The organism is Phenylobacterium sp., assembly GCF_035475775.1.
Classification (GTDB): Bacteria; Pseudomonadota; Alphaproteobacteria; order Caulobacterales; family Caulobacteraceae; genus Phenylobacterium.
The window spans coordinates 1-55,414 of the sequence record NZ_DATIMC010000008.1; the positions used below are offsets into that span (position 1 = coordinate 1).

Annotated in this window: 51 protein-coding genes, 1 tRNA gene and 1 pseudogene (1 of these 53 cut by a window edge); 28 read left to right on the plus strand and 25 right to left on the minus strand. The window is 70.8% G+C overall.

All coding sequences use genetic code 11. The features are described 5' to 3' along the window. From VLI41_RS01060 to VLI41_RS01075, 4 genes and pseudogenes are all read right to left on the minus strand, one after another. Positions 1–216 (minus strand): annotated as a pseudogene (locus VLI41_RS01060) (acetylornithine deacetylase); the annotation flags it as partial. Between the two features lie 43 nt (positions 217–259). Continuing rightward, positions 260–781, minus strand: a complete 522-nt coding sequence (locus VLI41_RS01065; RefSeq protein WP_325266200.1) for an FKBP-type peptidyl-prolyl cis-trans isomerase — start codon at positions 779–781, stop codon at positions 260–262. Further along, a complete protein-coding gene (locus VLI41_RS01070; RefSeq protein ID WP_325266201.1) occupies positions 781–1,989 on the minus strand; it encodes a threonine ammonia-lyase in 1,209 nt (402 codons plus the stop codon). The genes VLI41_RS01065 and VLI41_RS01070 overlap by 1 nt, the downstream gene beginning before the upstream one ends. A gap of 102 nt (positions 1,990–2,091) precedes the next feature. Continuing rightward, positions 2,092–3,900, minus strand: a complete 1,809-nt coding sequence (locus VLI41_RS01075; protein ID WP_325266202.1) for a dipeptide ABC transporter ATP-binding protein — start codon at positions 3,898–3,900, stop codon at positions 2,092–2,094. Between the two features lie 74 nt (positions 3,901–3,974). On the opposite strand from VLI41_RS01075, the gene VLI41_RS01080 reads away from it, so the two are divergent. Beyond that, the gene (locus VLI41_RS01080; RefSeq protein WP_325266203.1) at positions 3,975–4,511 is read left to right on the plus strand and encodes an HAD family hydrolase; all 537 of its coding nucleotides are present in this window, start codon (positions 3,975–3,977) and stop codon (positions 4,509–4,511) included. Between the two features lie 32 nt (positions 4,512–4,543). Here the strand turns inward: VLI41_RS01080 and VLI41_RS01085 are convergent, their stop codons facing one another. Both VLI41_RS01085 and VLI41_RS01090 read right to left on the minus strand, forming a co-directional pair. After that, the gene (locus VLI41_RS01085; RefSeq protein WP_325266264.1) at positions 4,544–6,184 is read right to left on the minus strand and encodes a cisplatin damage response ATP-dependent DNA ligase; all 1,641 of its coding nucleotides are present in this window, start codon (positions 6,182–6,184) and stop codon (positions 4,544–4,546) included. A gap of 101 nt (positions 6,185–6,285) precedes the next feature. Beyond that, positions 6,286–7,296 (minus strand): ligase-associated DNA damage response exonuclease, encoded by a 1,011-nt coding sequence (locus VLI41_RS01090; RefSeq protein WP_325266204.1) that lies wholly within the window; start codon positions 7,294–7,296, stop codon positions 6,286–6,288. A gap of 77 nt (positions 7,297–7,373) precedes the next feature. Here VLI41_RS01090 and VLI41_RS01095 point away from each other — a divergent pair, with 77 nt between their 5' ends. After that, positions 7,374–7,829 (plus strand): PaaI family thioesterase, encoded by a 456-nt coding sequence (locus tag VLI41_RS01095; RefSeq protein ID WP_325266205.1) that lies wholly within the window; start codon positions 7,374–7,376, stop codon positions 7,827–7,829. Further along, complete coding sequence (locus VLI41_RS01100) at positions 7,826–8,242, plus strand: PaaI family thioesterase (RefSeq protein ID WP_325266206.1); 417 nt, start codon at positions 7,826–7,828, stop codon at positions 8,240–8,242. Before VLI41_RS01095 ends, VLI41_RS01100 begins: the two co-directional genes overlap by 4 nt. 19 nt (positions 8,243–8,261) lie before the next feature. Here VLI41_RS01100 and phnD read toward each other — a convergent pair whose 3' ends face one another. Then, the gene (gene phnD, locus VLI41_RS01105) at positions 8,262–9,260 is read right to left on the minus strand and encodes a phosphate/phosphite/phosphonate ABC transporter substrate-binding protein (protein ID WP_325266207.1); all 999 of its coding nucleotides are present in this window, start codon (positions 9,258–9,260) and stop codon (positions 8,262–8,264) included. Between the two features lie 95 nt (positions 9,261–9,355). Between phnD and VLI41_RS01110 the strand changes: the two genes are divergently transcribed. The 10 genes from VLI41_RS01110 (at position 9,356) to VLI41_RS01155 (ending at position 20,719) form a co-directional block, all read left to right on the plus strand. Further along, positions 9,356–11,038, plus strand: coding sequence for a lysine--tRNA ligase (locus VLI41_RS01110; protein ID WP_325266208.1), 1,683 nt, complete (start codon positions 9,356–9,358; stop codon positions 11,036–11,038). A 108-nt stretch (positions 11,039–11,146) separates the two neighbouring features. Continuing rightward, positions 11,147–11,509 carry a hypothetical protein gene (locus VLI41_RS01115; RefSeq protein ID WP_325266209.1) on the plus strand — a complete coding sequence of 121 codons (363 nt, stop codon included), beginning with the start codon at positions 11,147–11,149 and terminating at the stop codon, positions 11,507–11,509. After that, a complete protein-coding gene (locus tag VLI41_RS01120) occupies positions 11,506–13,425 on the plus strand; it encodes a pyrroloquinoline quinone-dependent dehydrogenase (RefSeq protein ID WP_325266210.1) in 1,920 nt (639 codons plus the stop codon). Before VLI41_RS01115 ends, VLI41_RS01120 begins: the two co-directional genes overlap by 4 nt. A gap of 42 nt (positions 13,426–13,467) precedes the next feature. Further along, complete coding sequence (locus VLI41_RS01125; protein ID WP_325266211.1) at positions 13,468–13,941, plus strand: carbon monoxide dehydrogenase subunit G; 474 nt, start codon at positions 13,468–13,470, stop codon at positions 13,939–13,941. A 32-nt stretch (positions 13,942–13,973) separates the two neighbouring features. Further along, positions 13,974–14,435 (plus strand): (2Fe-2S)-binding protein, encoded by a 462-nt coding sequence (locus VLI41_RS01130; protein ID WP_325266212.1) that lies wholly within the window; start codon positions 13,974–13,976, stop codon positions 14,433–14,435. Between the two features lie 10 nt (positions 14,436–14,445). Next, positions 14,446–16,788, plus strand: a complete 2,343-nt coding sequence (locus tag VLI41_RS01135) for a xanthine dehydrogenase family protein molybdopterin-binding subunit (protein WP_325266213.1) — start codon at positions 14,446–14,448, stop codon at positions 16,786–16,788. Positions 16,789–16,801: 13 nt separating this feature from the next. Beyond that, a complete protein-coding gene (locus VLI41_RS01140; RefSeq protein WP_325266214.1) occupies positions 16,802–17,599 on the plus strand; it encodes a xanthine dehydrogenase family protein subunit M in 798 nt (265 codons plus the stop codon). 241 nt (positions 17,600–17,840) lie between these two features. Further along, the gene (locus tag VLI41_RS01145) at positions 17,841–18,308 is read left to right on the plus strand and encodes a MerR family DNA-binding transcriptional regulator (protein ID WP_325266215.1); all 468 of its coding nucleotides are present in this window, start codon (positions 17,841–17,843) and stop codon (positions 18,306–18,308) included. A gap of 159 nt (positions 18,309–18,467) precedes the next feature. After that, positions 18,468–20,252, plus strand: a complete 1,785-nt coding sequence (locus tag VLI41_RS01150; protein WP_325266216.1) for an acyl-CoA dehydrogenase C-terminal domain-containing protein — start codon at positions 18,468–18,470, stop codon at positions 20,250–20,252. Next, positions 20,252–20,719, plus strand: a complete 468-nt coding sequence (locus tag VLI41_RS01155) for an OsmC family protein (protein ID WP_325266217.1) — start codon at positions 20,252–20,254, stop codon at positions 20,717–20,719. Before VLI41_RS01150 ends, VLI41_RS01155 begins: the two co-directional genes overlap by 1 nt. Before the next feature lie 116 nt (positions 20,720–20,835). Here VLI41_RS01155 and VLI41_RS01160 read toward each other — a convergent pair whose 3' ends face one another. The 4 genes from VLI41_RS01160 to VLI41_RS01175 all read right to left on the minus strand — a co-directional run bounded on the left by VLI41_RS01160 (position 20,836) and on the right by VLI41_RS01175 (position 23,629). Continuing rightward, positions 20,836–21,270 (minus strand): DNA mismatch endonuclease Vsr, encoded by a 435-nt coding sequence (locus tag VLI41_RS01160; protein ID WP_325266218.1) that lies wholly within the window; start codon positions 21,268–21,270, stop codon positions 20,836–20,838. After that, a complete protein-coding gene (cysK, locus tag VLI41_RS01165; RefSeq protein WP_325266219.1) occupies positions 21,267–22,256 on the minus strand; it encodes a cysteine synthase A in 990 nt (329 codons plus the stop codon). The genes VLI41_RS01160 and cysK overlap by 4 nt, the downstream gene beginning before the upstream one ends. A 75-nt stretch (positions 22,257–22,331) precedes the next feature. Continuing rightward, on the minus strand, positions 22,332–23,468 hold the full coding sequence (locus VLI41_RS01170) for a DNA cytosine methyltransferase (RefSeq protein ID WP_325266220.1): 1,137 nt from the start codon (positions 23,466–23,468) through the stop codon (positions 22,332–22,334). Between the two features lie 29 nt (positions 23,469–23,497). Beyond that, entirely contained in the window at positions 23,498–23,629 is a 132-nt protein-coding gene (locus VLI41_RS01175; RefSeq protein WP_325266221.1) for a hypothetical protein, read from the minus strand. A gap of 189 nt (positions 23,630–23,818) precedes the next feature. Between VLI41_RS01175 and VLI41_RS01180 the strand changes: the two genes are divergently transcribed. The 3 genes from VLI41_RS01180 (at position 23,819) to recQ (ending at position 28,699) form a co-directional block, all read left to right on the plus strand. Beyond that, positions 23,819–25,558 carry an N-acyl-D-amino-acid deacylase family protein gene (locus VLI41_RS01180; protein ID WP_325266222.1) on the plus strand — a complete coding sequence of 580 codons (1,740 nt, stop codon included), beginning with the start codon at positions 23,819–23,821 and terminating at the stop codon, positions 25,556–25,558. Positions 25,559–25,562: 4 nt separating this feature from the next. Then, a complete protein-coding gene (locus VLI41_RS01185; RefSeq protein WP_325266223.1) occupies positions 25,563–26,606 on the plus strand; it encodes a TauD/TfdA family dioxygenase in 1,044 nt (347 codons plus the stop codon). A gap of 254 nt (positions 26,607–26,860) precedes the next feature. Next, positions 26,861–28,699 (plus strand): DNA helicase RecQ, encoded by a 1,839-nt coding sequence (gene recQ, locus VLI41_RS01190; RefSeq protein ID WP_325266224.1) that lies wholly within the window; start codon positions 26,861–26,863, stop codon positions 28,697–28,699. A gap of 120 nt (positions 28,700–28,819) precedes the next feature. On the opposite strand, the gene gyrB is transcribed toward recQ, so the two are convergent. Together gyrB and recF are read right to left on the minus strand one after the other, a co-directional pair. Then, positions 28,820–31,261, minus strand: coding sequence for a DNA topoisomerase (ATP-hydrolyzing) subunit B (gene gyrB / locus VLI41_RS01195; protein ID WP_325266225.1), 2,442 nt, complete (start codon positions 31,259–31,261; stop codon positions 28,820–28,822). A gap of 115 nt (positions 31,262–31,376) precedes the next feature. Then, complete coding sequence (gene recF, locus VLI41_RS01200) at positions 31,377–32,516, minus strand: DNA replication/repair protein RecF (protein ID WP_325266226.1); 1,140 nt, start codon at positions 32,514–32,516, stop codon at positions 31,377–31,379. Between the two features lie 259 nt (positions 32,517–32,775). Between recF and VLI41_RS01205 the strand changes: the two genes are divergently transcribed. Then, on the plus strand, positions 32,776–33,591 hold the full coding sequence (locus VLI41_RS01205) for an isocitrate lyase/phosphoenolpyruvate mutase family protein (protein ID WP_325266227.1): 816 nt from the start codon (positions 32,776–32,778) through the stop codon (positions 33,589–33,591). Here the strand turns inward: VLI41_RS01205 and VLI41_RS01210 are convergent. After that, entirely contained in the window at positions 33,584–34,135 is a 552-nt protein-coding gene (locus VLI41_RS01210) for a metallophosphoesterase family protein (protein ID WP_325266228.1), read from the minus strand. The genes VLI41_RS01205 and VLI41_RS01210 overlap by 8 nt on opposite strands. A gap of 10 nt (positions 34,136–34,145) precedes the next feature. Next, entirely contained in the window at positions 34,146–34,721 is a 576-nt protein-coding gene (locus tag VLI41_RS01215) for a TMEM175 family protein (RefSeq protein WP_325266229.1), read from the minus strand. 107 nt (positions 34,722–34,828) lie between these two features. Here VLI41_RS01215 and polA point away from each other — a divergent pair, with 107 nt between their 5' ends. Beyond that, entirely contained in the window at positions 34,829–37,708 is a 2,880-nt protein-coding gene (polA, locus tag VLI41_RS01220) for a DNA polymerase I (RefSeq protein ID WP_325266230.1), read from the plus strand. 147 nt (positions 37,709–37,855) lie between these two features. Here polA and VLI41_RS01225 read toward each other — a convergent pair whose 3' ends face one another. From VLI41_RS01225 to VLI41_RS01235, 3 genes are all read right to left on the minus strand, one after another. Next, positions 37,856–38,587 carry a hemerythrin domain-containing protein gene (locus VLI41_RS01225; protein WP_325266231.1) on the minus strand — a complete coding sequence of 244 codons (732 nt, stop codon included), beginning with the start codon at positions 38,585–38,587 and terminating at the stop codon, positions 37,856–37,858. 123 nt (positions 38,588–38,710) lie between these two features. Then, complete coding sequence (gene mscL, locus VLI41_RS01230) at positions 38,711–39,121, minus strand: large-conductance mechanosensitive channel protein MscL (RefSeq protein ID WP_325266232.1); 411 nt, start codon at positions 39,119–39,121, stop codon at positions 38,711–38,713. Between the two features lie 144 nt (positions 39,122–39,265). Further along, positions 39,266–39,341, minus strand: a tRNA-Ala gene (locus tag VLI41_RS01235). Positions 39,342–39,467: 126 nt separating this feature from the next. Between VLI41_RS01235 and VLI41_RS01240 the strand changes: the two genes are divergently transcribed. Beyond that, positions 39,468–39,773 (plus strand): YggT family protein, encoded by a 306-nt coding sequence (locus VLI41_RS01240; protein WP_325266233.1) that lies wholly within the window; start codon positions 39,468–39,470, stop codon positions 39,771–39,773. 9 nt (positions 39,774–39,782) lie between these two features. Here the strand turns inward: VLI41_RS01240 and VLI41_RS01245 are convergent, their stop codons facing one another. Then, the gene (locus tag VLI41_RS01245; protein WP_325266234.1) at positions 39,783–41,000 is read right to left on the minus strand and encodes an ammonium transporter; all 1,218 of its coding nucleotides are present in this window, start codon (positions 40,998–41,000) and stop codon (positions 39,783–39,785) included. A 370-nt stretch (positions 41,001–41,370) separates the two neighbouring features. Between VLI41_RS01245 and VLI41_RS01250 the strand changes: the two genes are divergently transcribed. After that, positions 41,371–41,952: a BON domain-containing protein gene (locus VLI41_RS01250; RefSeq protein ID WP_325266235.1), complete on the plus strand. Its 582-nt coding sequence runs from the start codon at positions 41,371–41,373 to the stop codon at positions 41,950–41,952. Between the two features lie 190 nt (positions 41,953–42,142). Continuing rightward, the gene (locus VLI41_RS01255) at positions 42,143–42,886 is read left to right on the plus strand and encodes a Sir2 family NAD-dependent protein deacetylase (RefSeq protein ID WP_325266236.1); all 744 of its coding nucleotides are present in this window, start codon (positions 42,143–42,145) and stop codon (positions 42,884–42,886) included. Here VLI41_RS01255 and VLI41_RS01260 read toward each other — a convergent pair whose 3' ends face one another. Together VLI41_RS01260 and VLI41_RS01265 are read right to left on the minus strand one after the other, a co-directional pair. Then, a complete protein-coding gene (locus VLI41_RS01260) occupies positions 42,887–43,399 on the minus strand; it encodes a hypothetical protein (RefSeq protein ID WP_325266237.1) in 513 nt (170 codons plus the stop codon). A gap of 95 nt (positions 43,400–43,494) precedes the next feature. Then, positions 43,495–43,809, minus strand: a complete 315-nt coding sequence (locus tag VLI41_RS01265; protein ID WP_325266238.1) for a hypothetical protein — start codon at positions 43,807–43,809, stop codon at positions 43,495–43,497. 156 nt (positions 43,810–43,965) lie between these two features. Here VLI41_RS01265 and VLI41_RS01270 point away from each other — a divergent pair, with 156 nt between their 5' ends. Beyond that, positions 43,966–44,439: an OmpA family protein gene (locus VLI41_RS01270; protein ID WP_325266239.1), complete on the plus strand. Its 474-nt coding sequence runs from the start codon at positions 43,966–43,968 to the stop codon at positions 44,437–44,439. Positions 44,440–44,474: 35 nt separating this feature from the next. On the opposite strand, the gene VLI41_RS01275 is transcribed toward VLI41_RS01270, so the two are convergent. Then, positions 44,475–45,929, minus strand: coding sequence for an NAD-dependent succinate-semialdehyde dehydrogenase (locus VLI41_RS01275; RefSeq protein WP_325266240.1), 1,455 nt, complete (start codon positions 45,927–45,929; stop codon positions 44,475–44,477). A gap of 136 nt (positions 45,930–46,065) precedes the next feature. On the opposite strand from VLI41_RS01275, the gene VLI41_RS01280 reads away from it, so the two are divergent. The 6 genes from VLI41_RS01280 (at position 46,066) to VLI41_RS01305 (ending at position 52,105) form a co-directional block, all read left to right on the plus strand. Next, a complete protein-coding gene (locus tag VLI41_RS01280; RefSeq protein WP_325266241.1) occupies positions 46,066–46,749 on the plus strand; it encodes a tyrosine-protein phosphatase in 684 nt (227 codons plus the stop codon). Positions 46,750–46,816: 67 nt separating this feature from the next. After that, positions 46,817–47,548 carry a response regulator gene (locus tag VLI41_RS01285; protein ID WP_414692514.1) on the plus strand — a complete coding sequence of 244 codons (732 nt, stop codon included), beginning with the start codon at positions 46,817–46,819 and terminating at the stop codon, positions 47,546–47,548. Continuing rightward, positions 47,545–48,993: a sensor histidine kinase gene (locus tag VLI41_RS01290; protein WP_325266243.1), complete on the plus strand. Its 1,449-nt coding sequence runs from the start codon at positions 47,545–47,547 to the stop codon at positions 48,991–48,993. The genes VLI41_RS01285 and VLI41_RS01290 overlap by 4 nt, the downstream gene beginning before the upstream one ends. A 53-nt stretch (positions 48,994–49,046) precedes the next feature. Further along, a complete protein-coding gene (locus VLI41_RS01295; RefSeq protein ID WP_325266244.1) occupies positions 49,047–49,796 on the plus strand; it encodes an ABC transporter ATP-binding protein in 750 nt (249 codons plus the stop codon). Continuing rightward, a complete protein-coding gene (locus tag VLI41_RS01300) occupies positions 49,793–51,304 on the plus strand; it encodes a hypothetical protein (RefSeq protein ID WP_325266245.1) in 1,512 nt (503 codons plus the stop codon). Before VLI41_RS01295 ends, VLI41_RS01300 begins: the two co-directional genes overlap by 4 nt. 120 nt (positions 51,305–51,424) lie before the next feature. Beyond that, positions 51,425–52,105, plus strand: a complete 681-nt coding sequence (locus VLI41_RS01305) for a DUF433 domain-containing protein (RefSeq protein ID WP_325266246.1) — start codon at positions 51,425–51,427, stop codon at positions 52,103–52,105. A gap of 166 nt (positions 52,106–52,271) precedes the next feature. Here the strand turns inward: VLI41_RS01305 and VLI41_RS01310 are convergent, their stop codons facing one another. From VLI41_RS01310 to VLI41_RS01320, 3 genes are all read right to left on the minus strand, one after another. Next, positions 52,272–53,144, minus strand: a complete 873-nt coding sequence (locus VLI41_RS01310; RefSeq protein WP_325266247.1) for a site-specific DNA-methyltransferase — start codon at positions 53,142–53,144, stop codon at positions 52,272–52,274. Continuing rightward, positions 53,141–55,063, minus strand: coding sequence for an N-6 DNA methylase (locus tag VLI41_RS01315; protein WP_325266248.1), 1,923 nt, complete (start codon positions 55,061–55,063; stop codon positions 53,141–53,143). Before VLI41_RS01315 ends, VLI41_RS01310 begins: the two co-directional genes overlap by 4 nt. 92 nt (positions 55,064–55,155) lie before the next feature. Then, positions 55,156–55,414, minus strand: partial view of a hypothetical protein gene (locus tag VLI41_RS01320; RefSeq protein ID WP_325266249.1) — the 3' portion only. It continues 86 nt past the right edge of the window; only the last 259 of its 345 coding nucleotides appear in the window; the start codon falls outside the window, past its right edge; its stop codon occupies positions 55,156–55,158.

Consider the following 55,414-nt stretch of genomic DNA (forward strand, 5'->3'; position numbering starts at 1 on the left):
GCCGGAGAGCACCACGCCCCCAGCCTCCATCGGCCCGAGCGTCGCGACCAGGTTGGACTTGGTCCCCTCCGCGTTGGGCACGCGCCGGTGCGGGACGGAGAGGCCGTCGAGATGGGCCTCCACCCATTCGACCAGCGCCAGATTCGAGCCCCGCGAGGTGGTGTCGAATCCGACCAGGGTCTTCAGGATCTCGGCGGCGGAGGCGAACTCGGGCATGGCGCAGGGATAGACCTGCCGGCCTTGCGCGACAAACGCCCAGCTAGCCCTGCTGCACGCGCCCAGGCGCCGGCAGCACGTCGATCAACTCGATGCGGAAGATCAGCGCCGCGCCCGGCGGGATGACGCCGCCGGCCCCTTGGTCGCCGTAGCCCAGCTTCGGCGGGACATAGAGCACCCACTCGTCGCCCGGGCGCATCATCGGCAGCGCCTCCATCCAGGCGGGCACCAGATGGGCCAGCGGCATGGCCGCCGGCGCGCCGCGCTCGTAGGTGGAATCGAACACCTGGCCGTTCACCAGCTTGCCTTCGTAGTTGACCTTCACCTCGTCGCCCGGCTGCGGCTTGATGCCGGTCGCGGGTCCCGAGCGGACCACCTTGTACATCAGCCCCGAAGGCAGGGTGCGCACGCCCGGCTCCCTGGCCGCCTTGTCGAGGAAGGCCTGGGACTCCGGCGTGGGCTTGCCCGCCGCCGCCGGTCCCGGGCCGGCGCCCGTCGCCTTGGCGGGCGGATGACAGGCGGCCAGAGCCAGCGCGCCGGCGAGCGCGACGAGTGCGCGACGCATCAGACCGCCCTCGGCGGGTAGCCGCGCTCGCGCAGGGCGTCCATCACCTCCTGGGCGTGCTGGGCGTCGCGGGTCTCGATCATGATGTCGAACTCGGCGCCCTTGGCCGGCACGTCCAGCGCCAGGCGATTGTGCGCCACCTCGATGATGTTGGCCCCGAGGCTGCCGATCACCGCCGACACCGTGGCCAGCAGCCCCGGCCGGTCGTCGCCGACGATTCGCAGCGAGACCAGACGCTGGTCGCGCACCAGCTCGCGGGTCAGCACCGAGGCCAGCAGGCGCGTGTCGATGTTGCCGCCGGTGATGATCAGGCCGCACTTTCGCCCACGGAACTTGCGCGGATGCGCCAGCAGGGCCGCGAGCGAGGCCGCCCCGGCCCCTTCCGCCACGGTCTTCTCGACGTTGCAGTAGAGCGCGACGGCGCGCTCGAAGAACGGCTCCTCGATCAGCATGACCTCGTCGATCAGCGGCCGGGCGATGGCGTAGGTCTCGTCGCCCACCTCCTTGACCGCGATGCCCTCGGCGATGGTCGAGGCGCCGTTGGCGCTGGCGGTGTTCACGCCGCGCATCCTGGCGGTGAACGAGGGGTACATCGCCGGCTCCACGCCGACGATCGAGATGTCCTTCTTGAGGTGCTTGGCGGCCGTGGCGACGCCGGCGATCAGCCCGCCGCCGCCGATCGGCACCGGCAGCACCTCCAGATCCGGAACGTCCTCCAGCATCTCCAGCGCCACCGTGCCCTGGCCGGCCATGACGTTCAGGTCGTTGAAAGGATGGACGAAGGTGAGCTGGCGTTCGTCGCAGAGCGCCAGCGCCCGCGTGGACGCCTCGTCGTAGCCCTCGCCGTCGATCACCACCTCGGCGCCGTGGGCGCGGGTTTGCTGCACCTTCACGAAGGGCGTCCCCTTCGGCATGACGATGGTCACCGGGATGCCGAGCCGCGCCGCATGATAGGCGAGGGCCTGGCTGTGGTTGCCGGCCGAGGCGGCGATCACGCCGCGCTTGCGGGCGTTCGCCCCGAGCTGCAGGAGGGCGTTCAGCGCGCCGCGCTCCTTGTAGGCGGCGGTGAACTGCAGGTTCTCGAACTTCACCCACACCTCGGCCCCGGTGATCTCCGACAGGGTCTTCGAATACCGGCAGGGCGTGCGCTCGATGTGACCCTGCAGCCGGTCGCGGGCCGCAAGGATGTCGTCGAAGGAAAGGGTCATGGTCGAGCCGGATGTCGGAAAAGGCCGGCAACCTAACGGCGCCAGGGCGGTGGAGCAATGCAGGCGTCCTCTCCCAAGCGAAGTCTTGGGAGAGGTGGCTCATCAGGGATCGAACTCGGCGACCAGGTGGCCGGGGGCGACCTCCTTCAGCTCAGGCGCGAGGATCGGCGCATTGGGGTCGGCCGGCAGGCGCGAGGGCAGGAACCGGAGCGCCGAGCGCGCGTCCAGCGGCGAGGGCGGCTCGCCCTCCAGCCTCACGCGCTTGCGGGTCCGCTCGATCGCAGGGTCCGGGATCGGCGCGGCCGAGAGCAGGGCCTTGGTGTAGGGGTGCCGGGCGCCGGCGTAGAGCTGGTCGCGGTCGGCCGTCTCGACCACCCGGCCCAGGTACATCACCAGCACCCGGTGGCTGATCTCGCGCACCACCGCCAGATCGTGGCTGATGAAGATCATGGAGAGCCCCATGGCCTTCTGCAGCTCGATCAGGAGGTCGATGATCTGGGCGCGGATCGAGACGTCGAGGGCCGAGACCGCCTCGTCGCAGATCACCAGCTTCGGCTGCAGGATCATCGCCCGGGCCACCCCGACGCGCTGGTTCTGGCCGCCGGAAAGCTCATGCGGATAGCGGTTGATCAGGGCCGGATCGAGCTCGACTCGGTGCATCATCGCACGCGCCTCGGCCTCGCGTTCGGCGCGGCCGAGCTGCGGGCGGAACACGCGCAGCGGCTCGGCGATGGAATCGCCGATGGTCATCCGGGGATCGAGGCTCGCCAGCGGATCCTGGAAGACGATCTGCAGGTCCCGCCGCGCCGCCCGCATCGCCTCGCGCGCCGCATGGCTGATGTCGCGCCCCATCAGCGTCACCACCCCGGCGTCGGCGGGGATCAGGTTGAGGACCGCGCGCGCCAGCGTCGACTTGCCCGAGCCGCTCTCGCCGACCACGCCCAGGGTCTCGCCCTGGCGCACTTGGAAGGAGACGCCGTCCACGGCGCGCAACTGCTTGCGGGCGCCGAACAGCGCGCCCGGCGCCGGAAACCAGACCTTGATGTCGCGGCCCTCGACCACCACCGGCGCATCGGCCGGAACCGGCGCGGGCGTCGGCCGGCCGCCTCGGTCGGGCCGGTCCAGGCGCGGGATCGCCGCCAGCAGGGCGCGCGTGTACTCGGTCTTCGGCCGCGCGAAGATGGTCTCGGCGGCGTCGCCTTCGATGAACTGGCCCTGGCGCATGACGCAGACGTGGTCGGCGAGGCGGGCGATCACCCCCATGTCGTGGGTGATGAGCACCATGGCCGTGCCGGTCTCCCGCTGAAGCTCGGCCATCAGGTCGAGGATCTCGGCCTGCACCGTGACGTCCAGCGCCGTGGTCGGCTCGTCGGCGATCAGCAGGTCGGGCCCCACCGCCATGGCCGCGGCGATCATCACCCGCTGGCGCATGCCGCCGGAGAGCTCGTGCGGATACTGGCCGAGCCTGCGCGCCGCGTCGGGGATGCGCACCTTCTCCAGCCACTCCCGCGCGCGTTTCGTCGCCGCCGCGCCCGAGAGCCCCAGGTGCAGCCGAAGGGGCTCGGCGATCTGCTCGCCGATCCGCACGTGCGGGGTGAGCGCCGTCAGCGGATCCTGGAAGATCATCGTCATCTTCGAGCCGCGCACGCGGTTGAGCCGGCGGGCCGGCAGGCCCAGCAGCTCCTGGCCGTGCAGCTTCGCCGAGCCGCTCGCCTGCCCGTTCTCGGCCAGGAGGCCCATCACCGCCATGAAGCTCTGGCTCTTGCCCGAGCCGCTCTCGCCGACCACGCCCAAGGTCTTGCCGCGCGGCACGGTGAGCGAGACCCCGCGCACGGCCTCCACCACGCCGTCGTGCGTCGAGAACTGGACCTTCAGGTCCTCGATGGTGAGCACGGCGGCGGAATCGGTCACGGCGCAGGGACCCTAGACGCCCCCGCGGGCTTTTTGAAATCGCGCCGCGCCCGCGTCCCGCTATACCTACCGCGGTGTCCGAGCCGCCGCCCGCCAGTCCCCCGCGCCCCGCGCTGTTCCTCGACCGCGACGGGGTGCTGAACGAGGACCGTGGCTACGTCGCACGCTGGGAGGATTTCCACTGGATCGAGGGCGCCCAGGCGGCCATCGCCGCCTTCAACCGGGCGGGGTGGCTGGTCATCGTCGTGACCAACCAGTCGGGCATCGGCCGCGGCTACTATACCGAAGACGCCATGCACGCCCTGCACGCGAAGATGGCCGAAGACCTCGCCGCGGCCGGCGCCCGCGTGGACGCCATCTACTTCGCGCCGCACCATCCGGAGGCTGCGGTCGCCGGCTATCGCAAGTCCGATCCGCCCGACCGCAAGCCCAATCCCGGGATGATCCTGCGCGCCCTCGCCGAGTGGCCCATCGACCGCGAGCGTTCGGTGCTGGTCGGCGACAAGCTCTCCGACATCGAAGCCGCCACCCGCGCCGGCGTCCGCGGCCTGCTGTTCGCCGGCGGCGACCTGCGGCGGTTCCTGCTGGATGAAGCGCTGCTGCTGGGATGATCCTGCCCGCCCCGTGAACGGGGGGAGGCAGATCACCGCCCCTCCATCTGCGCCAGCATGCGCTCCAGCGTCGCCAGCTCGTCCGCCTCGCCAGGCGGCTTGTCCCAGCGGATGCGGCTGATCCGCGGGAAGCGCATGGCGACGCCCGAGCGGTGCCGGCCCGAGCGCTGCAGCCCTTCGAAGGCCACCTCGAACACCAGGCCCGCGTGCGGTTCGGCCCGCACCGAGCGCACCGGCCCGAACCGTTCGACGGTGTTGTCGCGCACGAACTTGTCGATCTGCCTGAGCTCCTCGTCGGTGAAGCCGAAATAGGCTTTGCCGACCGGGGTCAGCGCCCGGCGGCCGTCGTCGGCCTCGGCCCAGACTCCGAAGGTGTAGTCGGAATAGAAGCTCGAGCGCTTGCCGTGGCCCCGCTGGGCGTACATCAGGACCGCGTCGACCAGGAACGGGTCGCGCTTCCACTTGAACCATGGACCCTTCGGCCGGCCGGCCTCGTAGATGGAATCCCAGCGCTTCAGCATGATCCCCTCGGCGACCTGCGGGTCGCCGGGCGGCGGCTGGGCCCTGAGCGCCGCGAGCTCCGCCCAGGCCTCGAACGGCTGCAGCGGCGAGAGGTCGATCCGCGCCGAGCCCTGCCGCGCGACAAACCGCTCGAGCCGCCGGCGGCGCTCGGCGAAGCTGAGCGTGCGGACGTCCTCGCGCCCTTCCGCCAAGAGGTCGTAGGCGCGCACGCCGGCGGGGTAGGCCGCGGTCAGCTTGGCGTCGACGCTCTTGCGGTTCAGCCGCTGCTGCAGGTCGGCGAAGCTCGCGACCGTCCGTCCATTTGGGCCGTCTCGCATCACCAGCAGCTCGCCGTCGATGACGCCCTCCTCGAACAGCGCATCCACCACGTCCGGAAACGTTCGCGAGATGTCGTCGCCGGTTCGCGTATAGAGCCGCCGGACGCCCGCCTCATGGACCAGCTGCACGCGGATGCCGTCCCACTTCCACTCCGCGGCATAGTCGGCCGGGTCGAGCCTGGCGAAGTCCACCGCTTCGTCGATGGCCTGGGCCAGCATCGCGGGCCGGAAGCGCCCGGGATTGTCCGCCGACGGCTTCTCGGACCGGCCCTCCAGCCAGGCGAACAGGTCTTCGTAGGGGGGATGCAGCGCGTGCCACAGGTCCTCGATCTCGGCGGGATCGACGCCGCCCAGCTCGGCCGCCGCGCGCTTGGCGAGCCGCGCCGTCAGCCCGACGCGCAGCTCCCGCGTCATCAGCTTCAGCAGCGCCCAGCGCTCGCGCGGCTCCTCCATCGCGTCGAGCCAGCCCTCGATCAGCCGCTGCACCTCGGGGCGGCTGGCCGCCTGCAGCCCCTCGACCACCTCGGCCAGTCCCGGCTCGCGGTTGGCGCCCGGCCGCCTGGGCCAGACCAGCGCCACGGTCTCCGCCAGGTCGCCCACGTAGTCGTACGACCACCAGAACAGCTGCGGGTCCATCCGCTCTTCCACGGCCTTGCGGATGAAGGTCGGCTTGGCGGCCTGGAAGGTCAGGTCGCCGGTCAGCGCCGCCAGCGCCCAGCCGCGGTCGGGGTCGGGGGTCTCGCGCAGGTAGTCGCGGACGAGCGTCAGCTTGGCGTTGCGCGAGGCGGTGAGCGACAGCCGGTCCAGCAGCTCGGCGAAGGCGCGCACGTCAATCCCGCTCATTCCCGCGAAGGCGGGAATCCAAGCTGACTCGGGCCGCATGCCGCGGAGGCGCCGCATGGGTCGCCGCCTTCGCGGGAACGAGCGGATGATGCCTAGTCATCCTCCTCCTCCTCGTAGCCCACCAGCGCCAGCGCGCGGGCCGGGACGCCGTGCAGTTCGGCCCAGCGGGCCAGCGCCTCCTCGCGGCCGTGGGTGATCCACAGCTCGCCGGGGCGGAGCTCGTCGACCGTGCCGGTGAGCTCGTCCCAGTCGGCGTGGTCGGAGATGATCAGCGGCAGCTCCACGCCGCGCTGCTTGGCCCGCGCCCGCACCCGCATCCAGCCGGAGGCGAAGGCGGTCACCGGATCGGGGAACCGGCGGCTCCAGCGGTCCTGCAGCGTCGACGGCGGCGCGATCACGATCTCGCCGGCGAAGGCCTTCTTCGCCGCGGTGGTCGCGGGCTCCAGCGGGCCGAGGTCGACGCCGTGCCGCTGATAGAGCGCGTTCAGCCGCTCCAGCGCGCCGTGCACATAGATCGGCTTCTCCCAGCCCGCCTCGCGCAGCAGCGCGACGATCCGCTGCGCCTTGCCCAGCGCATAGGCGCCCACCAGGTGCGCCCGCTCCGGGAACTGCGCCACCGAGCGCAGCAGGCGGGCGATCTCCTCGCGGTCGTCGGGATGGCGGAACACCGGCAGTCCGAACGTGGCCTCGGAGATGAACACCTCGCCCGCGACCGGCTCGAACGGCGCGCAGGTCGGGTCGCGCCGGCGCTTGTAGTCGCCCGAGACCACCATCGTCAGGCCCTTCCAGCGCACCACCACCTGGGCCGAGCCCAGCACATGGCCGGCCGGGACCAGCGTCACCGCCACCTCGTCGCGATCCACGATCTCGCCATAGGCCGCCGCCTGCTTGGCCTCGACGAACCCCGGCCCGTAGCGCTCGGCCATGATGTCCAGCGTGGGCTCGGTCGCCAGCACCGCCCCGTGGCCCGCCCGCGCGTGGTCCCCGTGGCCGTGGGTGATCACCGCGCGGGCCACCGGCCGCACCGGGTCGACATAGAAGTCGCCGGGCGCGCAGTAGAGCCCCTCCGGCTTCGGGCAGAGCAGGTCCTGCGGACGGATCATCGATCTCACTTATGTCCCGGCGGCGGCCTTCGCCAGCGATTGACCCGGGCGGCGTTCGCCCGTACCCGGCTTGGCCCATGTCCGAGCCATCCGAGCCGCGGTTCCCGGGAGGGCTGCCGCAGGTCGCCCAGCACATGACCACCAGCGTGCCGCAGGCCGCGGCGCTGGGGTTGAAGCTGGTCGCGGTGGGCGAGGCGAGCGGGACCATGGAGGTCCCCTGGCGGGAGGACCTGGTCGGCGATCCGGACACCGGCGTGATCGCCGGCGGCGTCGTCACCAGCCTGCTGGACCACACCTGCGGCCTGGCGATCAGCGCCGCGGCCAAGGGCCAGATGTTCGGCACCGCGACCCTGGACCTGCGGATCGACTACATGCGCCCCGCCGCGCCGCGCGCCGGCGTGACCGCGGAAGCCCACTGCTACAAGCTCACCCGCTCGGTGGCCTTCGTGCGCGCCCAGGCCTGGGACGCCGATCCCGCCGATCCGATCGCCACGGTCCAGGCCGCCTTCATGATGAGCCCGAGGTCCGCGTGAGCGAGGCCGACCACGCCAAGCTCGAGGCCTTCCTGCAGCGGGCGCCCTACGTCCGCTTCCTGGGCATGCGCGCCGAGCTGGCCGGCGACGAGATGACCGCCATCCTGCCATTCTCTCCGCACCTGGTCGGCAACACCACCATCCCGGCGCTGCACGGCGGGGTCATCGGCGGCTTCCTGGAGATGACGGCGCTCGCCCAGCTGTGGGTGACGCAGGGCTCCGGCAAGCTCGCCAAGACCATCGACGTGACCATCGAGTACCTGCGCCCGGGCCGCGCCATGACCACCTACGCCCGCGCCGATCTCCGCAAGGTCGGCCGCCGCGTCGCCAATGTGCACGTGGAGGCCTGGCAGGAAGCCAGGAGCCACCCCGTCGCGGCGCTCAGGGGCCATTTCCTGCTGGCGAGCGACTGATTTTCCCCTGATCGGGAAGCTAGGAAGGTCTCGCCGCAGCCTTCTCCCTGGCGATCTCGGCCAGGCTCGCCTGCGCCTTCTGGACGCCGGCGTGGTCGCCCCTGGCGCGGGCGCCGACCAGCTGCTCGGTGGCCTCCATCTCGCGCACGGGGATCAGGTGGGAATCGTCGGCCGGCTTGAACGGGCCGATCTCCAGGCGCTTGAGCACCGCCCGCTCGCGGGCGGCCTCCGGCCCGGTCCCCGCCCCATAGGCGAAGATGAATTTGGCGAGCTTGGCCTTCAACGCGGGATCGAGGTCCTTGCGCCAGACCATCGGATCCTCGGGAATGGTCGGCGAGCGCCAGATCACCTGCAGGTTGGCGAGCGTCTTCTTGGCGATGGGCGTGTCGAGCGCGGCCATCCGAGCCATGGAGTTGGTGTTGTCGGTGGCGGCGTCCAGCACGCCCGCGCCGACCGCGAACAGGTTCGACTCGGCGCTGGCGTTGCGCACCGTGCGGAAGCACCGCTCCGGATCGAGCCCGCGCGGCGAGAACAGGTAGGTCATGGGCGCCAGCGTCCCGGACGTCGACTTGGCGTCGCCCATGCCGAAGGCGAGCGTCCGGTCGCAGGCCAGGATCTTCGGCAGGGTGATCCCGCTCCCCTTCCGGACGATGATCACCGCCTGGTAGCCGTCCGGGCCCGAGGGCTTGGAGGTCCTGGCGAACACCTCGCCATCCGCCCGCCGCACCGCCTCCAGTCCCGACTGGTTGGTGAACCAGCCGAGGTCCGATTGCTTGAAGCGCATGGCCTCGATGGCGGCCGTGTAGTTCGAGCCGAAGAACGGATGGACGTGCAGCCCGGTCTGCTTCTCCATGTCCGCCAGGAACGGTCCCCACTCCTGCATCTGGGTCTGGGCGGATTCCGTCGAGACGATGGAGAAGGTGACGCTCGTCCTGGGCGCCTGGCTTTTGCCGGAGGTCGGGTTCGAGCAGGCGGCGAGCGCGACGAGGCCCGCCAGCATCATGAGGCGTCGGATCATGGGCCCAGCATAGCCCAGCTTCCGGCGGCCTCGTCAAAAGCGGCCCGAAAAACGCCGCTTGAGCCGGCGCGCCCGGGGCGGTACCGCGAGCGCCCATGCTGCAAGGTCTCTCCCACCAGGCCCGCGAGGCGAAGAGCTGGCCCTTCGAGCAGGCCCGGCTGCTGCTGACGCGGATCCTGCGCCTGCGCCTGACCGACGCCGAGCGGGATCTCGCTGCGGCCCTGATCGCCCAGCACAAGATCGCCGAGGCGGTCCGCACGCTGCCGGCGCTCGAGCAGCCGGTCACCTTCCAGTGCGGCTTCGGCGCCTCGGGCTTGCCGCACATGGGCACGTTCGGCGAGGTCGCCCGCCCGACCATGGTGCGCACCGCCTTCCGCGCGCTGACCGAGGACGCCATCCCGACCCGGCTCATCGTCTTCTCCGACGACATGGACGGGCTGAGGAAGATCCCCGACAACGTGCCGAACCGCGAGATGCTGGAGGAAGACCGCGACAAGCCGGTCACCGCGGTGCGCGACCCGTTCGGCGAGCACGAGAGCTTCGGCGCGCACAACAACGCCCGCCTGCGCGCCTTCCTGGACGGCTTCGGCTTCGACTACAGCTTCATGTCGTCCACCGAGACCTACCGGTCGGGCCGCTTCGACCCGGTGCTGCTGACCGTCCTCGAGCGCTTCGACGCGATCCAGGCGATCATGCTGCCGACGCTGGGCGACGAGCGGCGGGCGACCTACTCGCCGTTCCTGCCGATCAGCCCGAAGTCGGGCCGCGTCCTGCAGGCGCCCACGCTGGAGCGCCATCTCGAGCGCGGGACCATCGTGTTTCCCGACGAGGACGGGACGCTCGCCGAGGTTCCGGTGACCGGCGGGCAGGTGAAGCTGCAATGGCGGCCCGACTGGGCGGCGCGCTGGGCGGCGCTGAAGGTCGACTTCGAGATGTCAGGCAAGGACCTGGTGGACTCGATCCGCGTCTCCAGCCGCATCTGCCAGGCGCTGGGCGCCGAGCCGCCGGAGACCTTCACGTACGAGCTCTTCATGGACGAGCACAACCGCAAGATCTCGAAGTCCAAGGGCAACGGACTGAGCATGGAGGAGTGGCTGCGCTACGGCGCGCCGGAGAGCCTGGCCTACTACATGTTCACCTCGCCGAAGTCGGCGAAGCGGCTCTACTTCGACGTGATCCCAAAGGCGACGGACGAGTACCTGTCGCACCTGGATGCGTTCAATCGCGCCCGCGCCGAGGGCGCGAACAGGCAGCCGATCGACAACCCCGCCTGGCAGGTCCATTCGGGCCATCCGCCGGAGAAGGGCTCGCCGGTCTCGTTCTCGCTGCTGCTCAACCTCGTCTCGGCCGCCGACGCTTCGACCAAGGAGATGCTCTGGGCGTTCCTGGCCCGCTACATCCCCGGCGCCACGCCTGAGACGCAGCCCCTGCTCGACAAGCTCGCCGGCTACGCCCTGAATTACTACGAGGACTTCGTGAAGCCGGCGAAGCGCTTCCGCGGGCCCGATCCCAAGGAGCGCGCGGCCATGGAGGAGCTGGCCAGCCGCCTGAAGGCGCTGCCGCCCGGCGCCGATGCCGAGGCCATCCAAAACGCGGTCTTCGAGGTGGGCAAGCAGGCCGGATTCGAGCCGCTCCGCGCCTGGTTCGCCGCGCTCTACGAAGTGCTGCTCGGCCAGCCGACCGGCCCGCGCTTCGGCTCCTTCGTGGCGATCTTCGGCCTCGACCGGACCATTCGGCTGATCGAGCGCGCCCTGGCGGGCGAGCTCGCCGCCGCCTGAGAATCACATCGCTCCACGATATTTTTCGCTGCGCCGGCAACAATTGATCGGCGCGGGCTCTTCCAGCTCCGAACGGCGTTAGCTGATCGGGCGCACGGGAGCCGACGGATGCAGGCGCGGTATGGACGCTGGCTGATGGCCCTGGCTGCGGCGGCGGGACTGGTGGTCTCGCTCGTGGCCTACTTCAATCGCGGCGGCGGCATCGCCCACACCGGCGGCGCGGCGCTGGTCATCGCCTCGACCGCCATCTTGCTGGTGGCGGCGCTGGTCCTGGCGCTGGCCCTCGCCGCGCCGGCCTGGTTGCGCGGCCTGTTGCTGGCCGGCTGCCTGCTTGACCTCCTGGGGACCGGCCTGGCGGCGTTTTTCCTGCACGCCTGGCTGCTGCTCGCCCTGATGATCATCGGCCTGGTCGGCTGGTTGCTGGCGATGTTCGCCGACCGTGCCGCCGCGACGCGGGAGGCCAGGGCATGAGGCCCCGCATCGCCTTCGCCATCGCCGGCCTCGCCGCGGGCCTCGCCGCCCTCGCCGCGCTGGCGCAGCAGCCCGCGCCCGCCGCCGCGAGCTTTGGCGGCTGGTCGACCTTCAACGGCGACCTGATGGCCCAGAAGTACGCCGCCGACGCCCAGATCACCCCGGCCAATGTCGGCGACCTCAGGAAGGCCTGGGAGGTGCACACCGGCGACATTTCGCACGGGGCGGGCGGGGTCCCGGCCACCGACTGGTCGGCGACGCCGCTGTTCGTCAACGATACAGTCTACATCTCGACGCCCTTCTACCGGATCTTCGCCATCGCCCCGGACACCGGCCGGGTGAAGTGGATCTTCGATCCCCATGCCCCGCTGAAGGCGCTCACCCAGCCGGAGATGAAGACCCGCGGCGTCGCCTACTGGCAGGCGGCCAACCCGGTCGCGGGACAGCCCTGCCAGAAGCGCGTCTACGTCGGAACGATGGATGGCAAGCTTTACGCCGTCGACGCCGACACCGGGCGCGCTTGCGCCGACTTTGGCCGCGGCGGGGTGGTGGACGTCAACCAGTGGAACGCGGTCAACCCGGTCTGGCCGCTGTCGCTGCTGCAGCCGCCGACCGTCTACAAGGACAGCCTGTTCGTCGGATGGGCGGGCAAGGACTGGGCCTCGAAGACCGCCCCGCCCGGCTGGGTGTTCGCGCTGGACGCCCGCACCGGGCAGCTGAAGTGGACGTTCAATCCGCTGCCGGCCAACGCCTGGCGCCAGACCGGCACCTCGAACGTCTGGGCCTCCATGTCGGTGGATCCGAAGAACGGGCTGCTTTACCTGCCGGTCTCCTCGCCGAGCCCCAATTTCTACGGCGGCGAGCGCAAGCAGGCCTTGCCCTACACCACCTCGATCACCGCGCTCAACGCCGACACCGGCCAGGTCGTCTGGGCGCGCCAGCTCGTCCACCACGACCTCTGGGACTACGACATCAACTCCGCGCCGACCCTGGTCGACATCCGCAAGGACGGCCGCACCGTCCCGGCGCTCGTCCAGTCGACCAAGATGGGCTTCATCTTCGTCCTCGACCGCCTGACCGGCGAGCCGATCTATCCGATCGTCGAGCGGCCGGCGCCGGCCTCGAACGTCCCGGGCGAGCAGGCCTCGCCCACCCAGCCCTACGCCGACTTGCCGGCTCCGGTGATCTCCGAGCGCTGGCCGGGCGTCTCCACGCTCGCCGACCTGGTGAGCTTCGGCGAGTGCAGCCGGCGGGCCAAGCAGCTCCGCTATCTCGGCAAGTTCACCCCGCCCAGCCTGGGCGCCGGCAGCCTGGAATACCCCGCCACGGTCGGCGGGGTGGAGTGGGGCGGCGGGGCGGTCGATCCCACGAGCGGGACCTACGTGGTCAACAATTCCAGCGTGGTCATGATCTACCAACTCCTGACCCGCCAGCAGTACGCCGCGCTCAACAGGTCGGAGGACCGCACCAACTACTACGCCCAGTCCGGCACGCCCTACGGCATGCACCTGACGAACTTCCTCAACTGGCTGGGCATGCCCTGCTGGAAGCCGCCGTTCGGCTCGATCACCGCCTATGATCTCAAGACCGGCCGCACCGTCTGGCGCGAGCCCTTCGGCGTCGTCCAGAAGTGGGGCTTCTACATGCCGCGCTCCTGGGGCTCGGTGACGATCGGCGGGCCGGTGATCACCCGGACGGGGGTGATCTTCATCGGCGCCTCGATGGATTCCAAGGTGCGGGCGCTGGACGAGAGGACCGGCCGGCTGCTCTGGTCGGCGCAGGTCGACGCTCCGGCCGTCGCGCTCCCCGCCGTCTACACCTACCGGGGCCGCCAATACGTGCTCTTCACGGCCGGCGGCAACTCGATCCTGACGCCTCGGCTGGGCGACCAGCTCGTGGCCTTCGCCCTGCCGTAGGCTTGTCCCGCCGGCGCGGCGGTGCTGAGACTGGCGGATCGGATGATCCCGGCGCGAGGCGGCATGGAGCAGTCAGGCGAACACCGCATCGAGGCGCCGGCCACGGCGGTCTGGGCCGCGCTCAACGATCCCGACGTGCTCGCCCGCTGCATCGCCGGATGCCAGTCGATGGAGAAGCTCTCCGACACCGAGTTCCGCGCCAAGGCGAAGGCCAGGGTCGGGCCGGTCAGCGCCCTGTTCGACGCCGAGCTCACCCTCTCCGACCTCGATCCGCCGCACGCCTACACCCTCTCCGGCCAGGTGAAGGGCGGCGCGGCCGGCTTCGGACGCGGATCGGCCCGGGTGGAGCTGGTGGAGGACGGGGGCGCAACCCTGCTTCGCTACCAGGTCCGCGGCAGCGTCGGCGGCAAGCTCGCCCAGATCGGCTCGCGGCTGGTCGAGGGCTCGGCGCGGAAGCTGGCCGACGACTTCTTCGCCGCCTTCGCCGAGATCGCGGCCGAGCCGCAGCTGCGCTAGAGTGCCCTGAGCTTCGAGAGGAGGCGCCCCCCGTGAAGCTGTCGCTCACCGTCAACGAGACCGATCACGAGCTGGAGGTTGCGCCGAACGCCCTGCTCGTCGACATCCTGCGCGGCGACCTCGGCCTCACCGGGACCCACGTCGGCTGCGACACCAGCCAGTGCGGCGCCTGCACGGTCGAGATGGACGGCCGGGCCGTGAAGTCGTGCACCGTGCTGGCCGGCCAGGCCGAAGGCGCGCGCGTCACCACCATCGAGGGCCTGGGCGCGCCGGGCAACCTGCATCCCATGCAGGCGGCCTTCCAGGCGCACCACGCCCTGCAGTGCGGCTTCTGCACGCCGGGCATGATCATCAGCGCCATCGACCTGGTGAAGCGCACGGACGGGCGGCTCGACGAGGTCGCGGTGCGCGAGGGGCTCGCTGGCAACTACTGCCGCTGCACCGGCTATCACAACATCGTCCAGGCGGTGCTCGCCGCGGCCGAGCGCATGTGAGGGTGGGATCATGAGCGAGCAGGGCATCGGCAAGCGGGTGACGCGCCGCGAGGACCTCCGGTTCATCACCGGCAAGGGCCGCTACACCGACGACATCAACCTCCCCGGCCAGGCCTACGCGGTGTTCCTGCGCTCGCCCTATCCGCGGGCGCGGATCAGGGCGATCGACGCCGCCGCAGCCGCCAAGGCGCCGGGCGTGGTGGGCGTCTTCACCGGCAAGGACCTGGCCGCCGACGGCATCGGCCATCTGCCCTGCGGGTGGCTGGTGAAGTCCAAGGACGGCTCCGACATGAAGGTCCCGCCGCGGCCGCCTCTGGCGATCGAGACCGTCAACTTCGTGGGCGAGCCCTACGCCCTGGTGGTGGCCGAGACCCTGGGCCAGGCCAGGGCCGCCGCCGCCCTCGTCGAGACGGATTTCGAGGAGCTGGAGCCGGTCGTCGCCCTGGCCGAAGCCACGGCCGGCCCGCAGATCCACCCGGAGATCGAGGCCAACCGCTGCTACGACTGGGAGCTGGGCGACCAGGCCGCCGTCGAGGCCGCCTTCGCCAAGGCCCCGCATGTCACCCGCCTGGAGTTCGCCAACAACCGGCTGATCCCCAACGCCATCGAGCCGCGCGCGGCGGTGGCCGCCTACAACCGCCCCACCGAGGAGTTCACGCTCTACACCACGAGCCAGAACCCGCACCTGGAGCGGCTGATCCTGGCGGCCTTCGTGAACCTTGCCCCCGAGCACAAGCTCAGGGTGATCTCGCCGGACGTGGGCGGCGGCTTCGGCTCGAAGATCTTCGTCTATCCGGAGGAGACCGCCGCGGCCTGGGCCGCGCGGCGCACCAACCGTCCGGTCAAGTGGACCGCCGACCGCTCCGAGGCCTTCCTCTCCGACGCCCACGGCCGCGACCACCTGACGACCGCCGAGCTGGCGCTCGACGAGGCCGGGACCTTCCTGGCCCTGCGGGTCCGCACGCGCGCCAACCTCGGGGCCTATCTTTCGACCTTCGCCTCCTCGGTGCCGACCTATCTCTACGGCACCCTGCTGGCCGGCCAGTACCGCACGCCGGCGATCCACGTGGAGGTGGAGGGCGTGTTCACCAACACCGCCCCGGTGGACGCCTACCGCGGCGCCGGCCGCCCGGAAGCCACCTACGTCGTGGAGCGGATCGTCGAGACCGCGGCGCGCGAGCTGGGGATCGATCCGGCCGAGCTCAGGCGGCGCAATTTCATCCGCCCCGACCAGTTCCCCTACGAGACTCCGGTGGCGCTGGTCTATGATACCGGCGACTACGAGGCGAGCCTGGCCAAGGCGCTGAAGCAGGCCGACTACGCCGGCTTTCCGGCCCGCCGGCGGGAGTCCGAGGCCCGCGGCAAGCGGCGCGGCATCGGACTCTCCTGCTACATCGAGGCCTGCGGGCTGGCGCCCTCGCAGCTCGCCATCCAGCTGGGCGCCGGCGTCGGGCTCTACGAGAGCGGCGAGGTCAGGGTGAACCCCACCGGTTCGGTGACGGTCTTCACCGGCTCCCACAGCCACGGCCAGGGCCACGAGACCACCTTCGCCCAGATCGTCTCGGAGAAGCTGGGCGTGCCCTTCGAGCAGGTCGAGGTGGTGCACGGCGACACCGGCCGGCTGGAATTCGGGCTCGGCACCTACGGCTCGCGCTCGGTCGCGGTCGGCGGCTCGGCGCTGATCAAGGCCTCGGACAAGATCATCGCCAAGGGCAAGCGGATCGCCGCCCACATGCTGGAGGCCGCCCCCGACGAGGTCGACTTCGAGGACGGCGTCTTCGCCGTGCGCCAGACCAACAAGAGCCTGACCTTCGGCGAGGTGGCGTTCGCGGCCTATGTGCCGGCCAACTTCCCGGAGGACCTGGAGCCGGGCCTCTCGGAGAAGAGCTTCTACGATCCGAAGAACTTCACCTTCCCGGCCGGCAGCCATATCGCCGAGGTGGAGGTCGATCCGCAGACCGGCGTGGTCGATCTCGTCCGCTTCGTCGCCGTCGACGACTTCGGCGAGGTGATCAATCCGATGATCGTCGAGGGCCAGGTGCACGGCGGCATCGCCCAGGGCGTCGGCCAGGCGCTCCTGGAGCACGGCGTCTACGACGCGGACGGCCAGCTGGTGACCGGCTCCTTCATGGACTACTGCCTGCCCCGGGCCGACGACCTGCCGAGCTTCGAGGTGGACACCACCGTCACCCCCTGCACGCACAATCCGCTGGGGGTGAAGGGCTGCGGCGAGGCGGGCGCGATCGGCGCGCCGGCGGCGGTGATGAACGCCGTCACCGATGCGCTGGGCGTGAAGGACCTCGCCATGCCGGCCTCGCCCGAGCGGGTCTGGCGCGCCCTGCAGGCGGCTTGAGGGAGCGCGCCCCATGAACGGCTTCGACTACCACCGTCCGGAGAGCCTGGAGGCCGCGGTGGCGGCCCGGCGCGCAGCCGCCGACGGCGCTTACCTCGCCGGCGGCATGACCCTGATCCCCACCCTCAAGCAGGGCCTCGCCGAGCCCTCGGACCTGATCGACCTCGGCGCGATCCGCGGGCTCGCCGGCATCGGGCTCGAGGCCGACCGGCTGACCATCGGGGCCATGACCCGCCACGCCGACGTCGCGGCCTCGGCGGAAGTCCAGCGCGCGATCCCGGCGCTGGCTTACCTCGCCTCCGAGATCGGCGACGCCCAGGTGCGCAACCGCGGCACGCTCGGCGGCTCGCTGGCCAACAGCGACCCGGCGGCCGACTACCCGGCCGCGGTCATCGGCCTGGGGGCGAGCATCCTCACCGATCGCCGGACGATCGCGGCGGACGACTATTTCAAGGGCCTGTTCGAGACCGCGCTCGAGCCCGGCGAGCTGATCCGCGCCGTGGCCTTCGCGGTCCCGCGCCGCGCCGCCTACCGCAAGTTCCGCCACCCGGCCTCGCGCTACGCCGTGGCGGGCGTGTTCGTCGCCGACACCGGCGACGGGTTCCGGGTCGGCGTCACCGGCGCCGGCCCCTGCGCCTTCCGCTGGACCGCCCTGGAGACGGCGCTCGCCGGCAAGCCCGATGCCGCGGCCGCCGGCGCCGCGCCGCTGGACTCCCGCCGCTTCAACGCCGACCTGCACGCCTCGGCCGAGTACCGGGCCAACCTCGTGCGCGTGATGGCCGCGCGTGCGCTCGCCGACTTGGCCGGCTGAGCCTGCGACGTCGCAGCCGCTCAAAAAGCACGGATCTTGCCGGCTTGCGCCGGCGCCGCGCGCCGAGGTTGCGCGCCCCGCCGTGACGCTCGACGATCCTGCCCAATCCCCGCGGAAAGCGGGTCGGCGGCCGCCCGCGGCTTCCGTTTCGCGGCTGCAACAGTCACCTTGACGTAAACGGAAAGACGGGGCTTAACTGACGGCGTAAACCGAGAACGGGGGCTCCCACCCGGAGGACGCCATGATCGCCGATCTGCGCCGGCCGCACCGCACCTACACGATCCGCCAGCTTTGCCTGGAGTTCAAATGCACGCCCAGGGCGCTGCGCTTCTATGAGGACAAGGGCCTGCTCGCCCCGGCGCGCGAAGGCCTGAACCGCGTCTACAACTACAAGGACCGCGCCCGCCTGCAGCTGATCCTGCAGGGCAAGCGCGTCGGCCTATCGCTCGCCGAGATCGGCGAGATCCTGGATCTCTACGAGGTCGGCGACGGCGGCGCCCAGCAGGCGGCCAAATCGCTGAAGAAGTTCCGCGAGCGGATCGTCGCCCTCGAGCGCCAGAAGATCGACATCGACGAGCAGATCGCCCAGCTCAAGCAGGGCTGCGAGGCGATGGAGAAGCGCCTGGAGGCCACCCGGCCCGACCTCTTGCCGCGCGCTGTCGACTACGACCAGACCATGCGCCGCCAGCTCGACGGCGCCGACCACTAGATCGTCGGTCATCCCCGGGCTTGTCCCGGGGACCCATAAGCGCTGATCTCGCCCCGTGGACCGCAGCGGCGCTGTTGCGATTCGGACTATGCCGCCGAGGTCTATGGGTGGCCGGGACAAGCCCGGCCATGACGGTCCGGATGAGGTGAACGAGCCGCCATGACCTACCAGCCGCCCGTCCGGGACCACCTGTTCATCCTGCGCGACCTGCTCGAGCTGGAGCGCTACGCCAATCTGCCGGCCTTCGCCGAGGCTTCGATGGACACGGTCGAGCAGATCCTGGGAGAGGCGGCCCGCTTCACCGCCGAGGTGCTCGCGCCGCTGAACGCCGTGGGCGACAAGGAAGGCTGCCGCTGGAACGCCGACTTCAGCGTCACCACGCCGACAGGCTTCAAAGCGGCCTACCGCCAGCTGGTCGAGGCCGGCTGGCCTGGACTGGGCTCGGCGCCGGAGTGGGGCGGCCAGGGCCTGCCGCACGTCGTCAACCTCGCCTTCTCGGAGATGAGCTCGGCGGCCAACATGGCCTTCTCGATGTACCCGGGCCTGACCCACGGCGCCTACTCGGCGATCCTGGCCGGCGGCACGGAGGCGCAGAAGCAGCTCTACCTGCCCAAGCTGGCGAGCTTCCAGTGGGGCGGCACGATGAACCTCACCGAGCCGCAATGCGGCACCGATCTCGGCCTGATCCGCACCAAGGCGGTCCCGGCGGGCGACGGGAGCTACCGGATCTCGGGCCAGAAGATCTGGATCTCGGGCGGCGAGCACGACCTGACGGAGAACATCGTCCACCTGGTCCTGGCGCGGATCGAGGGCGCGCCGGCCGGCACCCGCGGCATCAGCCTGTTCATCGTGCCGAAGTTCATTCCCGACGCCGAGGGCCATCCGGGCGAGCGCAATTCGGTGAAGTGCCTGGGCCTGGAAGAGAAGATGGGCATCCACGGCAACGCCACCTGCGTGATCAGCCACGAAGAGGCGACCGGCTGGCTGGTGGGCGAGGAGAACCGCGGGCTGGCCATCATGTTCGTGATGATGAACGAGGCCCGGCTCGGGGTCGGCATGCAGGGGCTCGCCCAGGCCGAGGCCGCCTACCAGGCGGCCGCCGAGTTCGCCAAGGAGCGCCTGCAGGGCCGCTCGCTGACCGGGCCGAAGAACCCCGACGGCCCGGCCGATCCGATCATCGTCCATCCGGACGTGCGGCGGATGCTGATGGACGCCCGCGCGGTGATCGAAGGCGGCCGCGCCTTCCTCTACTGGACCGCCCTGCACGGCGACTTGGCGGAGGCCAGCCCGGACGAGGCCGCCCGCCAGAAGGGCCGCGACTACATGGCCCTGATGACCCCGGTGCTGAAGGCCTTCCTCACCGACCGCGGTTTCGCCATCTGCTCGGACGCCATGCAGGTGCACGGCGGCTCCGGCTTCACCGAGCACTTCCCGGTCAGCCAGTACCTGCGCGATTGCCGGATCGCGCTGATCTACGAAGGGACCAACGGCATCCAGGCGCTGGACCTCGTCGGCCGCAAGCTCGCCGCGGACGGCGGGCGGGCGATGATGAGCTTCTTCGCCGAGCTCGACGCCTACATCGAGGCCAATGACGCGGAGGCGATGCAGCCCTTCGTCGCCCCGCTCGCCAAGGCCAAGGGCGAGCTGCAGGAGGCGACGATGTGGCTGATGCAGAACGGGCTCGCCAACCCCGACAACGCCGGCGCCGCCTCGACCGACTACCTGCACCTGTTCGGCCTGACGGCGCTCGCCTACATGTGGACCATGACCGCAAAGGTGGCGCAGGCGAAGATCGCGGCCGGCGCGGCCGAGCCGATCTATGCCGCCAAGCTCACGATCGGGCGCTACTACATGAACCGCGTCCTGCCCGAGACCGCCGCGCGCCTGGCGAAGCTCAAGACCGGGGCCGAGCTGGTCATGGCTCTCCCGGCGGAGGCGTTCTGATGGCGACATACCGGGCCGGCGTGGAATGGCGGCTGGCGGACGGCGAGGACTTCGCCAAGGGCCGCTACGGGCGCGGCCACGAGGTGTTCTTCGAGGGCGGCCACCGGATGCGCGGCACCGCCTCGCGCCATGTGGTCGGCAAGTGGGCCGAGGCCGGCGCGGTCGATCCGGAGGAGATGCTGGTCGCCTCGATCTCCGCCTGCCACATGCTGACCTTCCTGCACGTGGCCCGCGAGTCCGGCTTCGTCGTGACCCGCTACTTCGACGCCGCCGAAGGTCTCATGGAGAAGGACGCCGAAGGCCGCATGGCCGTCACCCGCGTGACCCTGCGCCCCGGGATCACCTACGCCGGCCGCGCGCCGTCGCCCGAGGAACGCGACCGGCTGCACCACCGCGCGCACGAGGACTGCTTCATCGCCAACTCGGTGAAGACGGAGGTGGTCGTCGAGGAGAAGCTCGGGGCTTAGCCACCTCTCCCGCTTGCGGGAGAGGGTAGGGTGAGGGACGGCAGGGCTGGCTCCGGATGGTTTACCGGGGGCCCCCGGGCTCGCATCCGGCGCGATCCCACTTCACCAACGGGCCCTCACCCTGCCCTCTCCCCGGTGTTCCCTGGGGAGAGGAGCTCGGCCAGCCGTTCCCGCAGGCCCGCCGCGTCCTTCAGCTCGCATTCCCAGACCACCTCGACGCGCCAGCCGGCGGCGTCCAGGGCGGAGCGGCTCCAGGCGTCGCGGGCGCGGTTGCGGGCGACCTTGGCGACCCAGTAGTCGCGATTGCCCTTCGGCACGCGTGCGCCCCGGGCGCAATCGTGGCCGTGCCAGAAGCAGCCGTGGACGAACAGCGCCAGCCTGCGCCCCGGCAGCACGATGTCCGGGGTGCCCGGCAGGTCCTTGCGGTGCAGGCGGTAGCGGGCGCCGAGCGCGGTCAGCGCCCGCCGCACCTTCAGCTCCGGCGTCGTGTCGCGCCCCTTCACCCGGCGCATCACCGCCGAGCGCTTTTCGACGGGATAGACGTCGCTCACAGGCCGTCGAACAGGGGGGTCGAGATGTAGCGTTCGGCGAAGCTCGGGATGATGGTGACGATCAGCTTGCCGGCCATCTCGTCGCGCGCCGCCACGTCGAAGGCGGCGACCAGCGCCGCGCCGGAGGAGATGCCGACCGGCAGGCCCTCCTCGCGCGCCGCCCGGCGGGCCATCGCAAAGCTGTCCTCGTTGGTGACCTGGATCACCTCGTCCATCACCCCGCGGTCGAGGATGGAGGGCACGAAGCCCGCGCCCAGGCCCTGGATCTTGTGCGGCCCCGGCTGACCGCCCGAGAGCACCGCCGAGCCCGAGGGCTCCACGGCGATCATCCTCACCGAGGGCTTGCGGGCCTTCAGCACCTGGCCGACGCCGGTGATGGTGCCGCCGGTGCCGACGCCGGAGATCACCGCATCGACCCGGCCCTCGGTGTCGTTCCAGATCTCCTCGGCCGTCGAGACGCGGTGGATCAGGGGATTGGCGACGTTGTCGAACTGCTGCGGCATCACCGCCCCCGGCGTCGCCTCGACGATCTGGCGGGCGCGGGCGACGGCGCCGGCCATGCCCTTCTCCGGCGGGGTGAGCTCGAGCTTGGCGCCCAGCAGCAGCAGCATCTTGCGGCGCTCCAGCGACATGCTCTCGGGCATGACCAGCACGCACCTGTAGCCCTTGGCCGCGCAGACGAAGGCGAGCGCGATGCCGGTGTTGCCGCTGGTCGGCTCGACCACCGTCCCGCCGGGCTTCAGGAGCCCTTTGGCCTCCAGGTACTCGACCATGGCCACGCCGATGCGGTCCTTGACCGAGGCGAGCGGATTGAAGAACTCCAGCTTGGCGACCACCTCGCCCTTGGGCTTCAGCGCCGCCGACAGCCTGGGCAGGCCGACCAGCGGGGTGTCGCCCACCAGGTCGAGAACGGATTCGAAGATCTTGCCCCGGCCGGCGCGGCGGTAGCGCGCGGCGTCGTAGACCTTGTCGGGAGTGGCGTCCATGGATGGACCTCGGATGCGGAGACTGCCCTTCGTGCCGCGAGCCTAGCGTCATCGCGGACGCCCCGAAAGGCCCCGCTACTCGGCGGCCATCACCGCCCGGTCCTCGAGCAGCGGCTCGAGCAGCAGCTGGGCGAGCCAGCGCACCACCGGGACCGCCACCCCGTCGCCCGCCACCATCAGCGCCGCGGTGGCCGCGTCCGGCAGCCGATAGCTCTCGGGCAAGCCCATCAGCCGCGCCGCCTCCCTGGGCGTCAGCAGCCGGGTGCGCGCCTCGCCGCCCTCGAGCACCACGATCGCCTGCCGCGAGGAGCCGCCGCGCGGCGTGCGCAGGCAGCCCGCGAGCCCGTCGAAGCGGACCTCGGCCCGCTGAACCGTTCGGCCGTCCTCCCGCCGCATCCGCCGGAACATCGCCCCCACGGCGCGCGCGCCGCGCGCCCGCGCCGCCTCGATCCGCTGGCGATGCAGCGGCGACATCAGGGCCAGCCAGCGGGCGGTGCGCTCCGGCCGATGCCAGGCGACCGCGGAGTCGTCCTCCAGCAGCGCCGCGAGGTCGAGGTTGCGGACCGGCGGGGCGGCCAGGCGCCACCAGATCCAGTCCGTCGCGAGCGCCGGCGGGAGCCGATCGAATGCGACCTTCACGCCGCGCGTGTGCCAGGGGCTCGGACCGGTGAGAGCGGCCGGCGCCGGCCCGCGCGAGGCCACGATGAACACCCTGGGCCGCGACTGGGGCAGGAACGCCGCCGCATCGATCTCCAGCGCGCCGAACCGGTAGCCTTGCCCGGCCAGCGCCGCCGCGAGCGCCTCGAAGTCCTTGCCGCCATGGGAGGTGAGCAGGCCCGCGACATTCTCGATGACCACCATGCGCGGGGCGCGGCCGTCCTTCGCCAGCCCCTCGACCAGACGCCAGAAGCCGTAGAAGGCCGAGGATCGGCCGCCGGAGAGGCCCGCCCGCGCGCCCGCCAGGCTGAAGTCCTGGCAGGGGCTGGACGCCCAGGCGAGGTCGGCGCGGCCCGGCAGGTCTGCGGCCCGCAGGGCCCAGACGTCGCCGTGGCGGAAATGCGCCGCCGCATCGGGGAAGTTGGCGCGGTAGGCGGCCGCCTTCGCCGGGTCGAAGTCGTTGGCGAACCGGCACGCCCAAGCCTCGCCGAGACCCAGGCGCGCCATGCCGCCGCCGGCGAAGAATTCGTAGAACGTGAAAGGGCCCCGACTCACACCTCGGAGCCTAGCCGATTTGGCTCAGATCAGCCCTTGCCGACCTCGAGCGTCGGGATCTGCGAGCGTGGCTCCGCCTTGATCCGGTGCGGCCCGGGCAAGGCGAATCCGATCGCGATCGCCGCCAGGACGGCGGCGACCAGCAGGATCTTCGGCGTCATAACGGGTCCCTCGTCCGTTCTACGCTGCGCCATTGTCTCTCCTCGGGCCTTAAAGGGGCCGGAACAAAAAGGCTGAATCGTTCGTGAGTTCCGACGGCCGAGCTCGAACTAACCGCTTGACCGTGAGGGGCCGCCGGGCCGCTAATTACCGGCGATAACCCAATGCCCTTCGCCCGAGGGAGGCGAGCTATGGAACGAGCCTATGACCTGGTGGTCCGCGGCGGGACCGTCGTGGACGGCGCGGGCGGCGCGCCCTACGAGGCCGACGTCGGCGTCAAGGACGGCCAGATCGCCAAGGTCGGCCGGATCGCGGGCGCCGGCGCCGAGGAGGTGGACGCGCGCGGCCAGATCGTCATCCCCGGCTTCGTCGACGTGCACACCCACTACGACGGCCAGGCGACCTGGGACGAGCGCCTGCAGCCCTCCTCCTGGCACGGCGTCACCACGGTGGTGATGGGCAACTGCGGCGTCGGCTTCGCGCCCTGCCGGCCGGACGACCACGACCGGCTGATCCGGCTGATGGAAGGCGTCGAGGACATCCCGTTCCCGGTGCTCGCCGAGGGCCTGCCGTGGAACTGGGAGAGCTATCCCGAGTACTTCGAGAGCCTGGCGGGGCGCCGATTCGACGTCGACGTGGGCAGCCAGCTGCCGCACGCGGCGCTCCGGGTGTTCGTCATGGGCCAGCGCGGCGTCGACCGCGAGCCGGCCACCGAGGCCGACGTCGACGCCATGGCGGCCATCGCCAAGCGCGCGATGGAGGCCGGCGCGATCGGCTTCGGCTCCTCGCGCACGCTGAACCACCGCTCCTCCGACGGCTCGCCGATCGCGACGCTGACCGCCGGCGAGGACGAGCTCACCGGCATCGCCATGGGCCTGGCGGCCGCCGGCCGCGGCGTGCTGCAGTTCGTCTCCGACTTCAACGACCCGGAGGCCGAGTTCGACATGCTGGAGCGTCTGGTGGCCAGGTCGGGCCGCCCGCTCTCCTTCTCTCTGGTGCAGAGCCCGCGCGATCCCCTGCAGTACAAGTACCTGCTGGAGCGGCTCTCGGCCGCCAAGGCGAGGGGCCTGACCATGCGGGCGCAGGTCGCCAGCCGCCCGGTGGGCGTGCTGTTCGGCCTCGAGCTCACGGTCAATCCGTTCAGCTCCTATCCGAGCTACCGGGCGATCAAGGACAGGCCGCTCGCCGAGCGCGTGGCGATGCTGCGCGATCCGGGGTTCCGGGCCCGGCTGCTCGCCGAGGAGCCGGAATCGGCCCGCGCGCCGGGCCTGTCGCCGGCCCGCTCGTGGGAGCGCATCTACCTGATGGGCGAGGAGCCCGACTACGAGCCCACCCGCGAGAACTCCGTGGCGGCGCTGGCCGCCGCCCAGGGCAAGGACCCCCCTGAGGTGGCGCTGGACCACATGCTGACCGACGGCGGCCGGGGCATGCTCTACCTGCCGATCCTCAACTACGCCGACTACAGCCTCGATCCGGCCTACGAGATGCTGAACCACGAGTGCGTGGTGCCGGGCCTCTCGGACGGCGGCGCGCACGTCGGCATGATCTGCGACGGCAGCTTCCCGACCACCAACCTGGTGCACTGGACGCGCGACCGCAGCCGCGGGCCGAAGATCCCGCTGGAACGGATGGTCAAGGCCCAGTGCCGCGACACCGCCGAGACGGTCGGGCTCTACGACCGCGGCCTGGTCGCCGAAGGGTTCCGCGCCGACCTCAACGTCATCGACTACGACAGGCTGAAGCTGAAAGCGCCGCAGGTGGCCTACGACCTGCCGACCGGCGGGCGCCGGCTGATCCAGCGGGCGGACGGCTATACGGCCACCATCGTCAGGGGCGAGATCACCTACCGCGACGGCGAGCCCACGGGCGCGCTGCCGGGGCGGCTGCTGCGCGGAGCCCAGGCCGCGCCGGCGGCCATGGCGGCGGAGTAGGGCCATGGCGGACGATCGTCCCGAGGTCCAGCCGGTTCCGCTGGAGACCGCCTGCGCGTGGACGGCCGAGGACGTGGCCGACGAGAGGCTCTGGACCGAGCACCTCAGCCCCGGCGAGATCGAGGAGTTGGAGCGGGCCATCGCCGTCGCGAGGGCGAAGTCCGACGATTTCCTGCAGATCGGCAGGGCCGACTTCCCGCTGCCCACGCTCGGCCCGCGCCTCAAGCGGATCGAGGCCGAGCTGATCGATGGCCGCGGCTTCGTGCGGATCCGCGGATTGCCGCGCCAGTGGTGGTCCAACGACCAGATGTGCCTGGCCTACTGGGGGATCGGCGCCCACCTCGGCCGGCCCTGGCCGCAGAACGCCAAGGGCCACCTGCTGGGCGACGTCACCGATCAGGGCAAGCAGCCCGGCGATCCCACCGCGCGCGGCAACGAGCTCGGCCAGATCCCGCTCGACTTCCACTGCGACGGCTCGGATCTTGTGGGCCTGCTCTGCCTGCAGACCGGCGCCTCGGGCGGGCTGTCGGCGGTCTGCAACTCGGTCGCGCTGCACAACCGCCTGGTCCGCGAACGGCCGGATCTCGCCGCCGAGCTCTACAGGCCGCAGCCCTACGACTATCGGGGCGAGCAGCCCCCGGGCGGGCGGGACTGGTACCCCATGCCGGTGTTCACCGCCTATGGCGGGCGGCTCTTCGTGCGGCTGATCCGCGGCTACATCCTGGCCTCGCAGCGGCACGCCGACGCGCCCCGGCTCACCGAGCGCGCGATCGAGGCGCTCGCCTGGATGCAGGCCGAGGCGGAGAGCGGCCGCTACTCGGTGATCATGGACTTCCAGCCCGGCGACATGCAGTTCATCAACAACTACCACGTGCTGCACGGCCGCACCGGCTACGAGGACGACAGGGCGAGCGGGCGGGTGCGACACCTGAAGCGGCTGTGGCTGGAGACCGAGGCGCTGAGCGAGCGCCCCGAGCAGTTCCGCAACCGCATGGGCTCGCACTGGGCGCAGAGGGCGAGCATCAGCCGCCTGGACGCGGCGACCTGATTCCCTCCCTTGATGGGGAGGGACAGCGCGCCACAGGCGCGCAGGGTGGGGACGTCACGACCGGGCGGAACCTGGGCGGGGTGATGGATCAGATCGTGCTGGCGTTGGAGGCGGCGCCGGACGTGAGGCGCCAATCGTCGAGCGCGGAGCCCGGTCGTAGCTTCCCCACCCTGGCCGCTGCGCGGCCTGTCCCTCCCCATCAAGGGAGGGAAAGACGCATCGCGTCTCTTGCGACTCACGGGCATAACCGGCCCATGTCCGTCGCCGAACTCGAAGCCGAGCCGCTGGACGCCGCGCGCGGGATCCTGCGGCGGGTGTTCGGGCATGCCGACTTCCGGGGCCTGCAGGCGCAGGTCATCGGCGAGGCGCTGGCCGGCCGCAACGCCATGGCCGTGCTGCCGACCGGTGGGGGCAAGAGCCTCTGCTACCAGATCCCGGCGATGATCCGGCCCGGCCTCGGGCTGGTGGTCTCGCCGCTCATCGCGCTGATGACCGATCAGGTCGCGGCCCTGCAGCAGTCGGGCGTCGCGGCCGCGAGGCTGGATTCCAACATCGATCCCGCCGAGAAGACGCAGACCTGGCGGCGGATCGAAGCCGCCGAGCTCGACCTGCTCTACGTCTCGCCCGAGGGCCTGATGCAGCCTTCGATGCTGAACCGGCTCGCCCGCCTGCCGCTGGCCCTGATCGCCATCGACGAGGCGCATTGCGTCAGCCAGTGGGGGCACGACTTCCGCCCGGACTACCGGATGCTGGGGCGGCTGGCCGAGCTGTTCCCGTCCGTGCCGCGGCTGGCCGTCACCGCCACGGCCGACGCGCGGACCCGGGCGGACATCCGCGCCCAGCTGCATCTGGAGGACGCGGCCGAGTTCGTGGCCTCGTTCGCGCGCCCGGAACTGATCCTGTCGGCCGAGCGCAAGCGCGGCTCGAAGGAGAAGCGGGTGATCGAGCTGGTGACGGCCCGACCCGGCCGCTCGGGCGTGGTCTATGCCGGCTCGCGCGAGGCCACCGAGACCCTGGCGGGCGCCCTGCGCGCCGCCGGCGTCCCGGCGCTCGCCTATCACGCCGGCCTCGAGCGCGAGCTCCGCAGCCGGCGGCTCGAGGACTTCCTGCAGGCCGACGCCGCGGTGATGGTGGCGACCATCGCCTTCGGCATGGGGGTCGACAAGCCCGACGTCCGCTTCGTGATCCACGCCGATCCGCCGGCCTCGATCGAAGCCTATTGGCAGGAGATCGGCCGCGCCGGGCGCGACGGCGATCCGGCCGAGGGCGTCACCCTCTACGGCGCGGCCGACCTCGCCTGGGCGCTGCGGCGGATCGCCGAGCGCGAGGTGGACGAAACGGTCAAGCAGGCGCAGGTCCGCAAGGTCCGCCAGCTCTACGCCATGCTGGACGGCGCGGGCTGCCGGGCGGCGGCGGTGCGGCGCTACTTCGGCGAGGCGGACGTCGAGCCCTGCGGCCAGTGCGACCTCTGCCTGGGCGGGGCCGAGACGATCGATGCGACCGAAGCCGCCCAGAAGGCGCTCTCGGCCGCGCACCGGCTCGGCGGGCGGTTCGGCAAGGGCCGGCTCGTCGACCACCTGCTCGGCAAGACCAAGGAGGTCGGCGCCCAGGAGGCGGCGCTCTCCACCTACGGGATCGGCCGGGAGCTCCCGGCCGCGGCGTGGCGCGATCTCATCGAGCAGCTGCTGTTCGAGGGGTTGCTGCGCGAGGACCCGAACGACGGCCGGCCTCTGGTCGGCCTGGGCGAGGCCGAGGCCGTGCGGGCGGTGTTCCGCGGGGAACGGCAGGTCTTGACGCGCAGGCGCGCCGAGGCCGACGCGCGGCCCCGCCGCAAGCGCCGCGGCGAAGCGGCGGCCGGGGTCGCGCCCTCGGACCAGGCGCTGTTCGAGGCGTTGCGCGCCTGGCGCGCCGGGGAAGCCAAGGCCCAGCACGTGCCGCCCTATGTCATCTTCCAGGACCGCACCCTGGCGGAGATCGCCGCCGCACGCCCGGCCAGCCGGGCGGCGCTGGTGCGCCTCTCCGGCGTCGGTGAATCCAAGCTCGCCCGGTACGGCGAGGCGGTGCTGGAGGTGGTGGGAGGCTTCGAGGGCTAGATACTCCCCACAGGGGAAGTGTCGCGAAGCGGCGGAGGGGGTTTCAGTCGCCCGCGCTCAAGCAAAAGCCCCCCTCTTCGCCTCCGGCGGAGCTCCCCCAGAGGGGGAGCATCTTTGCTGCTAAACGTCCACCTCGGCGTCGAGCGCGTTCGCCTGGATGAACTCGCGGCGGGGCTCGACGAGGTCGCCCATCAGTCGGGTGAACATGTCGTCGGCGTCGTCGGCGTGGTTCACCCTCACCTGCAGCAGGGTGCGCGCGTTGGTGTCCAGCGTGGTCTCCCAGAGCTGGTCGGCGTTCATCTCGCCCAGCCCCTTGTAGCGCTGGACGGAAAGCCCACGACGGCCGCCGTCCATCACCGCATTCACCAGGTCGATGGGCCCGCGCACCGGGGTGGTGCGGTCGCGCCGTGTGAACACCGCCGGCCCGTCGAACACCTTGGCCAGCGCCTTGGAGCGCTCGGAGAGCCGGCGGGCGTCGGCGGCGTGCAGCAACAGCTCGTCGAGCACGATGCGCTCGGAGACGCCGCGCTTGACCCGCGAGAACACGTAGCCGCCGGCCTCGCCGCGCGCGCCTTCCCAGGGGCCGTCGCCCTCCTCGGCGTAGAGGTCGAGCCGCCGGGCGGCCTTGGCCGGGTCGCCGTTGTCGCCCAGGAGGCCGGCGAGAGCGGCCTGCTCGACGGCGAACGGCGGGGCGCGGGTGGCGAGGCGCTCGACGTTGGCCTTGGCGCCGCGGGCCGTGGTGACCATGGCCAGAAGGTCGGCGCCGACCAGGCGCTCGCCGCTGGAGAGATCGAGCGTCGCGCCGTCGACGCCCTCGTCGATCAGGTAGATCTCCAGCTCGGCGTCGTCCTTGAGGTAGCGGATCGACTTGCCCTTGGAGGCCTTATAGAGCGGCGGCTGGGCGATATAGAGATAGCCGCGCTCGATCACCTCCGGCATCTGCCGGTAGAAGAAGGTGAGCAGCAGCGTGCGGATGTGCGCGCCGTCGACGTCGGCGTCGGTCATCAGAATGATCTTGTGGTAGCGGATCTTCTCGATGTCGAAGTCGTCGCGGCCGATGCCGGCGCCCAGCGCCGTGATCAGGGTGCCGACCTGCTCCGATGACAGCATCTTGTCGAAGCGCGCCCGCTCGACGTTGAGGATCTTGCCCCGCAGCGGCAGGATCGCCTGGTTCTCGCGGTTGCGGGCCTGCTTGGCCGAGCCGCCGGCCGAATCGCCCTCCACCAGGAAGATCTCGGACTTCGCCGGGTCCTTCTCCGAGCAGTCGGCGAGCTTGCCGGGCAGCGAGGTGATGTCGAGCGCCGACTTGCGGCGGGTGAGCTCGCGCGCCTTGCGGGCCGCCTCGCGCGCTGCGGCCGCCTCGGCGATCTTCTGCACGATGAGCCGCGCCTCGTTCGGATGCTCCTCGAACCAGGCGCCCAGGCCCTCGCCGACCAGGCCTTCGACCGCGGGGCGCACCTCGGAGGAGACCAGCTTGTCCTTGGTCTGTGAGGAGAACTTCGGGTCGGGGATCTTCACCGAGAGCACGCAGGTGAGCCCTTCGCGCCCATCCTCGCCGGTGACCTGCACCTTCTCGCGCCGCGCAGCCCCGGAGCTCTCGGCATAGTTGGTGATGACCCGCGTCAGCGCTGAGCGGAACGCCGCCAGGTGGGTGCCGCCGTCGCGCTGGGGGATGTTGTTGGTGAAGCAGAGCACGTTCTCGTGGTAGCCGTCGTTCCACCACAGCGAGAGGTCGAGCTCGACGTTCTCGCGCTTGCCGCGGACCACGATGGGGTCGCGGATCAGCGGGGACTTGGCCTTGTCGAGGTGGCGCACGAAGGCCTCGATGCCGCCGTCGTAGTGCATCACTTCCTCGAACGGCTCGGCCTCGCGGTGGTCCTTCAGCCAGATGGTGACGCCGGAGTTCAGGAAGGCGAGCTCGCGCAGCCGGTGCTCCAGCGTCTTCCGGTCGAAGTCGATGAAGGCGAAGGTGTCGGTGGACGGCAGGAAGGTGACCTCGGTGCCGGTCAGGAACTCGCCGTTCTCGCGCAGCGGCGACTTGCCGACGATGGCCAGCGGCGCGACCGGGTCGCCCCCGCGGAACTCCATCCGGTGGGTGAAGCCGCCGCGGTGGACCGTCAGCCTCAGCCAGTCGGAGAGCGCGTTCACCACCGAGACGCCCACCCCGTGCAGGCCGCCGGAGACCTTGTAGGAGTTCTGGTCGAATTTCCCGCCGGCGTGCAGCTGGGTCATGATGACCTCGGCGGCGGAGACGCCCTCGCCCTCGTGGATGTCGGTCGGGACGCCGCGCCCGTCGTCGGTGACGGTGCACGAGCCGTCGGCCTCCAGGATCACCTCGACCCGGGTGGCGTAGCCCGCCAGCGCCTCGTCGATCGCGTTGTCGACGACCTCGTAGACCATGTGGTGCAGGCCCGAGCCGTCGTCGGTGTCGCCGATGTACATGCCCGGCCGCTTGCGCACCGCATCCAGGCCCTTGAGGACCTTGATCGATTCCGCGCCGTAATCGTCGCCGTTGCCGTTGCCGTTGGATTCAGGGCCGTTGGTCTCGTTGTCTTCGCTCATCTCTGGTCCGGATTTGGGGCGGAGGGCCGTTGCGAGGCAGGTCGCGCGCATGCGCATCGAGGCCCGGGGAAGCCGCTTCTCCTATATAGGGCCTCAGCCTTGATTCTGCACGTGTTCAGGCCGAAATCGGCGCCAGTTCCGAAGCCTCGACGGCGAAGCCCTGGGCGCGGCCGGCCAGGGCCTCGAACAGCTGCGCGTCCGTGCCGGTCAGGAAGGCCTGCAGGCCCAGCGCCTCGACCTCGTCGAACAGGGCGGCGCGGCGGCGGGCGTCGAGGTGGGCCGCGACCTCGTCGAGCAGCAGGATGGGGCTCGGCTGCGCTTCGATCCGCGCCAGCCGCGCCGCCTGGGCGAGGACGAGGTTGAGGATCAGGGCCTTCTGCTCCCCGGTGGAGCATTCGGCCGCGGGACGGTCCTTCTCCGTGTGGGTGACGAGGAGATCGCCGCGATGCGGGCCGGTGAGCGCCCGGCCGGCGGCGGCGTCGCGCTCGCGCGCGGCCTTCAGCGCGGCGGCGAGCCGGCCCTCGAGGTCGGCGATCTGGGCGCCGCCTGCGGCCATCTGCTCCCACTCGCCGGAGAGCGTGAGGCGCGCCTGCGGAAACGGGCGCTCGCCGCGCGCAGCGATCTCCGCCTGCAGCGCGAGGAGCGTGCGCGCGCGGGCTTCGGCCAGCCGCGCGCCCGCCCCGGCCAGCCGCGCCTCCAGCGCATCCAGCCAGGCCGGATCGGCGGGACCCTCGGTCAGCAGCCGCATGCGCTCGCGAAGCGCCCGCTCGTAGGCCTGGGCGTGCGCCGCGTGGAGCGGCTCGGCGGCGAACACCAGCCGGTCGAGAAAGCGGCGCCGCTCGCCCGCGCCTTCCAGGAACAGCCGGTCCTGCGCCGGGGTGAGCCAGACCTGGCGCAGATGCTCGGCGAGACGGCCGGGCGGGACCGTCTCGCCTTCCAGGCGCACCGTGCGGCGTGCGGCGCCCGGCTCGGCCATGCCCGTCCCCAGGTGGGTCGCCTCGCCGTCCGCGGAGACCGCCGCCGCGACCGCCCAGGCCCGGCCGCGCGGCTCGCCCGGGAGCCGGCGGCCGACCTCGGCGAGGCTCGCGCCGCGCAGGCCCCGGCCCGGCGTCAGCAGGCTGACCGCCTCCAGCAGGTTGGTCTTGCCGGCCCCGTTCGGCCCGACCAGGAACACCGGGCGGCCATCCAGCGCCAGCTCCGCCCGCGCGTAGGAGCGGACATCGGTCAGGGTCAGGCGGGTCAGGGCCGTGCGCACGCGGGCGGTCTTATCTGCCCTCCCCATTCATGGGGAGGGGGGACCGTTCGCCGACGCCCGCGCAGGCGGGCGGAAGAGCGAATGGTGGGAGGGGCGAGCGGACGCACTGTGCATATGCCTCGCCCCCTCCACCACCCGCTCTGCGGCGGGTGGTCCCCCTTCCCCGTGAACGGGGGAGGTAGTCTGCGGCCGGTTCTCGCGAGCGGGCCTCGCAACAGCGCCTATATCTGCATCGCATGCTGCAGCCTCCGGAGGGAACATGGACCAGAAAGCCAAGGCGGAAGCGTTCGCCAAGCTCCATCACGCCGCCGAGATCCTGGTGCTGCCGAACGCCTGGGACGGCGCCAGCGCCGCGATCCTGGCCGACGCCGGCGCCAAGGCGGTGGCGACCTCCTCGGCCGCCGTGGCCTGGGCGCACGGCTACCCGGACGGCGACCAGCTGCCCCGCGCGCGGCTGATCGCCACGATCGAGGCCTGCGCGAAGGCGGCGGGCGAGACGCCGCTCACCGCCGACATCGAGGGCGGCTACACCGACGATCCGGACGAGCTTTCCGAGCTGATCCGCGCGGTGATCGAGGCCGGCGCCGTCGGGATCAACCTGGAGGACGGCCGCCGCCCGCCGGACCTGCACGCGCGCAAGATCGAGGCGGCGCGCAAGGCGGCCGACGCGACGGGCGTGCCGTTGTTCATCAACGCCCGCACCGACGTGATCCTCAAGGGCCTGGCCGAGGGGCATGCGGCCTATGCGGACGTGGCGCAGCGCGCGGCGGGCTACCGCGACGCCGGGGCCGACGGCATCTTCGTGCCCGGGGCCAGGGACGAGGACCTGATCGGGCGCCTCGCCGACGCCATCGCCCTGCCGCTCAACATCATGCTGCTGCCCGGCCTCGCGCCGGCCGAGCGGCTGCAGGCGCTGGGCGTGCGCCGGCTGTCGTCGGCCACCGCGCCGTTCCGCTCGGCCTATGCGCCGCTGGCGAGCGCGGCGGCGGAGTTCCTGAAGACCGGCTCCTACGAGGCGTTCGCAGCCGGCGCGGACGGGCTGGCGAATCTCAACGCGCGGTTCGCCGCTAGCTGAGCGTCACGATCTCGGGACGGAGCCGGCCGTTCTCGACCGTGAGGCGGGCGAAGGCGGGCTTTGCGCCCTCGTCGGGCAGCAGGGCGCTGCCGGGATTGACCGCCCAGACGCCGGCGAACTCGGCCGAAGCCGGACGGTGCGTCGAGGCGTAGAGCAGGCCGTCCACCGGGCCGCCAAACGCACGGGCGAGCGCGTCGGGAAAGTCCGCCGCCGGTTCGAACGGATGCGCCAAGGCGGCGAGGCCCGCGGCCTTGGGATCAAAGACGCAGCCAAGCGCCACGCCACCGATCGACAGGCGCCGGAGCCTGGGCGAGGTCCGCGGATCGGGCTGGTCGTCGGCGCCGGCCACGCCCAGCACCTGCGCGATCTGAGCCAGGCGATCGAGCCCGGCGCTCTCGCCCATGTCGCCCAGCGTGACGATCAGGTCGCAGCCCTCGAGCGCGGTGAGCACGGCGCGTGTCCAGTCCGGCCCGCCGCCGGGGTGGATGTGGCAGTCGGCGAGGACCGCGACGGTGCGAGCCTGCAAGATCTCGGTTTCGGGCATGGGCGCGATCTCAGTGGCGCGTCAGAGGGGCCATGTGGAGGATTGACGAGGCGGCGACGATCGCCAGCGCGGCGCGCGGCCATGCGAAGCTGACCATCCCGGCGGTGACGAGGAGGCCCATGGTGGCGAAGCCCACGACCTGCACCCTCGGGCCGTTGAACGCGCGGCGCTGGGGCGTCGGAAGCGTCGTCTCGATCAACCCGCGCAGCAGGGCGAAGTTGGCGCCGCAAGCCATGATGACCAGAGCATAGAGCAGCATGGGCCGGGCGGCGACGCCGCTGCGCCCCACCCAGGCGGTCGCGAAGGGGATCAGCGACAACACGAAAAGAAAGCTGATGTTGGCCCAGAGCACGGGCTCGGTCAGGCGCGAGAGCCTGCGCACGATGTGGTGGTGGTTCACCCAGAAGATCGCCACGAACCAGAAGCTGATCAGATAGCTGACGAAGTCGGGCCACAGCGCCGCGAGCGACGACCAGGCGACGCTCGCCGGCGGCCGCAGCTCGAGGACCATGATCGTCACGATGATCGCGATCACCGCGTCGGAGAAGGTTTCCAGCCGTCCGGGCGTGAGGTCGCGCTCGCTCATCGCGCGACGCTCGCCCCGATGCTCCAGCTTGGCAAGGGCTGCGGCCGACGGCGGCGGCGGATGAGCCGAGTGATGACCTCGCCGCGTCCAACGCCTATCTTGCCCGGATGAGCGACACCCTCGAAGCCGCCCCCGAGACGCCGCCCGAAACCCTGGGCGAGATCCCGCGCGAGCCGACGCAGGACGGGCCGCGCGTGCGGCTCTACCTGGTGGACGGCTCGGGCTTCATCTTCCGGGCCTTCCATGCCCTGCCGCCGCTCACCCGCAAGTCGGACGGCCTGCCGGTAGGCGCGGTCTCGGGCTTCTGCAACATGCTCTGGAAGCTCCTGGTCGACATGAAGGCCGAGGCCGAGGCGCCGACCCACTTGGCGGTGGTGTTCGACCATTCCGAGCGGACCTTCCGCAATGAGCTCTACGCCGCCTACAAGGCCCACCGGCCGCCGCCGCCGGAGGACCTGGTCCCGCAGTTCCCGCTGGTGCGCGAGGCGACGCGCGCGTTCGGCGTGCCCTGCCTGGAGCTGCCCGGCTACGAGGCCGACGACCTCATCGCCGCCTACGCCTGCAAGGTCCGCGACCTCGGCGGCGAGGTGGTGATCGTCTCCTCCGACAAGGACCTGATGCAGCTCGTGGGCCCGAAGGTCTCGATGCTCGACACCATGAAGAACCTGCGCATCGGCCATGACCAGGTGGTCGAGAAGTTCGGCGTTCCGCCCGAGAAGGTCGTCGATGTGCAGGCGCTGTGCGGCGATTCGGTGGACAACGTGCCGGGCGCCCCGGGCATCGGCGTCAAGACCGCCTCGGCGCTGATCCTCGAATACGGCGACCTCGACACGCTGTTGTCCCGCGCCCACGAGATCAAGCAGGAGAAGCGCCGCCAGACGCTGATCGACTTCGCCGACCAGATCCGGCTATCGCGCGAGCTGGTGAAGCTGGACTGCGACACGCCGCTGCCCTCACCGATCGACGAGCTGGCGGTGCGCGATCCCGAGAGCGAGGCGCTGGCCCAGTTCCTGGAGAAGATGGAGTTCCGCACCATCGCCCGCCGGGTGGAGGCGCACCTGCGCGGCGAGGCGCCGGCCGCCACGCCCGCCCCGGAGGTCAAGCCGCCCGAGCCGCCGAAGCATGCGCCGATCGACATCGAGGCCTACCAGTGCGTGCGCGACCTCGCGACCCTGGAGGCCTGGATCGCCCGCGCCCACGAGGCGGGCCGCATCGCCTTCGACACCGAGACCGACGCTCTGTCCTCGTCCAGCGCCAGGCTCTGCGGCGTGTCGCTGGCCATCGCCCCGGGCGAAGCCTGCTACATTCCCGTGGGCCACGAGCACGCCGGCGGCGAGGGACTGGAGTTCGAGACCCGGGAGGACCTGGCGCAGATCCCCTGCGAGGAGGTGCTCGCCAGGCTGAAGCCGCTGCTGGAGGATCCCTCGGTCCTGAAGGTGGCGCAGAACGGCAAGTACGACCTGGCCGTCTTGTCCCGCTACGGGATCGAGGTCGCGCCGATCGACGACACCATGCTGATCAGCTTCGTGCTGGAGGGCGGCCTGCACAAGAGCCACGGCATGGACGAGCTCTCCAAGCGCCTGCTGGACCACGAGCCGATCAGCTTCAAGACCGTGGCCGGCGCCGGCAAGGCCCAGAAGAGCTTCAAGCACGTGGCCCTCTCCGAGGCGACCTGCTACGCCGCCGAGGACGCGGACGTGACGCTCAGGCTCTACGAGCACCTGCGGCCGAGGCTCTCCCGCGAGGGCCTGCTCACCGTCTACGAGACGCTCGAGCGGCCGATGCCCAAGGTGCTGGTGGAGATGGAGCTGGCCGGCGTCAAGGTCGATCCGGACCGGCTGCGCGAGCTCTCCAACGACTTCTCGGTGCGCATGGCCGAGCTCGAGGCGAAGGCGCACGAGCTGGCCGGCCGGCCCTTCAACCTGGGCTCGCCCAAGCAGATCGGCGAGGTGCTGTTCAAGGAGATGGGGCTGGGCTCCGGCCGGTTCACGGCCACCGGACAGCTCTCCACCGACGCCTCGTTGCTGGAGGACCTGGCTCTCCAGGGCCACGAGCTGCCGCGCACGCTGCTGGACTGGCGCCAGCTCTCCAAGCTGAAGGGCACCTACACGGACAACCTGGTGGCCGCGATCGATCCTGCGACCGGGCGGGTGCACACCTCGTTCTCGCTGGCGGCGGCGACCACCGGGCGGCTCGCCTCGTCGGATCCGAACCTGCAGAACATCCCGATCCGCACCGAAGAGGGCCGCAAGATCCGCCGCTGCTTCATCGCCGAGCCCGGCAACGTGCTGATCAGCGCCGACTACTCGCAGATCGAGCTTCGCCTGCTGGCCCACATCGGCGACATCGCCCAGCTCAAGGCGGCGTTCGCCGAGGGCCTGGACATCCACGCCTCCACCGCCTCGGAGATGTTCGGCGTGCCGGTCGAGGGGATGCCCGCCGAGACGCGGCGCCGGGCCAAGGCGATCAACTTCGGCATCGTCTACGGCATCTCGGCCTTCGGGCTCTCCAACCAGCTCGGCATCCCCAGGGAGGAGGCCGGCGCCTACATCAAGACCTACTTCGAGCGATTCCCCGGTATCCGCACCTACATGGACCGGCAGATGCAGCAGGTGCGCAGCCAGGCGTTCGTGACCACCATCTTCGGCCGCAAGGTCCACATCCCGGCGGCGCGCGGCAAGAGCCAGGCCGAGCGCAGCTTCGCCGACCGGGCGGCGATCAACGCCCCGATCCAGGGCGCCGCGGCCGACATCATGCGCCGCGCCATGATCCGCATGCCGGGCGCGCTGACGGCGGCGGGGCTGAGCGCCAGGATGCTGCTGCAGGTGCACGACGAACTGGTGTTCGAGGCGCCCGAGTCCGAGGCCGAGGCGGTGATCGCGGTGGCCAAGCAGGTGATGGCCCGCGCCGCCGAGCCGGCAGCTTCCATCTCCGTGCCGCTGGTAGTCGAGGCCCGCGCCGCGACGAACTGGGACGACGCGCACTGAATCTTGCGGGCGCATCGTCGCGCTCCGCGCTCCCGACCCGACGCGCGCTGATCCCCTCCCCCGCTCATTCCCGCGAAAGCGGGAATCCAAGCCGCGTTCGCAGCCGAAATTCAGCTTAGGTCCCCGCCTGCGCGGGGACGAGCGGGTTCAGGTAGGGGGAGGCGAAGGGGCGGTGTAGCGGGCGAGGTCGGAGAGGCCGAGGCGCTGCTCGATGCCGGCCACCTGCTCCAGCGCCAGGTCGAAGCCGTCGCCCTTGAAGGTCTGGTGCTCGATGTCCTCGAACTTGTCGGACCAGGCGTCGAGCTCCTTGGCGTTGAGCGTCGCCCGCCAGGCCTGGAACACCTCCGTGTCCTCGATGGCGGCGTGGATCTCGTACATCCGCGCGAAGCTCTCCAGGGCCTGGGCCAGGGGCTCGGCCTGGCCGGTGCGCACGCCGCCCGACTTCGCGAGCCCGGTGAGGTAGTCGTTGATCTCGCGCCCTCGCCGGTGCTGGGCGATCAGGGTGTCGATCAGGCTCGCCGCGCGGCCGCCGGCCTTCTTCACCATCGGGAAGATGTGCGCCTCCTCGAGCGCCTTCTCGTGGTAGTCCTCGCCGAAGCTGCGGAACAGGTCGGCGGCCTGGCCAAGCGCGGCGATATCGAGGGTGGCGGCCGAGGCGCGGATCACGCCGGCGGTTTCGCGATAGACCACCAGCAGCCGGCGCAGCACGCCATGCTCGCGCATCAGGTCATCGACCGCCGAGACGTCCGCCTGGCCCGGCTTGTCCGCGTCGGAGGCGGGCCTGGCGCAACCGGGCAGGCTGAGGACCGCGCCCGCGGTCAGCAGGCCCGCCGCCGCGAAGGCGGCGCGGCGGGACGGATCGGCGCGCTCCAGGGCCATGGCGAAGGCTCCTCATCCGATGGATCGCGCGCGGACCTTAAGCGCGAAGCCGGCGGCCTGTCTCGCGCGGTTCGGTTTCGCTTCGGTTTCAACCCGGAGAAACATCCCGGGCGGCAACGGCCCTCAGGGTTTCCGCAGCGCGTCGCGGATGTCCTCCAGCAGGGCCTCGGTCTTGGTGGGCGCGGGCGGCGAGGCCGCCGGGGCCTGCGCCTCCTGCCGACGCAGGGTGTTGATCGCCCTGACGATGAGGAAGATGACCAGGGCGATGATCGCGAACTGGATGACCGTGTTCAGGAACGCGCCGTACTGGATCGCCACCTCGGCCTGCTTGGCGGCCGCGTCCGCCGGCTTGAGCACGAGCTTCATCTGCGAGAAGTCGATGCCGCCGGTCGCCAGGCCGATGGGCGGCATGATCACCTGGTCGACCAGGCTGGTCACGATCTTGCCGAACGCCCCGCCGATGATCACCCCCACCGCCAGGTCGATGACGTTGCCGCGCGCGATGAACTCCTTGAACTCGCTTCCGAAGGACATTCTGCCGTTCCTCCCTCCGATGATGGACAGCCGGCTACGGCCCGGCTCGGCGACTTGAACCCTTCGGCGTTCAAATGCCAATGCGCAGCGGGCCGGCGGTCGCGGCGCTCGCGTAGCGCGCGCGGGTCTCGGTCAAGGAGGATCTGGTGGAGCCGAGGGGGGTCGAACCCCTGACCTCTACATTGCGAACGTAGCGCTCTACCAACTGAGCTACGGCCCCACGGAAGGCGCGGAATAAGGCGACTGGGCGGGCGGCTGTCAAGCGCCGCAGGCGCGCGGCGGCGGGCCGCAGGGGCGGCTTGCGGCCGCTTTGCCGTCGCGCCAAACCCGGATAGAAGCGGCGCTGATGGGCAGCTTCCTCTATTTCATCATCGACGCGCTCCTGGGCCTCCTGATCTGGGCGATCATCATCAGCGCGATCATCTCCTGGCTGGTCGCCTTCGACGTGATCAACCTCAGGAACCGCATCGTCTATTCGATCGCGCACTTTCTCGACGCGGTGACCCGGCCGGTGCTCAGGCCCTTCCAGCGCTTCATCCCGCCACTGGGCGGCGTGGACATCACCCCGATCCTGGCGATCCTCATCCTGCAGGGTTTGCGGATCTACATCCTGCCGATGATCTTCGGGCCGATCCAGGCCGCGATCGGCTGAGCCCGCGCCCTACGGGTTCCACGCCCGCTCGCCGTGGGCGGCGAGGTCGAGGCCTTCCTCGATGACCTCGTCGCGGGCCCTGAGGCCCACCGTCTTCTCGCAGATGAAGGCCAGCACGAAGGTGCCGATCGCCGACCAGGCGACCGTCGCGGCGACGCCCAGCGCCTGGGTGGCGGCCTGGCCGGCCATGGTCACGCCCGGCGCATAGCCCGCCCCGCCGAATTGCTTCGCGGCGAGCACGGCCACCAGCATCACGCCCAGGATGCCGCCCACGCCGTGCACGGCGAAGACGTCCAGCGCGTCGTCGATCTTCACCCTGTGGCGCACGAACTCGACGGCGTTGTAGCAGATGAGGCTCGCGGCGGCGCCGATCCCGGCCCCGGCGATCGGGCCCACGAAGCCGGAGGCCGGTGTGACGGTGGCGAGGCCGGCGACCACGCCGGTCACCATGCCCACCATGCTGGCGCGCTTGAAGCGGATCCATTCGATCAGCGCCCAGACCAGGCCGGCGCTGGCCGCCGACAGGTGCGTGGCGATCAGGGCGGCCGCCGCATCGCCGTTGGCGGCCAGCGCCGAGCCCGCGTTGAAGCCGTACCAGCCGACCCAGAGCATGCCCGCCCCGATCATGGTGAAGCCCGGGTTGTGGGGCGGCGACAGATCCCGCGGATAGCCGTCGCGCGGGCCCAGCCGCCAGGCCAGCACGATCGCCGAGGTCCCGGCGGTGGCGTGCACCACGAGGCCGCCGGCGAAGTCCATGACGTGGCGGCCCATCAGCCAGCCGCCGCCCCAGACCCAGTGGGCGACCGGCGCATAGACGACGAGCAGCCACAGGCCCGAGAACAGCAGCACGGCGGCGAAGCGGATGCGCTCGACGAAGGCGCCCACGATCAGCGCCGGGGTGATCACCGCGAAGGTCATCTGGAAGGCGAAGAACAAGGTCTCCGGCAGGCTGCCCGTGACGCTGTCGCGGCCGACGCCGATGAGCCCGAACTTGGCCAGATCGCCGATCAGCGGCCCCGTCCCGGAGAAGGCCAGGCTGTAGCCGCCGAACAGCCACAGCACCGAGGCGAGGCAGGCGATCGCCACGCAGTGCATCATGACCGAAAGCACGTTCTTCATCCGCACCAGCCCGGCGTAGAACAGCGCCAGGCCGGGCAGCGTCATGAACAGCACGAGCGCGGTGGCCGACAGCACCCAGGCGGTGTCCGCCGCATCGATCCTGCCCACGATTGCGCCCCCAATTGCCCCCGGGCGCCGCGATTCCAGGCGCCGCTTGCGAGGCGAATACCGGCAAAGCTTCTCTCGGCAAAGCCTGAAAAACAGGCGCCCGCGGGGCCGATCGTCTCAGGCGGCCCGTTTCGCGAACGGCGATATTTCCGCCGCCAGGCCGGAACCTATCATTTGACAGAAGGTTGTGGCGTCGGTCTCTCAACGACTTGCCTGTCGGATACGAGCGGCCACGGTCGACCCGGCCTGACAACCCTGGCATCCCCCCCGACCAAGCCGGGTCGACCGCACTCTCCCTCCCCAACCCTGGAACGGCCCCTTCGCTGGCCGGTTTTGCACCGTGAAGCCGTCCTCGAATGGGAGAACCGCCATGGCCGATCCGCGCTATCCGCAAGATCCCGGGCGCCTGGGATATCCGCAGCCCGGCTATGGACGCGGCTATGGCCGCGACTTCGGAGGCGGCGGGCGCGACCAGGGCTTCGACGGCAGCTGGGGCCAGGGCTATGGCGCGAGTCATGCGCCCTCCGACTACCGGGCCTGGATGGACCCTCGCGCCGAGGCGCAGGGGCCGCAGGCCGGGCCGCACGCCGGCAAGGGTCCTAAGGGCTGGACGCGCTCGGACGCCCGCCTGAAGGAGCAGGTGAGCGAGGCCCTGATGCAGGATCGCCTGCTCGACGCGCGCGGCGTCGAGGTCGAGGTCGAAGGCGGCGTGGTCACCCTGAACGGGAGCGTCGCCGCGCCCTCGGGGGTCCGGCTCGCCGAAACCATCGTGCGCCGCTGCGGGGGCGTGAAGGCCGTCACCAACAATCTCGCCGTCCAGGCGCCCGCGACGCCGGACGAGCGCGCGCCGCTGGGCGTCGAGACCGGGGCGAACTCGCCGCTCGAGGAAGGTCAGCACGACGCGGGCGGCCGCGAGGAGGGGCCGCGCCACTTCCCGAAACTGGCGATGTGACCCGGGCTGGCAGGAGGAAACCCGCGGAACATGCAGAAGGCCGGCCGCGGCCGGCCACGCGGAATGCCGCGGGCGACGACCTCATCCCCGAAAGCGCCGACTTCTGCGCGGCGCGCATGCGCGCTTTTCCGCGTTTTCCGCGGTCCGATCCCGCTCGGCCTGGGCTCCCGCCTTCGTATAGACTGGGCGCATGTCGCGATCCGATCTCGCCCGCATGATCGCCGAGGCGCGGCGGCTGGTGGTGTTCACCGGCGCCGGCATCTCCACCGAATCCGGCATCCCGGACTTCCGCTCGCCGGGCGGCGTCTGGAGCCGGATGAAGCCGATCTACTTCCAGGACTTCGTCGCCGACCCCGACCGCCGGCGCGAGGCGTGGGAGCGGGCGTTCACCGGCCGCGCCGGCTGGACCGGGCGCGCGCCCAACGCCGGCCATCACGCGGTGGCGCGGCTGGTCGCCGAAGGCGCGTGCGCGGCGGTCATCACCCAGAACGTCGACAACCTGCACCAGGACTCCTTCGTTCCGGCCGACAAGGTGATCGAGCTGCACGGCAATGCGAGCTATGCGGCCTGCCTCGACTGCGGCGAGCGGCATGAACTCGCGGAGCTGAAGGAGGGCTTCCTCAAGGCCGGCGAGATCCCCTACTGCCGCGCCTGCGGCGGGCTGGTGAAGACCGCCACCATCTCGTTCGGCCAGCCGATGCCGGCCGAGCCGATGGCCCGCGCCGAGGCCGAGACGCTGGCCTGCGACCTGTTCCTGGTGCTGGGCTCATCGCTGGTGGTCTATCCGGCGGCGGGCTTCCCGCTGCTCGCCAAGCGCAACGGGGCGAGGCTGGCGATCGTCAACCGCGAGCCCACTGACCTCGACGGCTTCGCCGACCTCGTGCTGCACGACGAGATCGGGGCGGTGATGAGCGAGGTCGCGCCGGCGAACTGATCAGCGCGCGGCGTCGTTGTCGCCCTCCGCGCGCTTCTCGGCGGTGTCGCGGCCGATGATCTTCGAGAACATGCTGTCCTCGTCGTAGAGCAGGGCGAGGTCGCGCGCCTCGAGCTCCTGGAAGAACTCGTCCCAGGTGATCTCCTGCAGCGCCTCGTGCTCGGAGTTGGGCGCATCCGGGAACATGATCCGGATGATGCCGACATCGCCGCCCTTGTGGGTGCGCTTGACCGCCGCCGGCACGCCGCCGTGCGCCTCGGCCCAGGAGCGGATCTCGCCGGGGTCGGTCGTCGCCCGGGCGCTGCGGCTCATCTGGACCGAGAGCCCGTCGCCCTTGGGCTTGACGGGCTTGGAGCGCGCGCCGGCGCCGGACTCGGCGCGCCCGGACCTGGCGGCGCCATCCATGCCGTGGCGCTCCATGTAGGGGTGGGTATGGTGGTGGATCTGGCCCTTCGCGTCGCGGTACTCGCGGGCCTGGAGGTCGTCCTTCTCGCCTTCTCTGCCTTGCGGCATGGCTGTCTCCTCTGATGCGTGACGTGTCGTGTGAGAGGCAAACGGCGGGGCTTCGCCGGCGGTTTCAGCGCGGCCGTGGCCGGACGCTGCCGAGCTCAGTGGGCGACGCCGAGCTTGCGAGCCTCGTTCTCGAAGTCTCCGGCGATGTCGTTGATCGTGGGCAGGCCCAGCGACCTCAGCTCCGCATGCACCTTCTTCGCCGGCTCGGAGTCGAGGTCGCGCTTGAAATTGACGTAGACCTCCTGCGCCGAGCCATAGTGTTCGAAGCGGTCGATCTCCTCGCGGGTGCGTTTCTTGACGTCGCTGAGCTTTCGCTTCTCCGTCTCCGAGCGGCCGTCGTCGCGGGCGCGCAGCACCGGCTCGAAGGCGCGCGACTTCAGGTAGCTGACCAGATGCTCCTTGGCGTCCATGGAATGCGTCCTCGGCCCCGCCAGCGTCCCGGCGGGAAAGTCGGGAGGCGCGGCGCGGGTTCCGACCCTCCCGGCCGCCGATCGCCCGCCTTGCGCGTTGACACCGGCGCAAGCCCGCGGTTTGCCTTCGCCGCCCCGCAACCCCTGGCCTGAGCCATGCCCCGCTTCGCGTCTCACCTGAACCTCCTCCTGCCGCTCGCCGCGCTGTCGCTGGCCGGCTGCATCACCCACAGCGTGCAGCCCACGCCCAGCAAGGCGATCCTGGAAGCGCGCGCCCATCGCGCGGCCAACCAGCAGGCCAAGGCCTGCCCTGACGTCGCCTCGCCGACGAGCGTCGACTTCGGCTTCAACGAGGGTGCGCTGACCGAGCTCGACGCCCCGGCGCTGCAGACCATCGCCGCCGCGCTCGCCTGCCATCCGGGGGTGAGCGCGATCGTCGTGGGCCAGGCGGACGGCCATGGCGCCGCCGCCGAACAGGCGAAGCTCGCCGGCCAGCGCGCCGAGGCGGTGCTGGCCGACCTGCAGCGCCGCGGCGTCGCGGCGGCACGCCTGAAGAGCCAGGTGCAGGGGACCGCGCCGGCCGGCGACGCCGAACACCTGGTGATCCTGGCCGAAGGGCGGCGGTGGTGACGCTCTAGGGTCCTGGCGCGCCCGGGAGAGGAGGCTCAGGACTGGACCAGCACGGTCTTGACGTTCACGAACTCGTGGATTCCGAACTCCGAGCATTCGCGCCCGTAGCCCGAGTCCTTGACCCCGCCGAACGGCAGTCGGGGGTCGGAGCGGACATTGGCGTTGACGAAGCTCAGCCCCGCTTCGAGCTCGTCGCGGGCGATGCGCTCGCCGCGCGCCAGGTCGGCGGTGATCACGCCGGAGCCGAGGCCGAAGGGGGACCCGTTGGCGATGCGGATCGCGTCGGCCTCGTCCCTGGCCTCGATGACCGCGGCAACCGGCCCGAACACCTCCTCGTCATAGGCCGGCATGCCGGGACGCACCTCGCCGAGCACAGTCGGCGGATACCAGGCGCCCGGCCGGTCCGGGACCTCGCCGCCGGTCAGCACCCGCGCGCCGGCCGCAACGCTCCGCGTGACCTGGTCGTGCACGTCGTCGCGCGCCTTGAGCGACTGCATCGGGCCGAGCCGGGTCGCGGGATCGCGCGGATCGCCCATGGCGAAAGCCTGCATCTTTTCGACGAGGGCGCGCTCGAACGCCTCGCGGATCTCGCGGACCACCACGAAGCGCTTGCCGGCGATGCAGCTCTGGCCGCCGTTGACCACGCGCGCCGCCGCGGCGATCTCCGCGGCCCTGCCGACATCCACATCGCCCAGGATCACATAGGCGTCCGAGCCGCCGAGCTCGAGCACCGATTTCTTCAGGACCCCGCCGGCCGCGCGGGCGACCTGGCGGCCGGCCTCGACGCTGCCGGTGAGCGTGACGGCGGCGACGTCCGGGTGCTCGATCAGCGCCTCGGTCTCGCGGCCGGGGATCAGCACGGCGCGGAACAGGTCCTCGGGGAAGCCCGCCTCGCGGAACACGCTCTCGATGGCGAGCGCGCAGCCGGGCACGTTGGACGCGTGCTTGAGGACCGCGGCGTCTCCGGCCATCAGGGTCGGCGCGGCGAAGCGGAAGACCTGCCAGAAGGGGAAGTTCCACGGCATCACCGCCAGCACCACGCCCAGCGGATTGAAGGTGACGAAAGCCCTGGAGGAATCTGGCGGCCCGCCCATGTCGACCGGCCGGTCCGCCAGAAACGCCGGCGCGTGGTCGGCGAAGTAGTCGCAGTTCGTCGCGCACTTCTCGATCTCGGCGAGGCCCTCGGTCACCGTCTTGCCCATCTCGGCGGTCATCAGTTCGGCGAACTCGGCTTTGCGGCGGCGCAGGACCTCGGCCGCGGCGCGCATCGCCGTCGCCCGCTCGGCGTAGCCGGTCCGCCGCCAGGCCGGCCAGGCGGCGCGCACGCGGCCCAGGATGGCGACGGCGTCCTCGCGGCTGTGGCCCTCGTAGCTCCTGCCCGTGCGACCGGTGGCCGGATCGACGGTCTCGATGCGGGGCCGCTGCGAGGGTGCGGCCGCGGGCTCGCGGGCCTGCGAGGTGTCGCGTTCCGTGCGGATGCGTTCGTCCATGGCGCGCCTCTTCGGAAAAATACCCCGGTCCCGACGCTCGAACCCTCCCGCACCGGGCCGGTTCCGGCAGTCTAGCGCACGGACCGCGACGGCGGCGCAGCTTCCGGACGGCCGCGCAAGCGCCTAGTTAGGGGCCATGACCGCCGCGCCCGACCGGCCCCGCTTCGACATGGCCAAGCCGGCCGGCCGGCTGAGAGCCTGGCTCGACTACCTGTGGAACGATCACGCCTACCTGAGGCTGGGGTTCTCGAACGCCCACTGGATCTCCGAGGAGCTGGTGCGCGCCAACCAGCCCTGGCCGCACCAGCTGGCCGGGTGGAAGGCGAAGGGGATCCGGACGGTCATCAACCTGCGCGGCGGCCAGGACGGCAGCTTCTACGCCCTGGAGCAGGAGGCCTGCGCGCGGCTGGGCCTGAGGCTCGAGACCTTCCGCGTGGGCTCGCGCGAGGTCCCCACCCGCGAGACGGTGCTGGGCGCCAAGCGGCTGTTCGCGCGCATCGAGTACCCGGCGCTGATGCACTGCAAGTCGGGCGCGGACCGGGCCGGGATGATGAGCGTGCTCTACATGCACTTCCGGCAGGGCAAATCCATCCGCGAAGCCATGGACCAGCTCGGGCTCAAGTACCTGCACGTGCGCCACGGCAAGACCGGGGTGCTGGACTACACCTTCGAGCGCTATCTCGCGGAGGCCGAGCCCGCGGGCCAGACGTTCCTGCAGTGGGTGAAGAGTCCCGCCTACGACCCCGCCGGCCTGAAGGCGCAGTTCCGCGCCGGCGCCTTGGGAACGCTGGTCACGGAGCGGCTGCTGCGGCGCGAATGAGCCGGCGCGGCCGTGGATTGTTTCGGCCACGACGTCGGCGCGCCATAATCAGCCTCGAATGAGAGACATGGCCCTGTCCCAGAGCGTGCTGCCCGCCCGGCAGATCCTGGTCGTCGACGACGACACGGAGCTGCGCCATCAGATGGCCGCCTACCTGCGCGAGCACGGCTATCTGGTGCAGGAAGCCGCCGACGGCGCGGCCATGGAGCGCGCGCTCGCCCAGACCCCCGTGGACCTGGTGGTGCTCGACGTCATGCTGCCGGGCGAGGACGGCCTCTCGATCTGCCGGCGGCTCGCCGACGAGGGCGGGCCCGCCATCGTCATGGTCTCGGCCATGGGCGAGGAGGTCGACCGCATCCTGGGCCTCGAGCTCGGGGCCGACGACTATCTCGCCAAGCCGTGCAATCCGCGCGAGCTGCTGGCCCGGGTGCGCGCCGTCATCCGGCGGCTGGACGAGGTGCGCGGCGGCGGCGCGCCGCGCGGCCGGACCTACCAGTTCCAGGGCTTCGTGCTCGACATGCTGCGCCGGCAGCTGCGCGCGCCCAACGGCACGACCATCCTGCTCACCGCGGGCGAGTTCTCGCTGCTGGTCGCCTTCCTCGACCATCCGCAGCGGATCCTGTCGCGCGACCAGCTGCTCGAGCTCGCCCGCGGCAGCCAGGCCGACGTGTTCGACCGCGCCGTCGACGTGCAGATCAGCCGCCTGCGCCGCAAGCTGCACGCCTGCGTCGAGACCGAGATCATCCGCACCTATCGCGGCGCGGGCTACCTGTTCGACGCGCGGGTGACGCGCCCGTGACGCCGCGGCGGCGTTGGCCCGGGCCGCACGCCCCGATCGGCCTGCAGCTCGTCGGCCTGCTGCTCGTCAGCCTCCTGGCCGCCCAGGCAATCGGCATGGCCGCGATCCTGCTGATGCCGCCGCCGCGGCCCGCGGTCTACCACCTGAGCGAGGTGGCCCAGGCGCTGCGCGGCGGGCCGCTCAGGACCCGCTTCGGCCGGCCGCTGATCCGCACCGTCGCGAACGATCTGCCCACCGAGCTGAAGGTGCAACCCGCGAACCGCGAGCGGCCCCGCGCGGCGCTGGCCGCGGCGCTCGGCGCGCCCGAGGCGCGCGTCCGCTACCTGCAGCAGCCCACCACCGAGTGGCGGCTGTTCCGCGGACTGGGCGGCCACCGCCGCGCGCCGCCGGCGATGCGCGGCCCGGCGTCCCTGGCTGCGGCCGGGGCGCTCCCCGCGACCGGCGAGACGTCCGGCGCGCCGGCGCGAGGATGGCGGCCGCGTTACGGTCCCGGCAGCGCGCTGGACCTGCCGATCATCGGCGAGTTCACCGCCGCCCTCGCCACGTCCGACAATCGCTGGGTGGTGGTCCGCAACGCCCCCGACCCTTTCCCCAGCGAATGGCAGCTGCGCGCGGTGTTGTGGCTGCTGGCCGGATTCCTGGTGGTGGCGCCCGCGGGCTACCTGTTCGCGCGACGGATCACCGCACCGCTGAAGCGCTTCGTGGAAGCCGCCGAGCAGCTCGGGCGCGATCCGCACGCGCCGCAGATGATCCTGACCGGGCCGGCCGAGGTGGGCGCCGCCGCCCACGCCTTCAACGAGATGCAGGCGAGGCTGCGCCGCTACATCGGCGACCGCACGGCGATGGTCGGCGCGATCTCGCACGACCTGCGCACCCCGCTCGCCCGCATCCGCTTCAAGATGGAGCGCGCCCCGCCGAAGCTGAAGGAGGCCGTGCTCGCCGACGTGGCGCAGATGGAGCAGATGATCGGCGGCGTCTTGGCCTTCATCCGCGACGAGGGCCAGCCGAAGCGGCGCGAGCGGCTGGACCTGCTCTCGGTCCTGGAGTGCGTGGCCGACGACGCGGCCATGCTGGGCGGCGACGTCGAGATCGTGGAAGGCGCGCCGGTCACCGTCGACGGCGACGCGGTGGCCCTGCAGCGGCTGTTCGGCAACCTGGTGGACAATGCGGTGAAGTACGGCGGCGAAGCGCGCATCCGGCTGCGCCACGAGGGCGAGGCCGCAGTGGTGGAGATCGCCGACCGCGGGCCCGGCCTGGCGCGCGAGGACCTGGAGCGGGCGTTCCAGCCCTTTTATCGCGCCGACGCCTCGCGCAACCTGGACAAGGGCGGCGTGGGGCTTGGCCTGCCCATCGCCCGCTCCGCCGCCCGCGCCCACGGCGGCGACGTGCAGCTGGAGCCTGCGGCCGAGGGCCTGAGGGCCGTGGTCACCCTGCCGGCGCTGTAGGACAGCCGCCGCGCCGCCCTTGCGCCGGCGGCCGGCTCCGCGACAATGGGGCGATGTCGGGTTCGGGGCTCACCACGGTCGGACTGTCGAAGGCGTTCGGGCCGACCGCGGCGCTGGCCGAGCTGTCGTTCCACGTTCGGCCGGGCGAGCTCTATGCCCTGCTGGGCGCGAACGGCGCGGGCAAGACCACGGCGCTGCGCATCATCGCGGGCCTGCTGGCGCCCGATGCGGGCTCCGTCGAGATCTTCGGCGTCGATGCGCTGGCCGAGCCGGCGCGCGCCAAGCAGCTCACCGCCTGGGTTCCCGACGAGCCGATGCTCTACGAGCGGCTGACGCCCTGGGAACACCTGGAGTTCATCGCCGGGCTCTGGAACCTCGACCCGGCCGAGGCGCAGCCGCGCGCCGAGGCGCTGCTGCGCCGCCTGGGCCTGTGGGAGGTGCGCAGCCAGCGCTGCGGATCCTTCTCGCGCGGCATGATGCAGAAGACCGCGCTGGCGGGCGCGCTGCTGCACGCGCCCCGGCTGCTGCTGCTCGACGAGCCGCTCACCGGCCTGGACGCGCGGATGGCCCGCGAGGTGAAGGACATGCTGCGCGAGCTGGTGGCGGCCGGCGCGAGCCTGGTGCTCACCACCCACATCCTGGAGGTCGCCGAGCGGATGGCCGACCGGATCGGCATCCTGCACCGCGGACGCCTCATGGCGGAAGGCTCGATGGAGGAGCTGCGGCGCCGCACCCAGGGCGCGGGCACCCTGGAGGAGGTGTTCCTCGAGCTCACCGTCCAGCCGGCGGCGGCCGGGCCTTGAGGCTTCCCGCCGGCTCGACCGTGTGGCTGCTGGCCCACGACCTGCGGCTCGACTGGCGACGCCGCACGGCTGTGGCCGGCGCGCGGCGCTGGATGGCGCTCGTCATCACGCTGGGCGCGCCGCTGTTCCTGGCCGGCGTCGTCGGCGTTCCCCTGGGCCTGGCGCTGAACCGGTTCGGCGCGCCCACCAGCTGGGCGGCCTCGCTGATCGCCGCGGGGGTGCTGGCCAGCGCCTTCACCTTCATGCTCTCCCAGGCCCTGGCCGAGGTGGTCGACGCCCTCTACGAGCGCGGCGACCTGGACCTGATGTTCTCCTCGCCCATTCCGCCGCGCCGGGTGATCACCGTGCGGGCGATCGGCATCGCCTTCGCGGCCTTTTCGGTGTTCGGCTTCTTCGCGCTCGGCCCGCTCGTCGCCCTCGCCCTGATGGGCCAGCCGCGGTGGCTCGCGATCCTGCCGGTGCTCTACGCCTGCGCGCTGGCCGCGACCGGGGCGGCGCTGGCGCTGGGCGCGCTGCTCATCGGCCTGGTGGGGCCAAAGCGCACCCGCTTCATCGGCCGCGCGCTCTCGGTGGCGTTCGGATCGGCCTTCTTCCTGGGGACGCAGGTCTTCGCGCTGATGAGCGGGCAGATCTCCCGCGAACCCGCGGTGGTCCGGCTGAGCCGGCTCATGGCGGGCTGGGCGCCGCCCTCCACCGGGATCGTGCTGCGCGCCTTCAAGGGCGAGCCGCGCGCCTTGCTGCTGCTGATCGGGGCCCTGCTCGCGGTCTTCGCGCTCGCCACCGCCTGGTTCGGGCCGAGGTTCGCCGCCTTCCACGCCGCGGCCAAGAGCGCGCCGGCGGCGGGCGGCGGGCGCGCCGCCCGGGCGCGGCCGTTCCGGCGCGGGCTCACCGCCGCGGTGCTGGCCAAGGAGCTGCGGCTGGTGCTGCGCGATCCCATGCTGCTGCCGCAGGTGCTGCTGCGGGTGGTCTATCTCGTGCCCGCCGGCCTGCTCGCGGTGCGCTACGGCCGCCAGATGAACTTCACCGCGCTGTCCGGCGCGGTGCTGGCCATGACCCTGATGGCCAACCAGCTGGCCGGCAGCCTGGCCTGGATGACCATTTCGGCGGAGGACGCGCCCGACCTGCTGGCGAGCTCGCCGGCGCCGCGGGCGAGGCTGCAGCGGGTGAAGCTGCTGGCGGCGGTGGGCACGGTCATGGCCTTCGTCGCGCTCGCCGCCATCCCGCTCGCCGTCGTCGCGCCCTATCAGGGCGCGGTGGTGCTCGCCGGCTGCGGCGGGGCGGCCGTTTCGGCGGGCCTGGTGAACCTCTGGTGGCAGCGGCCCGGCAAGCGCTCCGCGTTCCGCGAGCGGGCGCCCGCGCCGTGGTTCGTGACGCTGGCCGAGCTGGTGCTGGGCCTGCTGATCGCGCTCGCCGCCGGCCTCGCCTCCGCCCGCCACCTCGCCGCCCTCGCCCCCGCCGCCGCCGCCCTCCTGGTGCTGCTGGCGCTGCGGATGCCCGCGCGGCCTTGAGGGTAACCCGGCCGAATGGGACGCCGTGACGGCCCTTCAGCGCGTCGCCGAAGACCGCGCCACGGGTGTTACACCCGCCATCGGGAATGATTATTCTTCTTCTATGGGAGAATGATTTTAATGCCTGACACCGCTCATCTCTACACGACCGCCCAGGCAGGCGCCGCCAGCGGGCTGAATCCGAAGGCCGTTCAGAACGCGATCGACAAGCGGATCGTCGAGCCTGTAGCCGCACCGAGGCCGGCTGGGGTTCGCGACGCCGGGGGCGCAAGGCGCGCCGGGCCCCGAATGTTGACCGGCGAGGACCTCGTTCGGCTGCGGGTCTGGAGCGGCGTGGGCGGAATTCCGGCCGAGCGCCGTCAGGCCATCTTCCGGGCCATGCTCGCCAATCCCAAGGCGAGGACGGTTCATGCCGATGAGCTCCTGATCGTCGATGTCAGCGCGGCGCGCCGGCAAGTGGCGGAGAACCTCAGGATTCTCGGCGCCGCCGAGCGGGCCATTCACCGTGACAAGGCGATTCTTGGCGGCGAGCCGGTATTCAAGGGCACCCGAATTCCGGCCTACGGGATCGCCGCCATGCTGGATGCCGGCACGCCCGTGGCGGAGATCTTGGCAGGTTATCCAAAGCTCGATGAACGTCTGCTGCAACTCGCCAAATTGTGGGTGATCGCGCATCCGCGACGCGGCCGGCCGAAGTCGCTGCGCCAGATGGGACTGAAGGCGAAGAGCACAAGGAAGGTGGCGCTTCGCGGCGATCCGCTGCCGGACAGGACGCGGTCGAGGAGTTCGGACGCGCGGTGAAATTTCTCATCGACGAGTGCCTGCACACCTCCTTGGTGGAGGTGGCGATCGAGTTCGGGCACCCTCCTCTGCGGCGCAGATTTAGTGCCTTAACGCCGTGACCTGGCGAATCGGTCCTTATGAGATGCTTCTAGCTGCGCATAACAGGGGGGCAGTCACCGCGCCTCTATTCTGCTGCCAGCAGGGGCTGTTCCGGGAGGCCCATCAGGTCGCTATAGGCTCGCACCTTCGCACCCTTCGTGCGCGTGGCGGAAGGCTTCGCGAAGACGATGATGTACTCGTGGACGTTCTTGAACAGGAAGTTGGGCGGGTATGGATAGCTGCCGAAGATCGGTCGCTGCCCATTGGCTGAACCCCATCGCCCTCCGGTACCATCCTTGGACCAAATGATCTCGTTGATCATCACGAGACCCACATCGCGCATGCATGTGGCGAAATCGGTGCTCAGCGGAAACGTTAGAAGCCCATGATCGGTGTGCTGATTAACGTTCGCTGTGACCACGCACATCTTCCTGCCGGGCTGGAGCACGCGCATGCACTCTGAAAACACGCGGCGCATCTCCGCCAGAAATTCGGTGTAGCTCTGCACATTACCGAGGTTGTCGTCGCCGTCGCCGTAGTTGGCCTTGTCCCAGTAGGGCGGACTGGTGACGATCAAATCGACGGAGTCGTCGGCCAAGTGCCCCATGTCGCGGCTATCGCCGACAACGACTTTCAGGTCCTTCTCGGAGCCGACCTCACGCTTTACCCGGGCTCGAATTATGTCTGCGTAGGCAGCGTTCTGCTCGATGCAGACGGCTTTCCGCCCGAGCTTCTGCGCTGCCACAGCAGTCGAACCCGTTCCCCCGAAGGGATCAAGTACGGTTTCCCCCCAGAACGAGAATAATTTGACGAGCCGATGCGGTATTTCGAGAGGAAAAACGGCTGGATGGTCGGGGTGCGAAACATTGGCAATGCTCCATACCGTCTTTGTGTACTCTCTCCATTCCTCCTTCGACAGTACACTCTTCTCTTTGATCTCACTTGAAATGCGGCTCATCTCGCGATCATCCCCTTGATCAGTTTTTCGTATTCCCCGGACCGGCCTAGGCGGATCTGGCCGTCTACGTTCACAACGGCATCCTCAAATTCCTGGAGAGTCTGGCAGAAGCGGACGTCAGTTCCGGCTGCCTCTAGGATCAGAGCATCTGCACGCTCTCTCTCAGCGGTCGCGTGAGTGGGTCGAAATGCAAAGGTCCACTTCCCCCCGTTCTGGCTCGCCAGCAGGTCGTTTTTGGCGTGAACCCACATCGCGCGACCAAAGTCGGCAAGCTCGGCCTTGCGGGACTCAGCGAACCGAAGATCGAAGAGCGGCAAGTCTTCCAGGAACCAAGCTGGCACATGGAAGCCGTCGCAGTCCGCATGCCATAGCCAAAAAGCGGTCCTGCTCGAAAGGAGCGCGTACCCGGCTTGGGCCAGTTCGGCAGAGGCAAACGTCAAGCAATGGACTCGGCTCGCGCTGAAGCTGCCGCCAGCGTCACTCTCTGCCGGATAGTCTCGGAACACGTTGAGGAAGTTATAGGCGGTGCCCGCCACGAACACGTCCCGGTCGGTCGCGACGCTTGCGATGTCTCGCGGAGCCGTCGAACTGAGCTTTGGGCGATCAGCGGACTTGAACCGGTAGTCAGTCAGCGTTCGATACAAGGTCGCCTCATCAGCGCACCCCACCTTGGGAACGAGGCGTTTGATCGACCTCGACGAGAGATCGACTGCGCGCGCCTCGGTGAAAATCTGCGGTCGCTGGCGGCTGGTCCACTTGAGCAGGCGGCTTGTCTTCAGACGCAACTCCCCGGCTTGGCGCCTAAAGAGGATCGCATTGCGCGTCTTCACGTCTTCCCCGAAGAGCGCATGGGGCTGACGGTCGAAGAAGAGCATGGTCCAGTCGCCGCCGCCCTCGGCCAAGGCCGCCCGGCATCGCGCGTGGTCAGCAGAACGGTTCGTCGCAAACGATAGCGGGACTACGAGCGCAGCTCGATCTCCTTCACACCCGTCCAGTCGCCATGCCATTTCGATGAACGGCAGATAGAGCGAGCTGTTCGCCGATGCCCCTTCCAACGACGCCCAGTGGCGGGCATGCGGTGTTGAGCCCGTCGCTGTATAGGGAGGGTTGCAAACTAGCCGAAGCGGACCGGGCTCCTCGCCAAAGACGTCCCGGATCGAGCGCGCGCCTGCAGGCGCATTAGTGCGGGCGGCCACTTGCAGCGCGTTGATCGCGATGATGTTGGCCCGAACTGCCCGCCAGACCGCGATGGGGGGCGCGAGCTCAGCCTGGCCGACCACATGCTGGGTGATCGAAAAGGCCGCGAAGTCAGCAGCCAACTGCGACAGGTCCATGCCGCGAAGCTTGGATGTGGCGAACCTGACCAGACGACGACCCGAGAGGCCTCGACGTTCAAGACATCGCAGCACAGCGCAAAGAAAGACCCCACTGCCGCACGCAGGGTCGAGCCAAATCGCCGCCTCCGGATCATCGCCCGCTATGCCTTCGACCATGAAGTCGGCGACATCTGACGGTGTGTAGAAGGAGCCGACCTCCTTTCGGGCGGACCGATCTTCTGACCGGGTGGCATCCTTCATGACATCGAGCCGCGACGTGGGTCCGAAGCCATCGAGGATGTAGGGGAACAGGTCTGCAGCAACGCTATCTGCGCAGAGCGCGCTCAGCGACTCTTCAGCCGGTCCCAGGCCCGCATCTCGTAGAGCCTTCGCAGCCTCTGGATCGCCGAACCACTCCAAGGCGTCAGGAATGCGCACGGCCAAGCCTGTCTGTAGTCCGTGCAACACCGCGATGGCGCCAATCGCCCAGGCCTGACGCGTCTCAAGTGGATCGTGCTCGTGATCCTGCTGACCAACTTCCTGAAGCCAGGAGAGTCCATTTTTCGGCAGCCACCCGCGAATGACGGCCACCGCTCGGAGCATGTGTCGCGCTAGAGGGCTGACGGCGCCCGTCAAGGACCGGCCGCGACGCGGGCTCGAAGCACGAACCGGGCTGGTTATGGCGCTCATCGCGTTCATGCGCTCGGCTCCCACGTGAGCGACTTCTCCAGCCATCGTTCTGAAAGCTCGCCCTCAACAAGCTGCGCAGTCGCGTGGGACGTAGAGACCCCAAGCGCCGCCGCCCTCTTCGCAAGCGCAGCCTCCAGCTCGTCAGAGAGGTGGGCTGTGATCTTCGTCCGGTTCGGCGAAGGTGGTTGCCGGGATTGCTTTCCCGGCTTCAATCGGTTCAGACGCAGTTCCCGACCGATTAGCAACTTTAGCAGCTCCGACTTC

What these genes read in the sequence shown, in the direction of transcription:
- VLI41_RS01065 (WP_325266200.1), bottom strand. Translation starts at nt 781, where the DNA reads ATGCGTCGCGCACTCGTCGCGCTCGCCGGCGCGCTGGCTCTGGCCGCC.
- VLI41_RS01070 (WP_325266201.1), bottom strand. Translation starts at nt 1,989, where the DNA reads ATGACCCTTTCCTTCGACGACATCCTTGCGGCCCGCGACCGGCTGCAG.
- VLI41_RS01090 (WP_325266204.1), bottom strand. Translation starts at nt 7,296, where the DNA reads ATGATCCGTCCGCAGGACCTGCTCTGCCCGAAGCCGGAGGGGCTCTAC.
- VLI41_RS01095 (WP_325266205.1), top strand. Translation starts at nt 7,374, where the DNA reads ATGTCCGAGCCATCCGAGCCGCGGTTCCCGGGAGGGCTGCCGCAGGTC.
- phnD (WP_325266207.1), bottom strand. Translation starts at nt 9,260, where the DNA reads ATGATCCGACGCCTCATGATGCTGGCGGGCCTCGTCGCGCTCGCCGCC.
- VLI41_RS01110 (WP_325266208.1), top strand. Translation starts at nt 9,356, where the DNA reads ATGCTGCAAGGTCTCTCCCACCAGGCCCGCGAGGCGAAGAGCTGGCCC.
- VLI41_RS01115 (WP_325266209.1), top strand. Translation starts at nt 11,147, where the DNA reads ATGCAGGCGCGGTATGGACGCTGGCTGATGGCCCTGGCTGCGGCGGCG.
- VLI41_RS01120 (WP_325266210.1), top strand. Translation starts at nt 11,506, where the DNA reads ATGAGGCCCCGCATCGCCTTCGCCATCGCCGGCCTCGCCGCGGGCCTC.
- VLI41_RS01125 (WP_325266211.1), top strand. Translation starts at nt 13,468, where the DNA reads ATGATCCCGGCGCGAGGCGGCATGGAGCAGTCAGGCGAACACCGCATC.
- VLI41_RS01135 (WP_325266213.1), top strand. Translation starts at nt 14,446, where the DNA reads ATGAGCGAGCAGGGCATCGGCAAGCGGGTGACGCGCCGCGAGGACCTC.
- VLI41_RS01140 (WP_325266214.1), top strand. Translation starts at nt 16,802, where the DNA reads ATGAACGGCTTCGACTACCACCGTCCGGAGAGCCTGGAGGCCGCGGTG.
- VLI41_RS01145 (WP_325266215.1), top strand. Translation starts at nt 17,841, where the DNA reads ATGATCGCCGATCTGCGCCGGCCGCACCGCACCTACACGATCCGCCAG.
- VLI41_RS01150 (WP_325266216.1), top strand. Translation starts at nt 18,468, where the DNA reads ATGACCTACCAGCCGCCCGTCCGGGACCACCTGTTCATCCTGCGCGAC.
- VLI41_RS01155 (WP_325266217.1), top strand. Translation starts at nt 20,252, where the DNA reads ATGGCGACATACCGGGCCGGCGTGGAATGGCGGCTGGCGGACGGCGAG.
- cysK (WP_325266219.1), bottom strand. Translation starts at nt 22,256, where the DNA reads ATGGACGCCACTCCCGACAAGGTCTACGACGCCGCGCGCTACCGCCGC.
- VLI41_RS01175 (WP_325266221.1), bottom strand. Translation starts at nt 23,629, where the DNA reads ATGACGCCGAAGATCCTGCTGGTCGCCGCCGTCCTGGCGGCGATCGCG.
- VLI41_RS01180 (WP_325266222.1), top strand. Translation starts at nt 23,819, where the DNA reads ATGGAACGAGCCTATGACCTGGTGGTCCGCGGCGGGACCGTCGTGGAC.
- VLI41_RS01185 (WP_325266223.1), top strand. Translation starts at nt 25,563, where the DNA reads ATGGCGGACGATCGTCCCGAGGTCCAGCCGGTTCCGCTGGAGACCGCC.
- recQ (WP_325266224.1), top strand. Translation starts at nt 26,861, where the DNA reads ATGTCCGTCGCCGAACTCGAAGCCGAGCCGCTGGACGCCGCGCGCGGG.
- gyrB (WP_325266225.1), bottom strand. Translation starts at nt 31,261, where the DNA reads ATGAGCGAAGACAACGAGACCAACGGCCCTGAATCCAACGGCAACGGC.
- VLI41_RS01205 (WP_325266227.1), top strand. Translation starts at nt 32,776, where the DNA reads ATGGACCAGAAAGCCAAGGCGGAAGCGTTCGCCAAGCTCCATCACGCC.
- VLI41_RS01210 (WP_325266228.1), bottom strand. Translation starts at nt 34,135, where the DNA reads ATGCCCGAAACCGAGATCTTGCAGGCTCGCACCGTCGCGGTCCTCGCC.
- VLI41_RS01215 (WP_325266229.1), bottom strand. Translation starts at nt 34,721, where the DNA reads ATGAGCGAGCGCGACCTCACGCCCGGACGGCTGGAAACCTTCTCCGAC.
- polA (WP_325266230.1), top strand. Translation starts at nt 34,829, where the DNA reads ATGAGCGACACCCTCGAAGCCGCCCCCGAGACGCCGCCCGAAACCCTG.
- VLI41_RS01225 (WP_325266231.1), bottom strand. Translation starts at nt 38,587, where the DNA reads ATGGCCCTGGAGCGCGCCGATCCGTCCCGCCGCGCCGCCTTCGCGGCG.
- mscL (WP_325266232.1), bottom strand. Translation starts at nt 39,121, where the DNA reads ATGTCCTTCGGAAGCGAGTTCAAGGAGTTCATCGCGCGCGGCAACGTC.
- VLI41_RS01240 (WP_325266233.1), top strand. Translation starts at nt 39,468, where the DNA reads ATGGGCAGCTTCCTCTATTTCATCATCGACGCGCTCCTGGGCCTCCTG.
- VLI41_RS01250 (WP_325266235.1), top strand. Translation starts at nt 41,371, where the DNA reads ATGGCCGATCCGCGCTATCCGCAAGATCCCGGGCGCCTGGGATATCCG.
- VLI41_RS01255 (WP_325266236.1), top strand. Translation starts at nt 42,143, where the DNA reads ATGTCGCGATCCGATCTCGCCCGCATGATCGCCGAGGCGCGGCGGCTG.
- VLI41_RS01260 (WP_325266237.1), bottom strand. Translation starts at nt 43,399, where the DNA reads ATGCCGCAAGGCAGAGAAGGCGAGAAGGACGACCTCCAGGCCCGCGAG.
- VLI41_RS01265 (WP_325266238.1), bottom strand. Translation starts at nt 43,809, where the DNA reads ATGGACGCCAAGGAGCATCTGGTCAGCTACCTGAAGTCGCGCGCCTTC.
- VLI41_RS01270 (WP_325266239.1), top strand. Translation starts at nt 43,966, where the DNA reads ATGCCCCGCTTCGCGTCTCACCTGAACCTCCTCCTGCCGCTCGCCGCG.
- VLI41_RS01275 (WP_325266240.1), bottom strand. Translation starts at nt 45,929, where the DNA reads ATGGACGAACGCATCCGCACGGAACGCGACACCTCGCAGGCCCGCGAG.
- VLI41_RS01280 (WP_325266241.1), top strand. Translation starts at nt 46,066, where the DNA reads ATGACCGCCGCGCCCGACCGGCCCCGCTTCGACATGGCCAAGCCGGCC.
- VLI41_RS01285 (WP_414692514.1), top strand. Translation starts at nt 46,817, where the DNA reads ATGGCCCTGTCCCAGAGCGTGCTGCCCGCCCGGCAGATCCTGGTCGTC.
- VLI41_RS01295 (WP_325266244.1), top strand. Translation starts at nt 49,047, where the DNA reads ATGTCGGGTTCGGGGCTCACCACGGTCGGACTGTCGAAGGCGTTCGGG.
- VLI41_RS01305 (WP_325266246.1), top strand. Translation starts at nt 51,425, where the DNA reads ATGCCTGACACCGCTCATCTCTACACGACCGCCCAGGCAGGCGCCGCC.
- VLI41_RS01310 (WP_325266247.1), bottom strand. Translation starts at nt 53,144, where the DNA reads ATGAGCCGCATTTCAAGTGAGATCAAAGAGAAGAGTGTACTGTCGAAG.
- VLI41_RS01315 (WP_325266248.1), bottom strand. Translation starts at nt 55,063, where the DNA reads ATGCTCCGAGCGGTGGCCGTCATTCGCGGGTGGCTGCCGAAAAATGGA.